Source organism: Rathayibacter sp. AY1G1 (assembly GCF_002932095.1).
Taxonomy (GTDB): Bacteria; Actinomycetota; Actinomycetes; order Actinomycetales; family Microbacteriaceae; genus Rathayibacter.
This window is the reverse complement of record NZ_PSUZ01000011.1, coordinates 1-56,965: the sequence shown is the minus strand read 5'-3', so window position 1 is coordinate 56,965 and position 56,965 is coordinate 1. Positions and strand designations below refer to the sequence as shown.

The following is a 56,965-nucleotide window of genomic DNA, read 5'->3' as shown; positions in this document are numbered from 1 at the left end:
GCGACGAAGCCGTAGACCACTCCGGCGCCCACGATGTAGAAGATCGCCTTCGCTCCGCGGCGGAAGACGCGGAAGGCGACGACGAAGACCGTGAGCACCACGGCGAGGATCACGAGGATCGTGATGAGCTCGGGCGTCTGGATGGACTTGTCGACCGCGTTGAACGCCGCTACGAGGACGAACGTGCCGACGCCTCCGACGCAGAGCACGATCGCCCGGATCGACGCCGCGTTCAGGCGCACCCGGCTGACCCGCGCGTTGACGACCGCGGTGATCACGAGCGCCACCGCTCCGAGCGGCTGCACCACGATGAGCGGGGAGAAGCCGAGGCTCGTCAGCTGGAAGACGATCGCGAGACCCAGGAGCAGGGTGCCGATCACCCACGAGGGGCGCGAGAGCAGCGCGACCAGCTGGCCGCCGCTGAGCCCGGAGGAGCCGGAGCGCTTCGAGAACCGCTCCACCTTCGCCACTCCCCGGTGCTGGAACTGCGCGCCGAGGGAGAGGAACACCGCGCCCACGAGAGCGATCGGGATGCCGATGAACTTCGCCGGGTCGTTGAGGAGTTCGGCGAGATCGGCGGGCATGGGTCGACCCTACCCAGAACGCCTCCGGGAGTCCTCCGACGCACGGGTGAGGGGCTGAGCCCAGCGGATGATCCTCGCGGACCCGGTCGGCGGCCCCGCGGTACCCTGTCCACCATGGCCGTCCTCCCCATCCGCATCGCCGGCGACCCCGTCCTGCACTCCCCCGCCGCCCCCGTCACCGAGTTCGACGATGCGCTGCGCACCCTCGTCGCCGACATGTTCGAGACGATGGACACCGCCCCCGGAGTCGGCCTCGCCGGCCCGCAGGTCGGCGTCCCGCTGCGCCTGTTCGTCTACGACTACGCCGACGACGACGGCACCCCCCGCCGCGGCGTCGCGATCAACCCCGAGCTGTTCGTCACGCCGACCCCGCTCGGCGAGGCGGACGAGGACACGGAGTCGGAGGGGTGCCTCTCCTTCCCCGGCGAGCGCTTCCCGCTCCGCCGCTCCGAGCGCGCGATCCTCCGCGCGGTCGACCTCGAGCAGGAGCCGTTCGAGATCGTCGCGGACGGCTGGTTCGCCCGCGTGTTCCAGCACGAGTTCGACCACCTCGACGGCGTGCTCTACATCGACCGCCTCGAGCACGACTACCACAAGCCGGTCGCGAAGATCACCCGGAAGCGCGGCTGGGGCGGCCCCGGCGTCTCGTGGCTGCCCGGCGTGGAGCACCTCGAGGACTGACTCAGGCCAGGTCGACCCCGTGCACGCCGTTGTGGTGGCGGATCGCGGGGAACGAGGCGGTGACGCTCCGGCCGACGCCGGGCGTCCGCTTCTCGGTCACGTCACCGCCGAAGAGGGCGGCCCGCTCGCGCAGCTCGGCGAGCGCGGGGCTGTCGATGCGCTCGGTGAGCGAGCGCAGATCCGCCTCGAGAGCGCTGGCGTCCTGCTCCGCAGCGCCGTGCTGCTCGCGGTCGTCGTCGACCTCCACCCGGAGGCCGGTGGTCGTCCATCGGGAGCTGATGCGGACCTCGGTCCCCGCGCCGCCGGTCTCCAGCGCCGAGTCGAAGGCGTACTCGAGCACCCGGAGCACGGCCACCTCGGCGCCGTCCTGCAGCGGGAACGGCTCGCCGAACGACTCCTCGCGGACGCTCAGGCCTCGCTCGCGGGCGCCCTCGATCAGGGGGACGGAGCCGCCGGTGCGCGGCAGCTCCCCCGGATCGACGGAGGCGACGGTCGCGATGCGGCGCAGCTGCGCCAGCGAGGCCTCGGCCGCCCGCACGGCACGCTGCGCCGACCGCGCGGCTGCGGCGGGGTCGCGGTCGATCGTGAGACGGACGCTCTCGGCCTCCTCGACGACGTGCGCGGCGCTGCGGACCGCGAGCTGCTCGAGCTCGCCGACGATGCGGAGCCTCGCCTCCTGCTCGCCGACCGCCAGCTCGAGGCGGACGACGCGCGCCGCCTCCTCCGCACGGCTCTCGGCGGCACGGCGCTCGGCGCCGACGGCGCGGCGCCACAGCACGACGACCGCGACCAGGGCGATCAGGGCGAGGACGAGGACGACTTCGAGCACGACGGCCTCCGGGGGGACGGGACGGGTTCGGCACAGGAGCGCCGGAGAGAGATCGTACCCGCGCCGCGGACAGCGGACCTGAGGCCGCGGAGGGGGTTGCGGAGCCGTACTCAGCCGTCGGAGCGCACGGAGCGGGTGACGGTGAAGCGGCGGTCGCGCGCCACCACCGTGGTCGGCCCGACCGCGCGGCGCAGCTCGGCCGGATGCGCGAGGTGGGAGTTGAAGACCGTCCACAGCACGCCTCCGGGGCGCAGCACGCGGCCGGCCGCGCGCAGCATGCGCCGGGCGACGAGGTCGGTGACGGCTCCGTCGGAGTGGAACGGCGGATTGCAGAGCACGACGTCGACGGAGGACGCCTCCAGAGTCGAGGCGTTGTCGTCGCGGAGGACGCGGACGGCCAGCCCATTGGCCGCCGCAGTCGCCCGGGCGGACTCGACCGCGGCACGCGAGGTGTCCGTCGCGGTCACGGCGAGGTCGGGGCGGGCCCGGGCCACCACGGCGGCGAGCACGCCGGTTCCGCAGCCGAGGTCGAGTGCGGTGCCCGCGGGGAGGGAGTCGAGATCGAGGGCGGCGAGGAGGGCGCGGGTGCCGAGGTCCAGTCGTGCACCTGCGAAGGCTCCCGGCAGTGCGACGACCTCGAGGTCGAGCTCGTCCAGACGGCGCCGCTCGGGCCCTGGCGCGGGCGGCTGGTCGGGGAGCGCGCCGCTCGCGAGCAGGGCGCGCGACTTCTGCCGGGCGAGGGAGACGTCGATCCGCTCGTAGCGCACGGCGAGCACGTCGTTCATCGTGCGGGTCATGTGCTTGATGCGGCCGGCGCCGATCAGGGTCGCCGCCGGGTTCGCGAGTGCGGTCCCGGCCGCGACGGCGGCCAGCGCGTCGAGCGAGCGCGGCAGGCGCAGGAGCACCGCGTCGGCGTCGCGGACGGCCTCCGCGACGGAGTCGACGATCTCGATCGGCGCGAGATCGACGCCCGACCCCCGCACCGTCTCGAGGTTCTGCGCGAGAGCGCGCTCGGCGGTGATCGAGTCCTGCACGACGCGCACGGCACGGCCGTCGGCGGCGAGGCCGAGGCTCAGTGCCCCGTAGGCGTCCCCGATCACGGCGAGGCGGCCGCGATCGGCGGCGAGGTCGAGCAGCAGACGGTCACTGGCGTCGACGGCGACGAGATCCGGCGCCTCGACGTCGGGGCGGCGGCGCAGGAGAGCGAGCACGTCCTCGCGCATCGCCCCTCCGATCGTCGGTCCGAGCGGGTGGGCCCTCGAGGGCGACCGCTCGCGGGCACGAAAAAAGGGCCCGAGAGTGGAGTCCCGGACCCTTCGCTCCCCGACTTGGACTCGAACCAAGAACCTACCGGTTAACAGCCGATTGCTCTGCCAATTGAGCTATCGAGGATCATCCGACCGCCCGGAGGCGATCAGCGCGGTACTACTTTAGCAAACTCTCCGCGAACGCAAAATCGGGCGCGCACTCAGTAGCCGGAGCCCGGGTCGACGCGGCCGACGAACGGCCCGCCGGCGGCACAGGCGGCCACGTTGGCGCGCACGCGCTCGGCCAGGAGCGGCGCGGTGATCTCGGGGGTGTCCGCGCTGTGGGGCGTGATCAGGCACCGGGGCTCGCTCCAGAGCGGATGCCCGTCCGGCAGCGGCTCGGGGTCCGTCACGTCGAGCGCGGCGCCCGCGAGACGGCCTTCGGCGAGGGCCGCGACGAGCGCGTCCGTGTCGACGAGGCTCCCCCGGGCGACGTTGACGAGCACGGCGTGGGCGGGGAGCCGCGCGAGCAGACCCGCGTCGACCATCCGCTCCGTGCCCGCGGTGGCGGCGGCGGCAAGGACCAGCACGTCGGCGTCCGCCGCGGCCTCGGCGAGCCGCGACGCCGGCAGGGTGCGGGCCGCGCCCTCCACCGGCTCGTCTCCGCGGCGGACGATCGTCACCCGGCAGTCGAAGACGGCGAGCAGCCGCAGGAGCTCGCGAGCGATCCCTCCTGCTCCGACGATCACCACGGAGGCGCGGTGCAGCGTGACCGCCTTCTTCGGCCCCCACGACGCGGCGCGCGCCCGCTCCGGCAGCGAGCGCAGGAGGGCGAGCACCAGCGCGAGCGCGTGCTCCGCCACCGGCTCCGCGTAGGCGCCCTTGGCGCTGGTCCAGACCACGTCCGCGCGAGACGCGGCGAGCACGGGCGCGAAGACGTCGACGCCGGCCCAGGGCAGCTGCACCCAGCGGATCGACGGGTGCTCCTCCAGCACAGCGGCCAGCTCGTCCGTGCGGCCGTAGGACAGCCAGAGCAGCGCGTCCGGACTCCCGTCGAGTCCGACGACCACTCCCCCGCCCGACTCGACCGCCTCGGCGAACACCGGTTTCGGCCGCGGGAGCACCGCGACGCGCGGGACGGTCACTGGTCGGCCGCCTCGACGCGCTGCGCTCGGGAGGCGTCGAAGCGCTCGTACTCGGCGAAGGCCGCTCCGAGCTCGCGCACGTAGGGGTGCCGGGCCTCGATCAGAACCTCCAGCAGCGGCCCGTACGCGACGACCTCGCCGCCGACCAGCACTGCGATCCGGTCGGTCGCCCGGCTCAGCACATCGATGTCGTGGCTGACCACGACGGCCGCGAATCCCTCCCGGCGCCGCAGATCGGCGAGGAGGTCGACGATCGACTCGCGCACTGTCGCGTCGATGCCCGAGGTCGGCTCGTCGGCGATCAGCACCTTCGGCCCGAGCACGAGCGAGCGGGCCACGGCCACGCGCTGGCGCTGGCCGCTGGAGAGCTCGTAGGGGTAGCGGTCGAGCAGGAACAGCGGCAGGTGCACGGAGTCGAGCAGCGTCGCCACCCGCACCGCCGCGGCCTTCGGGTCGTAGTGGCGGTCGCGGAGGAAGATCGGCTCGGCGATCAGCTCCGAGACGGTCAGCTCGGGGCGGAGGGCCGCACCGGCGTCCTGCGCGAGATGCGCGACGTCGACGGTGAAGCGCTTGAGCTCGCGGGCGGGGAGCGAGCGGAGGCGGTGCCCCGCGACCGTCGCGTCCCCTCCGATGATCACCGGGCGCGTGCGGCCGCCGTCGTGCCCCAGGCCGTCGCCGCCGAGCACGCGCGCGAGCGTGGACTTGCCCGAGCCGCTGCCGCCGAGGATCCCGAGCACCTCCCCCGGCTCCACGCGGAGGCTCACTCCCCGCAGTGCCGTCCACCGGCGGCTGATGCCGCGTGGCGGGTACTCGACGCTGAGGTCGTCGACGACGATGGGGGCCTGATCCTCGGCGGTCCGGCTCACGCCCGGCGCTCCGCCTCGACGATGCTGCGCAGGAGATCGCGCCTCGAGGCCTGCTCGACCGGGTCGGGCACGGGCAGGGAGGCGAGCAGGCGCTGCGTGTAGGGGTGCTTCGGCGCAGCGAGCACCTCCGCCCCCGTCCCCTCCTCGACCAGCTCGCCGCGGTAGAGCACCGCGATGCGGTCGGCGAGCAGGTCGACCACGGCGAGGTCGTGGCTGATGAACAGGGAGGCGAAGCCGAACTCGCGCTGCAGCTCGGCGAACAGCTCGAGCACGCGGGCCTGCACCGACACGTCGAGCGCCGAGGTGGGCTCGTCGGCGATCAGCAGCTTCGGCTCGAGGGCCAGGGCCCGGGCGAGGCTGGCGCGCTGGCGCTGGCCGCCGGAGAGCTCGTGCGGGTAGCGGTCGCCGTAGGAGCGGGGCAGCTGCACCGCCTCCAGGAGCTCGTCGACGCGCGAGCGCGCCCCGGCGGCGTCGCCGGCCCGTCCGTGCACGATCAGCGGCTCGGCCACGCACTCCGCGATGGTGAGCAGCGGGTTGAAGCTCGACGCCGGGTCCTGGAACACGAAGCCGATGTCGCCGCGGACCGGCCGGAAGGCGCGCTCGCGGATGCCGCGCATCTCCTTGCCGAGGACCTTCAGCGACCCGCCGGTCACCGGCGTCAGGCCCGCGATGGCACGCCCGATGGTGGTCTTGCCCGAGCCGCTCTCGCCGACGAGGCCGAGCACCTCGCCCGCGCGGATGCGCAGCGAGACGCCGTCGACCGCGACGAAGCCGGGACGGCCGAGCCGGCCGGGGTACTGGATCCGCAGGCCCTCGGCGGCGACGAGCGTCTCGGCCTCGGGGGCCTCGGCGCGCTCGACGGCGCGGACGCGGGCGCGCTCGACGCCCTGGCCCACGTGCGGGACGGCGGCGAGGAGCTTCCTCGTGTACTCGGCCTTCGGCGCCGAGAACAGCTCGGAGACCGTCGCCTCCTCGACCAGCTCGCCCTGGTACATCACGGCGACGCGGTCGGCCAGATCGGCGACGACGCCCATGTTGTGGGTGATCAGCACGATCGAGGTGCCGAACTCGTCGCGGCACCGGCGGAGCAGGTCGAGGATCTCGGCCTGCACGGTCACGTCGAGCGCGGTGGTCGGCTCGTCCGCGACGATCAGGCCGGGATCCAGGACCAGGGCCATCGCGATGACGACGCGCTGCTTCTGGCCGCCCGAGAACTGGTGCGGGTAGTAGTCGACCCGCTTCTCCGGCTCCGGGATGCCGACGGTGCGGAGGACGTCGATCGCGCGCTTGCGCGCCTCCTTCTTCGAGACGGAGCCGTGGGCGCGCAGTCCCTCCGCGATCTGCCAGCCCACCGTGAAGACCGGGTTGAGTGCGGTGCCCGGCTCCTGGAAGACCATGGCGACGTCGGTGCCGCGCAGCTCCCGGAGGCGGGCCTTCGGCACGGAGACGACGTCGGTCGCCGCGCTGCCGTCCTTCTTCGAGAGCAGGACCACTCCGGAGGCGGTGGCCGTCTCGGGCAGGAGGCCGAGGATGGTCTTCGCGGTCACGGTCTTGCCGCTGCCGGACTCGCCGACGATCGCCAGGACCTCGCCGCGCTCGACGCGCAGGCTCACCCCGGCGACGGCGCGGACGGCGCCGCGGTCGCTCGCGAAGGCGACCTCGAGGTCGGTGATGTCCACGATCGGACGCGCTGAGGCGTCCCGGACGATGCGCTGGTCGCTCATCGCGTCTCCTCCACTCCGGCGACGGGGTCGTGCCCCGGCGTCTCCAGGCCGTCGGCGGCGAGGACGCCGCCCGGCACGACGGACGTCGCGGCGACGTCGCCGGCACCGGCGGCCACCGCGCGCCGACCGCGCAGGCGCGGGTCGGCGAGGTCGTTCAGGCTCTCGCCCACGAGGGTGATGCCCAGCACCACGAGCACGATCGCCAGGCCCGGGAAGACCGAGGTCCACCAGATGCCGCTCGTGACGTCCGACAGCGCCTTGTTGAGGTCGTAGCCCCACTCCGCGGCCGACGTCGGCTCGATGCCGAAGCCGAGGAAGCCCAGGCCGGCGAGGGTCAGGATCGCCTCGGAGGAGTTCAGTGTGAAGATCAGCGGCAGCGTGCGCGTCGCGTTCCGCAGGACGTGGCGGAACATGATCCGCGGCGTCGACGCTCCGATGACCTTCGCCGACTCGACGAAGGCGTCGCCCTTGATCCGCACTGTCTCGGCCCGGATCACGCGGAAGTACTGCGGGATGTAGACCACGGTGATCGAGACCGCCGCGGCGAAGATGCCGGCCCAGAGGTTCGACTGCCCGCCGGAGATGACGATCGACATCACGATCGCCAGCAGCAGGGTCGGGAACGCGTAGATCGCGTCGCAGATCACGACGAGCACGCGGTCGAGCCAGCCGCCGAGGTAGCCGGAGACGAGGCCGAGGAAGACGCCGAGGAAGATCGACAGGACCACGGCGACGACGATCACGAGGAACGCGGTCTGCGCTCCCCAGATCACTCGCGAGAGGACGTCGTAGCCGCCCACGGTGGTGCCGAGCAGGTGCTCCGCGCTCGGCGGCTCCTGCGCGCCGAACGACTCGCCGCCCGAGCGCAGCTGCGAGTAGCCGTAGGGCGCGATGAGGGGCGCGAACAGGGCCACCAGCAGGAACGCGCCGGTGATGATCAGGCCGGTGACGAGCATCCCCCGCTGGAGGCCGACGCTCTGCCGGAGCTGGTGGACGACCGGCACGCGGTCGACGAGGCGGCGGCGCGGACGCGCCGGGGAGGTGGTGCTCATGCTCAGTACCTCACTCGCGGGTCGATGAGCGCCGCGATGACGTCGACGATGAAGTTGGTCAGCGCCACGATGACGGCGAGCAGGGCGACGATGCCCTGCACGGCCACGAAGTCGCGGGCCTGGAGGTACTCGGCGAGCTGGAAGCCGAGGCCCTTCCACTCGAAGGTGGTCTCGGTGAGGACGGCGCCGCCGAGCAGCAGGGCGATCTGCAGGCCGATCACGGTGATGATCGGGATGAGCGCCGGCCGGTAGGCGTGGGTGCGGACGAGCCGGAACTCGCTGACGCCGCGCGAGCGCGCCGCGTCCACGTAATCGGTGCCGAGCGTGCCGATCACGTTGGTGCGCACCAGGCGCAGGAAGATGCCCGCGGTGAGCAGGCCCAGTGCGACGGCGGGGAGCACCGCGTGAGAGAGCACGTCCGAGATCGCGGCCGGGTCGCCGGTCTGGATCGCGTCGATCAGGTAGATGCCGGTCTTGTTCTCGAGGAACTGGAGCGAGAGCTCGGTGCTCGTCGAGGCGCGCCCGGCGACGGGGAACCACTTCAGCCAGACGGAGAACACCAGCTTCAGCAGCAGGCCCGCGAAGAACACCGGAGTCGCGTAGCAGAGGATCGCGAAGATGCGCAGCACCGCGTCGGGGGTGCGGTCGCGGTGGTAGGCGGCGAGCATCCCGAGCGGGATGCCGACCAGGAACGCCACGATCAGGGCGTAGAAGGCGAGCTCGACCGTCGCGGCGCCGTAGGTGAGGAGCACCTCGGTCACGGGGCGGTTGTCGCTCAGAGTGGTGCCGAAGTCGCCGGTCAGCAGCTTGCCGAGGTACTCGAGGTACTGCACGATCAGCGGCCGGTCGTAGCCGGCGGCGGCCACACGCTCGGCGAGCTGGTCCGCGGTCAGGCGGCCGCCGAGGGCCGCCGTGATCGGGTCGCCCGTGGAGCGCATGAGGAGGAACACCAGCGTCACGAGGATGAAGACGGTGGGGATGATGAGCAGGAAGCGGACGAGCAGGTAGCGCCCGAGTCCGCCCCCGGAGCCGCGCGGTCGCCGGGTGGGCGCCGTCGCCGCAGCCGTCGTGGCTGTCGTCACGTGATGCCTTTCGTGGAGAACGGCCGGCGCCTCCTGTCGGGGAGGCGCCGGCCGCGAGGGGGTGGATCAGCCCTTGCTGAGTGCCGCGTAGCGGAACTTGAACGAGGCGTCGAGGGTGTCCTCGGCTCCGCTCACGGTGCTGCCGACGACCGCGACCTGCGAGCCCTGCAGGTAGGGGACGGTCGAGAGCTGCGCCGCGACCTTCTCCTGGATCTGCTCGATCAGCGCGGTGCGCGCGTCGGCGTCGGTGGTCGAGACCTGCTGTGCGATCAGGCTCTGCACCTCGGCGTCGTCGAAGTGGTTCGCGAGGAAGTTCTCCTTGATGAAGAACGGCGAGAGGTAGTTGTCGGCGTCGGAGTAGTCGGGGAACCAGCCGAGCTGGTAGGCCGGGTAGACGTCGCTCGAGCGGTCCTTCGAGTACTGCACCCACTCCGTGGTCTGCAGGTTCACGGTGAAGAGGCCGGTCGACTCCAGCTGGTCCTTGATCAGCGCGTACTCGTCGCCCGAGGACGGACCGTAGTGGTCGTTCGAGTACTGCAGGTTCAGGGTGACCGGAGCGGTGACGCCGGCGGCCTCGAGGGTCGCCTTCGCCTTGTCGGCGTCGGGCGCGCCGTTGCCGTCGCCGTAGAGCGACTTGAGCGGCTCGACCGCGCCGGTCAGGCCTGCGGGGACGTAGGAGTAGAGGGGGGTGTAGGTGCCCTTGTAGACCTGGTCGGCGATCTCGTCGCGGTCGATCAGGTCGGCGACGGCCTGGCGCACGGCGAGGGCCTTTGCGCTGTCGGCCTCACCGGTGGTCGCGCCGAAGGGCTGGGTGTCGAAGTTGAAGACGATGTAGCGGATCTCGCCGCCGGGGCCGTCCACGACCTTGACCGTGTCGTTGCCGCGGAGGTCGTCGATGTCCGTCGCCGAGAGGCTGCGGAACGCGACGTCGATGTTCCCCTCCTGGATGTCCAGCTTGAGGTTGGACGAGTCCGCGTAGTACTTGACGTTGACGGTGTCCGTCTTCGCCTCGCCGAGAACGCCCTGGTAGTCCGGGTACGCCTTGTACTGGATGAGGTTGTTCACGTCGTAGTTCGCGATCGTGTACTGGCCGGCGAAGGCGTCGCCCGAGACGATGTCGGCGTCCGCGGTCAGCTCGTCGGCCGAGAAGACCTCCTCGTCCACGATCGGGCCGGCGGGGCTCGAGAGGATCTGCGGGAAGGTCTGGTCGTTCTCGGACTTCAGCGTGAAGACCACGGTCGTGTCGTCCGGAGCCGCGACGCTGTCGAGGTTCGCCAGGAGCGAGGAGGGGCCGTTCTCGGCCGCGATGCCGACCTGGCGGTCGAAGGAGAACTTCACGTCGGAGGAGGTGAGGTCGTGGCCGTTGGCCCACTTCAGTCCCTCCTTCAGCTTCACGGTGTACTCCGTGGGAGCGGTGAACTCCGCCGACTCGGCGATGTCGGGCTCGACGTCCGGGCTGCCGTAGGGGGTGTTCATCAGGAACGGGAACACCTGGTTCATCACGGCGAACGAGCCGTTGTCGTAGGAGCCCGCGGGGTCGAGCGTCGTGATCTTGTCGGTGGTGCCGATGGTCAGGGCCCCTCCGGCGCTGCCGCCGGACGAGTCGTTCCCGCCGGCGGCGCAGCCCGTCAGCACGAGCGCGACCGCGGCGAAGCCTGCGGCGGCGGCCAGTGCACGGGTGCCGCGAGTGGATGCGGAATTCATCTCCGTCTGCCTCTTCCTGTCAAGGATGGGATGCGGGCGCGCTCCGGGCGCGCGGACTCTCGGCACACAGATCTCCTGTGGGCTGTGGCGTCACGACACTGGACGCCCGCATTGCTGTTCCTCATGGGTAACACAGTTGGAAGCGCTCTCCGAACCGGCACGGGCGTGCGGCCGATTTCTTCACACGACCGCAACACGCTCACTCCGTGCGCAGCGCCCGCTTCTCGCGCTCGAGCTCGACCAGTCGCACCTGCACCGCGCGCGCCATCACCGGATCGGCGGACGCGCGCTGGAGCGCCCCGCGCAGCTCGGCGATTTCGCGGAGCAGGTCGCGCTCGATGAGCGAGATCGCCACGTCGCGGGAGTAGCGGGCGAGCCCCTCCTCGTCGGCGGCCGGGATCGGCGCCACCGCGAGCTGGCGCACCAGCGAGGCGAAGGGGCCGGGGACGTCGTCGGCGACGTGCTCGACCCAGTCGCGGTCCTCCGCCCGCTCGAGGTTCGCGACCACGGCGTCGCGGACCACGCGGAGGGTCTCGTTGGTGACCGCCGCGTGCGCCGCCCGGGCCAGGAGCTCCGGACCCATCGCCTGCGGAAGCTGGAGCATCGCCATCAGCGCCTCGCGCTCGATGCGCGTGACGACGTCGACGGGGAGGTCGGCGATGCGCGCGCCGAGGGGCGCCTCGGCCGCGGACGATTCGCCGCCGCCCCGCCCGCCCTGCTGGTCGCGGCCCTCGGGTCCGGAGGAGCGGGGCCGGGATCCGGCGGAGCGCACGGCGGAGTTGACCTCGGCCATGTCCAGGCCGAGCATCCGGGCGAGCTCGCGGGAGTAGCCGGGCCGCAGCGCCGGGTCGCGGATCTCGGCGACGACCGGGGCGGCCGCGCGCAGGGCCGCGATCCGGCCCTCGACCGTCTCGAGGTCGTAGCGGTCCAGCAGCTGCCTGATAACGAACTCGAACATCGGCTTCTTGTCGTCGATGAGGCGGCGGACGGCGTCGTCTCCGCGGTTCAGGCGGAGGTCGCAGGGGTCCAGGCCCACGGGCGCGACGGCGACGAAGGTCTGCGCGGCGAAGCGGTGCTCCTCCTGGAACGCGCGCATCGCCGCCTTCTGGCCCGCCGCGTCGGGGTCGAAGGTGAAGACGACCTCGCCGACGCCGCTGTCGTCGCCCAGCACCCGGCGCAGCACCTTGATGTGGTCGACGCCGAAGGAGGTGCCGCAGGTGGCGACCGCGGTGGTGACGCCGGCGAGGTGGCAGGCCATGACGTCCGTGTAGCCCTCGACGACGACCACCCGGTGCCCGCGGGAGATGTCCCGCTTGGCGAGGTCGAGCCCGTAGAGCACCTGGGACTTGTGGTAGACGGGCGTCTCGGGGGTGTTGAGGTACTTGGGGCCCTTGTCCTCCTCGAGGAGGCGGCGGGCGCCGAAGCCGACGGTCTGGCCGGTCACGTCGCGGATCGGCCAGACGAGGCGGCCGCGGAAGCGGTCGTAGACGCCGCCGCGGTTGTTGCTGCTGACCAGGCCGGCCGTGGTCAGCTCCTCTTCCGAGAAGCCGCGGCGCTTGAGCGCGGTCGTGAGCCCGTCCCAGCCGTCGGGTGCGAAGCCGACGCCGAAGCGGTCGGCGGCGGCGCGGTCGAAGCCCCGCTCGCCGAGGAAGCGCCGACCGACGTCGGCGCCCGGGGTCGCGAGCTGCTCGCGGAAGTACTCCTCCGCGGCGTCGTTCGCGGCGAGGAGGCGCGCTCGCCCGCCGGTCTCGGGCGCGCGGCCGTCGCCGTCCTCGTACTGCAGCGGGAAGCCGATCCGCCCGGCGAGGCGCTCGACGGTCTCGCTGAACGAGCTGTGGTCCATCTTCATGACGAAGCTGTAGACGTCGCCCGACTCCTGGCAGCCGAAGCAGTGGTAGAAGCCGGCCTGCGGGCGGACGTGGAAGCTGGGGCTGCGCTCGTCGTGGAAGGGGCAGAGGCCCTTCAGCGAGCCGATGCCGGCCGACTTCAGCGTGACGTACTCGCCGATCACGTCGCCGATGTTCACCCGCGCCTTGACCTCCTCGACATCTGACTGTCGGATCCGAGGCATGGGGTCCATCGTATCGGCCGCCGGGGCCGCCGAGCCGGGGTGGGGAGAACTGCACCAGGGCGGCGCGGATCACCCCGGAGACCTGTGATTGGCCCCGCACCCCGAGATCAGGGTCATCCCTGATCCGCACCCGCCCGCCGTCTCCGAGAATCGACCCATGCCCCCTGCCGCCTCCCGCCCGCCTCTCCTGCGTGCTCTGCTCGTCGCCCTGCTCGGCGGTCTCGTCCTGGGCGGGCTCACCAGCCTGCTGCAGGGCTCCCTCCCGCCGTCGGTGAGCTCGTTCGCCAACTCCTCCGGGGGCTGGTCCATGCTCGTGTTCGCGCTCGTGCGCCTCGGCGGCGCCCGACCGGCAGCGGGGGCCGCGCTCGGCCTGCTGAGCTTCTGGGCGCTTCTCGAGGGCTACGACCTGGTGACCGCGGCGCGCGGCTTCGGCTACTCGCCTCCCTTCACGGACGTCTTCTGGCTGCTCGCCGTCCCCGCCGGGCCGATCCTGGGGGCCGCCGCCGCACTCACCCTCCACGGCTCGAGGACGTGGCGCGTCCTGGCCGTCGCGCCGCTCTCGGGCGTGCTGATCGGCGAGGGCGTCTGGGCGCTGGGCGCGGTCGCCGACACCACGAGTCCGGTGTACTGGTGGCTCCAGATCGTCCTGGGCGCGGGCTTCCTCGTCCTGGCCGTCGTGCAGAGGAGGCCGCGCGCACTCGTCTCGCTCGCGGCGCTCGGCGTCACCGCGGCGGCCGCCGTCGCCTTCTTCGTCGTCTACTCCGCGCTGTGAACCGTTCGAGAGGGTCGTCGCGGACCCTCCGCGCACTCGCGGGTTCCGCCCTCCTCCTGGCCCTCGCAGGGTGCACCACCACGGCGGACACCCCGGTCGCGCCGCCGTCGTCCGCCTCGGTGCCGTCGTCGGTGTCCTCCGCCACCCCTCCTCCGATCGACGTCTCCGCCGAGCTGGCCGCGCTCGAGAACGAGTTCGACGCCCGGATCGGCGTCAGCGCCGTCGACACCGGCTCGGGCCGCCGGGTCCATCACCGGGCCGACGAGCGCTTCGGCTTCGCCTCGAGCCTCAAAGCCCTCGCCGCAGCGGAGTTCCTGCGCACCGTCCCCGCCGCCGAGCGGGACGAGGTGGTCACCTGGACCGTCGCCGACGTCGAGGCGGCGGGCTACTCCCCCGTCACGGAGGAGAGCACCGCCACCGGCCTGCCGCTGTCGCAGCTCGCCGAGGCGGCCGTCCGCCGGAGCGACAACACAGCTCTAAACCTCGTGCTCCGGCGCCTCGGCGGACCCTCCGCCCTCGACCGAGGACTGGAGGCTCTCGGCGACACCACCACCGAGGTGGTGAACGAGGAGCCCGCGCTGAACACGATCGAGCCCGGCAGCACCGAGGACACCACCACCCCGGCCGCGTTCACGGCGGACCTCGCCGCGGTCGCCACAGGTGACGTGCTGTCCGCGGAGGACCGGGCGCTCCTGCTCGACTGGATGAGCGGCAACGCGACCGGCGACACTCTCGTCCGGGCGGGCGCTCCGGCCGGCTGGAGCGTCGCGGACAAGTCCGGGGGCGCCGGCGGGATCCGCAACGACGTCGCCGTGGTGACGCCTCCCAGGCGGGACGCGGTCGTGCTGTCGATCCTCTCGACGCGCAACGACCCCGAGGCGGACTACGACGACGCGCTGGTCGCCCGCGCCGCGGCCGTCGTGCTGGGAGCCCTGCGGTAGCGTCCGCCCGGCGTCAGCAGTGCCGGTTCACGTAGCCCGGTGCGCCACGGGGGACGACGTCGCGGTCGCGGAGGGTGACCGAGATGCTCCGGCCCTGCGCGGCGCAGGCCTCGGAGTAGGCGGACCGGCCGTTGTCGGTGTACTCGATCTCGTAGACCTGGCGCCCGTAGACGTCCGTGTACGCCGCGCACTCGTCGTAGACCTGGCACTCCTCGACGACGGCGAAGTCGAAGCCGACCGTCCTCTTCCCGGCAGCGGCGAGATCGGCTCCGTTCTTCTGGCCGATCGCCAGGCCGGAGCGGTGAGCGCGCGCCGTCAGGAGGGTGGCGAACGCCAGCGCCTGCGACTTCGTCAGCCTCCCGCCCGAGCGGGTGTAGCTGTCCAGATTGTCGGCCTCGACGGCGTCGAAGCCGTCCTCGGCGCATCCGTCGATCCAGGCGCCGACGATCGCGAGCAGAGCGGTCCGCTTCGCGGAGGTCGAGACGTCGAAGAGGTACTCGTCCGGCCAGCCCGGATCGGCGAGGGGCTTCCCGTCCGCTCGCCTCACCAGGAGCTCGGGGTGCCGCTTCGCGAAGGCGGCGCTCTCGCCGGGCTGGGTCTGGAAGGCGTTCACGTAGCAGATGCTGTAGCGGCCGGCGGCGGGCGCGTCCGTGCGGTCGCGGTCGACGATGGTGACGCTCGACGCCAGAGCGTAGGCGCCTCCCAGCTGGTAGTCGAGGACGCCGTTCGCGGGAGGGAGCAGCGGTGCCGCCGAGGCCGCGGCGGGCTGGACCAGCAGCAGCCCCGCGACGACCAGGGCGAGGAGGCCGAGACGCGGCCGACGCAGTCTCATCCGGGAGCTCCCGGCGTGCGCCCTGCGGCTCGCACGCCCGTGGCCGCCGGCAGCGCGCCGAGTGCGAGCTCGCCGATCACCGCGATGCGGTCCGCCGGTGCTCCGTCGCGGGCCTGCGTCGACATCCCGCTGAGCACGGCGACGACGAAGGCGGCGACGGATCCGGAGTCCGTCTCCGGCGGCACGTCGCCCTCCTCGATCCCGCGCTCGACCCGGGCAGCGACGAGCGCCTCCATCTCGCGGCGACGGGCCTCGAGCCGCGGCTCGCTCAGCACGAAGCAGCCGGCAGGAGTGCCGGGCGCGGAGTACCCCTCCGCACTGACTCGGACGACGGCGGCGACGGCCTCGCGCGCCGTCGGCCGGTGCGAGTACAGCATCGGCTTGCTCATCCCCGACCGTGCCGCGATGCGGTCGACCCGCGCTCCCGCCAGCCCGTGCGCCGCGAACTCCTCCGTCGCCGCCTCGAGGATCCGCTGCCGTGTCCGCTCCGCTCCCACGCCCCCACCGTACCCGCCGCCCCGCGCCCCTCCGCGCCTCGCGGTGCGGTGCCCTCCCCGCCCTCCGAGCCGACCGGCCGACCTGCACACCAGCACATCGCCTCAGACGACGCACCCGGCTCCCTGGAACCCACCACCCCGACAAGCCGACCGCGGTGACGCCTGGCGGTGACGGGCGTGCCCCCGGCACCGCCGAACGGCCGATCCGCGTGCCAGCGGATCGCCCTAGGCGGACGCACCCCGCATTACGAAACGCACCACCCCGACAAGCCGACCGCGGTGACGCCCGGCGGTGACCGGCGTGCCCCCGGCACCGCCGAACGGCCGATCCGCGTGCCAGCGGATCGCCCTAGGCGGACGCACCCCGCTCCCTGGAACGCACCACCCCGCGAAGCCGACCGCGCCACGCCGGGCAGGGACCGGCGTGGAATCGAGCACCGCCGACCGCGCCGAGCCGGGCAGAGACCGGCGTGCCACCGGCACCGCCGAACGGCCGATCCGCGTGCCAGCGGATCGCCCTAGGCGGACGCACCCCGCTCCACGAACCGCACCACCCCGAGAAGCCGACCGCGCCACGCCGGGCGAGGACCGGCGTGCAATCGAGCACCGCCGAACGGACGATCCGCGTAACAGCGGATCGCCTCAGGCGGACGCACCCCGCTCCCTGGAACGCACCACCTCGACAAGCCGACCGCGGTGACGCCGAGCAGGGACCGGCGGCACAGCTGAGCCGGGCGCCGCCCGGCTCAGCGCATCAGCACAGCCTCTCGAACCAGGCGAGGGCGCTCTGGTCGGTGAGGTTGGCGACCTGGTCGACGACGACGCGGCGGCGGGCGTCGTCGTCGGGGGCGGCGTGCCAGTCCTCGGCGAAGCCGGGCTCGAGGGTTCCCGGGCCGCGGTCGAGGAGGGTGTCGGCGAGGCGGGTGAGGACTTCGCGCTGCTGGGCGTAGATGGGCTGGCGGGTGTTCCGCGACATCACGAACGTCGCGACGATCCCCTTGAGCACGGCGATCTCGGCCTGCTGCTCGCGGGGGACGACGACGTGGCCGCCGAAGCGGACGAGGTCGGGGTGCTGGTACGCCTCGCGGGTGGCCTCGGTGGCGGCGGCGGCGAAGCGGCCGATGAGCTGGCTGGTGAGGTTCTTGAGCCGGGCCTGGTCGCGGCGGGAGCCGTCCCAGGAGGAGACCCACACGTCGAGCGAGTCGAGACGGTCGAAGGCGGCGACGAGCTCGTCGTGTCCGACCTCCCCGCCGACCCAGGAGTGCATCGACTGCACGAGGTCCTCGTGGTCGGCGCGGGAGCCGAGTGCTTCGACGTCGATGTAGCCGGAGACCACCGCGTCCTCGAAGTCGTGCACGGAGTACGCGATGTCGTCCGAGAGGTCCATCACCTCGGCCTCGATGCAGCGCACCCCCTCGGGGGCGCCCTCGCGCATCCAGGCGAACGCGGGAGCGTCGTCGGCGTAGAACCCGAACTTGGCGCGCCCCGACGGGTCCGCGACCGAGCGCGTGTCGGGCCAGGGGTACTTGCAGCTCGCGTCGATGCTGGCGCGGGTGAGGTTCAGCCCGTAGGGGCGGGCGTCGTCGCCGAACACCTTCGGCTCGAGCCGCGTGAGCAGCCGGAAGGTCTGCGCGTTGCCTTCGAAGCCGCCGATCCCCTCGGCCCAGGTGTTGAGCGCGCGCTCGCCGTTGTGCCCGAACGGCGGATGCCCGATGTCGTGCGCGAGGCAGGCCGTGTCGACGACGTCGGGGTCGAGGTCGAGGCTCGTGGCGAGCTCCCGGCCGATCTGCGCCACCTCGAGCGAGTGGGTCAGGCGGTTGCGCGCGAAGTCGACGCCCGCCGTGGGGCTGAGCACCTGGGTCTTCGCGGCCAGGCGGCGGAGCGCGCTGGAGTGGAAGAGCCGGGCGCGGTCGCGGGCGAAGTCGGAGCGGCGGGTCGAGTGGTCCTCCGGCAGGAATCGCTCGGTGTCGACGAGCGAGTACCCCCAGAGCGCGCGGTCATCCACCGCTGTTGTGGATCTCGGCGGCCGAGACCGCGTCGCGCTGCCCGGCGTCGAGCTCGCGGGACTCGAGCCAGCGGTCCGGGAGGGAGGGGACCTTGGGCGAGCCGGCGCGGCCCCGCTGCCCCTCGGCCGCCTCGCCCGGATAGGGCTGCGTCCAGTCGAGCGTCGCCAGGAGCTCGTCGAGCTGCGCGAGCGACTCGACGGTGGCCAGGCGAGCGCGCAGGTCGCCGCCGACGGCGTAGCCCTTGAAGTACCAGGCGACGTGCTTGCGGATGTCGCGGCAGCCGCGCTCCTCGCTCTCGAAGAAGTCGACGAGCAGCTCCGCGTGGCGGCGGAACGCCTCGGCGACCTGTCCGAGCGAAGGGCGGAACCGCTCGTCGGAGCCGGCGAACGCGGCGGCGAGGTCGCCGAAGAGCCAGGGGCGCCCGAGGCAGCCGCGACCGACGACGACTCCGTCGCAGCCCGTCTCGGCCATCATCCGCAGCGCGTCCTCGGCCGACCAGATGTCGCCGTTGCCCAGCACGGGCACGCTCGTGACCGTCTCCTTGAGCATGGCGATCGCCGACCAGTCGGCGTGCCCGCTGTAGAACTCGGAGGCGGTGCGCGCGTGCAGCGCGATCGACGCGACCCCGGCGCCCTCGGCGGCACGGGCGGCCTCGAGGTAGGTGAGGTGGTCCGGGTCGATGCCCTTGCGCATCTTGACGGTGAGCGGGACGTCGCCGGCGGCCTTCACGGCGCCCTCGACGATCTGCCGGAACAGCGGGAGCTTCCACGGCAGGGCCGCTCCCCCGCCCTTCCGGGTGACCTTGGGCACGGGGCAGCCGAAGTTGAGGTCGATGTGGTCGGCCCGGTCCTCGGCGACGAGCATGGTGACCGCTTCGGCGACGGTGACCGGGTCCACTCCGTAGAGCTGGATCGAGCGCACCGACTCGCTGGGGTGGTGGCGGATGAGGCGCATCGATTCCGGCGTGCGCTCGACGAGCGCGCGGGAGGTGATCATCTCGCTCACGTAGAGGCCGTTGCCGAACTCGCGGCAGAGGCGGCGGAACGCCGTGTTGGTGATGCCCGCCATGGGGGCGAGCACCACCGGCGCGTCGAGTTCGAGGGGGCCGATCCGGAGCGCCGGCGCGGTGCGCGCGGGCGGGGCGGCCGTGAGAGTGGAGGACATCGGTATCGATTCTCCCAGATCCTGTGTTGGGGAAGGCGGAGTGACGAGCGGAGAGGTGGAGAGATGAACGGGAGCACACCTGTGGAGGACGGTTCGCAGCGGCTGGAGGCGGACGCGTCCGCCCGCGGCCTTGCGGTCGAGATCGTGGAGAGGCCCGCTGCCGGCAGCCTGCACGAGGCGGCCGCGCTGCTCGGCATCGAGCCCGGCGACATCGTGAAGTCGCTCGTGGTGAAGCGCCACGACGGCGGCTACCTGTTCGCCCTGGTCCCCGGCGGGCGGCAGATCGCGTGGCCGAAGCTGCGCGCGGTGGTCGGAGTGAACAAGCTCCGCCTCCCGGACGAGACGGCCGCCCTCGAGGCGACCGGCTACCGGCGCGGCACCATCACCCCGATCGGGTCCACGACGGCCTGGCCGGTCTACGCCGACGAGCGGATCCTCGGCCGCCGCGTCGCGATGGGAGCCGGCGCCGACGGGCGCAGCGCCTTCGTCGACGCGGACGCCCTCGTGGCCGCCTACGGCGCGACCGTCGCCGACATCACCGTGGAGGAGCCTCCGCGGTGATCGGCGGCACCTCGGCCTGCGCTTCCGCGGCCTGCGGCACGGCGCAGACGCCGTCCTCGCACAGCGGCCCGCCGGAGTCGCCGAGCATCTCGAACGGCCCGCTCACGCGACGGCCGCCCGCTGCTCCAGCACGTGCTCGAGGACCTCGGTGAACGCCGCCGGCTCCTGGGCGCCGGAGACGCCGAAGCGCCCGTCGAGGACGAAGAACGGCACCCCCGAGATCCCGTACTCGCGGGCCTGCGCGATGTCGGACTGCACCCGCCCGAGGTAGCGCCGGTCCTCGAGAGCGCGGCGCGTCTCCGCCGGGTCGAGCCCGACCTCGCCGGCGAGCGAGGCGAGCACCTCCGGATCGGCCAGGTCGCGGCCCTCGACGAAGTACGCGCTCAGGAGACGCTCGACGAGCTCGAGCTGCAGTCCGTTCTCCTTGGCGTGGTGGAGCGCCTGGTGGGCGGTGACCGTCTTGACGTGGCGCACCGACTCGAAGTGGTAGTCGAGGCCGACGCCCGCCGCGACCGCCGTGACGGAGTCGAGCATCTGCTGCGCCTGCGCCTCCGGGATGCCCTTGTGCTCGGCGAGGAACGCTGCCTCTCCCCCGCGGTAGTCCTCCGGCGTGTCCGGCGAGAGCTCGAAGCTGCGGTACTCCACGACGACCTCCGGAGCCTCGGGGTGCGCGGCGCGGAAGGCCTCGAGCCCGCGCTCGAACCGGCGCTTCCCGATGTAGCACCAGGGGCAGGCGATGTCGGACCAGACGTCGACGGACAGGGGGCTCGGCTCAGCACTCACCCCCAGGACAACGGAGGGGGCGCCCCGCTATTCCCGCAGCACGCGGACGAGCTCGTCCACGTCGGACTCGTCGTTCCAGAGGTGGAAGGCGATGCGGAGCCGGCCGCCGCGGCCCGAGACGCGCAGACCCGCGGCCTGCAGCAGCTCCAGGTCCGCTCCCCCCTCGTCCGGCCAGGACACGAGCGCCCGGTGCTGAGGCTCCCGGTCCAGCCGCTCGCACAGTAGGTCGCCGAGGCCGGAGGCGTGCGCCCAGACCGCGTCGAGGTCGAGCGAGCGGAACAGAGCGAGCGACGCCTCGGCGCCGGCGAACGCCTGCCAGGCCGGCGAGACGTCGAAGCGGCGGGCGTTCTCGGCCAGGTGCATGGCCGGTCCGTAGCAGGACGACCACACGTCCTCCCCCGAGTACCAGCCCGCCTGCACGGGGACGAGCTCGGCCGCGTAGGCGGGCGAGACGGTGAGGAACGCCACTCCGCGCGGCGAGCACAGCCATTTGTAGGCGTGGGTGAGGGTCGCGTCGAAGCGGGAGGCGTCGACCGGCAGGACGCCGGCCGCCTGCGTCAGGTCGCACGCGGTCCGCACTCGGTGGCGCGCGGCCGCCTCGAGGACGGAGTCGAGATCGGCGAGCGCTCCGCTGCTGGACTGCACGGCGGAGAAGACGACGAGGTCGTCCCCGTCCTCGACGGAGTCGGACAGCGCCTCGAGCGCGACGGAGCGCACGGTCACTCCGCGGTGCGCCTGGGCGAGGAAGGGGAACACGATGGAGGAGAAGTCGCCGTCCACGCAGAGCACGCGGGCCCCGTCGGGCAGCGAGGCGGCGAGCACGGCGGCCATGGCGGAGGTCTGCGAGCCGATCGCGACACGGTCGACCGGGACGCCGGCGATCGCGGCGAACGAGGCACGCGCGCGCTCGGCGACAGCGCCGTAGGCGGCGGCCGTGCTCTCCCCGGACGACCAGCCGTCGAGGTCCGCCCGCAGCGCCTCGACGGTCTGCCGCGGCGGCAGGCCGAGGGTGCAGGCGTTGTGGTAGCCGCGGGCACCGGCGAAGCGCGCGCGCAGGTCGGCGGAGTTCGGCAGTGCGGTGCTCACCTCTCGAGGATGACGCTCGGGAGCCGGATCGCCAAGACCGGGGAGCGACCGGGCGCGTCGGCGGCGGGCCCGGTCAGCGGGCGGCGAGAGCGTGCGCCTGCTCGAGCACGGCGACGACCTCGCGGGCCTCGCGCACGTCGACCGGCGAGGGAGCGCCGTCCTGGAGGGACAGCGCGACCTGCTCGAGGAACGCGGCGTAGCGTCCCCGCTCACTCGGCACGGGGTGTGCGCCGGAGTCGTCGACGAGGACGCCCCATCCCTCCGGCGCGACCTCGCCGAAGCCGTCGTCGTCCGGTCGGGCGCCGCCGGTGCGGAGCGCGGTCTCCTGCGGATCGAGACCGTCGACGCTGAAGGCGGCGCGGGTGCCGAGCACGCGGAAGCGGGGGCCGGTCGCCCGGGCGACGCGGCTCATGGTGAGGTGGGAGCGGACGCCACTGTGATGCAGGAGCGAGACGAACGCGTCGTCCTCGCTCGCGGAGCCCTCGTGGACGGTCCGGGTCTCGGCCGCCGTGACGACCGCCGGGCCGAACAGCAGCAGCGCCTGGTCGACCAGGTGGCTGCCGAGATCGAAGAGGATCCCGCCACCCTCGGCCGGACCCGTCTCGCTCTGCCACCGGCCCGTCTTCGGCGCGCTCCAGCGCTCGAAGGTCGACTCGAAGCGGAGGACCTCGCCGAGGACCCCTTCGCCCAGGAGGCGGCGGAGGGTGAGCAGATCGGCGTCCCAGCGCCGGTTCTGGAAGACGAAGACGGGCGCACCGCTCCGCTCGGAGGCGGCGATGATCGCGTCCGCGTCGGCCGCGCTCGGTGCGAAGGGCTTGTCGATCACGACGGCGACTCCGGCCTCGAGCACTCGGACGGCCTGCTCCCGGTGCACCGACGGCGGCGAGGCGAGCACGACCAGCTCCGGCCGCTCGGCGAGCACCGCGTCGAGGTCGGGCACGATCCGGGCCTCGGGATGCGCGGCGGAGGCCGCGGCCCTCCGACCGGCGTCGCGGGTGGAGACGGCGACGACCTCGAAAGCGGGATCCGCCGCGAGGAACGGACCGTGGAAGACGCTGCCCGCGAGCCCGAAGCCGACGATTCCGACCCGGATCACGAGGAGGCCCCCGGCACGTCGACCGCGCCGCCGAAGCGGCGGGAGCGGCCGGAGTAGTGCTCGATCGCGTCCCAGAGGTCGGTCCGCGTGAAGTCCGGCCAGAGCCGGTCGAGGAACACCATCTCGGCGTAGGCGCTCTGCCAGAGCAGGAAGTTGCTGGTGCGCTGCTCGCCGGAGGAGCGCACGAAGAGGTCGACGTCCGGCATCTCGGGCACGTAGAGCGCCTTGGCGATCGTCTTCTCGGAGATGCCGGAGGGCTTGAGCCGCCCCGCCTGGACCTCGGCGGCGAGCCGCTGCACCGCGTCGGCGATCTCGGTGCGCCCGCCGTAGTTGACGCACATGGTGAGCGTCAGCACGTCGTTGTCCGCGGTCATCCCCTCGGCGAACTGCAGCTCGTTGATCACCGACGCCCACAGGCGCGGCTTCCGGCCGGCCCAGCGGATGCGCACGCCCCACTCGTTGAGCTGATCGCGGCGGCGGTGCAGCACATCGCGGTTGAAGCCCATCAGGAAGCGCACCTCCTCGGGCGAGCGCTTCCAGTTCTCGGTCGAGAACGCGTAGACGCTGAGGTGCTTCACGCCGATCTGGATCGCTCCGGCCACGACGTCCAGCAGCGCCGTCTCGCCGCGCTTGTGCCCCTCGATCCTCGTCAGGCCGCGGGAGTTCGCCCAGCGGCCGTTCCCGTCCATCACGATGGCGACGTGCCCTGGAACGGCCTTCCGCGGGATCGCAGGCGGGTGGATCCCGGTCCAGTCGAGGGGGCGGTACGGCTCGGCGTCCTTGTGAGTGAAGGGCTTCATCGGGTGACGTGCTCCAGGGATCTCAGACCGCGTTCGAGGTGGAACTGCGTGTAGGCGGCGACCACTCCGCTCGCCCGCGACCGCGTGGTCGGCTCGGTGGTCTCGGCGTGGGCCCAGTCTCCCGTGAGCAGTGCGCCCAGCAGGACCACGACCTCCGGAGCGACCCGCGGTGCGCCGGGCGGCGTGCAGTCGGCGCAGACGACGCCTCCGAGCTGCACCACGACCGCGCCGTGGGGCCCGGGAGCGCCGCAGCGCGCGCAGTCCTCGAAGCTGGGCGCCCAGCCCGCGATCGAGAGCGCCCGCAGGAGGTAGGAGTCGAGCGTCAGCACCGGCTCGTGCTCGTGCTTCGAGAGCGAGCGCAGGGCCCCGACGAGCAGCAGGTACTGCTGCAGGGAGGCGTCCGCGTCGGTGAGGCGGTCCGCCGTCTCGACCATCGCGCTCGCCGCCGTGTAGCTGTCGTAGTCGGCGGCGATCAGCGCACCGTAGGCGCCGAGCGACTCGGCCTGCGTGACGATGTCGAGGCTCCGGCCCTCGTAGAGCTGGAGGTCGGCGACCATGAACGGCTCGAGCCGCGAGCCGAACTTGGAGCCGGTCTTGCGAACGCCCTTCGCCACCGCGCGGATCTTGCCGTGGCTGCGCGAGAGCAGCGTCACGATGCGGTCGGCCTCGCCCAGCTTGTGCGTGCGGAGCACCACGGCTTCGTCGCGATAGGTGGGCATCCTCCGATTATCCCCCCGACCCCCGACACCCGGCTGGCAGCCCGGCCGGAGCAGGGCCCGCGCCGTGGAACGATGTCCGGGTGGCAGCCTCCCTCTTCGAGATCCCGGCCTGGGCCGACCTGCTCGCGATCGCCATCGGCTGCCTCCAGGGCGCGATGTTCGCGGGCGAGTTCCGCGACCGCCGGATCGACCTGCTCGGCGTCACGATCATCGGCACGGCCACCGGCCTCGGCGGCGGCGTGCTCCGCGATCTGCTGCTCCAGACGCCCCTGGTGGCCCTGCACACCGACGCGTACCTGATCGTCGCGGTGACCGCCTCCCTGCTCGGGATGCTGCTCCAGCACCTGCTGAACCGGGTCGACGGGACGATCACCGCCCTCGACGCGCTGACCCTCGGACTCTTCGGCGCGATCGGCACCACGAAGGCCCTGTCGCTCGGCGTGCCGGAGGTGCCGGCCGTGTTCGTCGGCACCGTCTCGGCCGTCGGCGGATCCGTCGTCCGCGACATCCTGCTGAACCGGCCGATCGCGCTGATGCACGTCGGCTCGCTCTATGCGGTCGCCGCCTCGGTGGGCACCGGCGTCCTGGTCCTCGCGCTGCGCTTCGGAGTGACGATCGACTTCGCCGCGCCGCTCGCGGTGGGCGTGACCACGGTCATCCGCCTGCTCGCGGTCCGCTACGGCTGGAGCCTGCCCGAGCAGCGCGCGCTCAGCGGGGTGCCGCGCCTGCGCTGGCGCCGCCGGACCTAGCGGCGGCCGACCCGGACGCAGGGAGCGGAGTCCCGCGCGGTCCGCGCACGGGAACGCCGGGGGAGCCGCGACGCGTCACGGCTCCCCCGGCGGGGATCGGGCCCGATCAGGCGGAGGCGCCGGCCAGCTCGCGGACCGGGACCTCCTCGCGCAGGGCGCGGTTGACGGCCGAGACGATGGCCTTGAGCGAGGCCGTCGAGATGTCGGCGTCCACGCCCACGCCCCACAGGGTGCGGCTGTTCACCGTGCACTCGACGTACGAGGCGGCCAGCGCGTCGCCGCCGGCGCTGAGCGCGTGCTCGACGTAGTCGAGGACCCGGACCTCGACGCCCTGCTGCTCCAGCACGGCCTCGAAGGCGTTGATCGGGCCGTTGCCCCGCGAGCTGGCCGAGACGCGCTCGTCGCCCACCCGGAGGACCGCGTCCAGCGCGATGCTGCCGCCCAGATCGCTCGACGTGTTCGTGCGCAGCAGCTCGAAGCGGCCCCACTTCTCGTCGGCGCGCTCGGCGGGCGCGGGCAGGTACTCGTCCTGGAACACCGTCCAGATCTGCTCGCTCGTGACCTCGCCGCCCTCGGCGTCGGTCTTGGCCTGCACGACGCCCGAGAACTCGATCTGCAGCCGGCGCGGCAGGTCGAGCGCGTGGTCCGTCTTCAGCAGGTACGCGACTCCGCCCTTGCCGGACTGCGAGTTGACGCGGATGACCGCCTCGTAGGAGCGGCCCAGGTCCTTCGGGTCCACCGGCAGGTAGGGCACGGCCCAGGTGAGCTCGTCGACGCTGCGGCCGGTCCGCTCGGCCTCGGCCTGCATCGCCTCGAAGCCCTTCTTGATGGCGTCCTGGTGCGAGCCGCTGAAGGCGGTGAAGACCAGGTCGCCCGCCCAGGGGCTGCGCTCGGGAACGGGCAGCTGGTTGCAGTACTCGGCGGTGCGCTTGATGCCGTCCATGTCGCTGAAGTCGATCTGCGGGTCGACCCCCTGGGTGAACAGGTTCACGCCCAGCGCGACCAGGTCGACGTTGCCGGTGCGCTCGCCGTTGCCGAAGAGGCAGCCCTCGATCCGGTCCGCGCCGGCCAGGTAGCCCAGCTCGGCGGCCGCCACGGCCGTGCCGCGGTCGTTGTGGGGGTGCAGCGACAGCACGATGTTCTCGCGCTGCGCGAGGTTGCGGCTCATCCACTCGATCGAGTCGGCGTAGACGTTCGGGGTGGCCATCTCGACGGTGGCGGGCAGGTTCAGGATGACCTTGCGCTCGGGAGTCGGCTCGAAGACCTCGACGACCCGGTCGCAGATCTCGCGGGCGAAGTCGAGCTCGGTGCCGGTGTAGCTCTCGGGCGAGTACTCGTAGTAGACGGCCGTGCCGGGGACGGTCGACTCCATCTCGCGGCACTTGCGGGCGCCGGCCAGCGCGATGTCGATGATGCCCTGACGGTCCTTGCGGAACACGACCTCGCGCTGCAGCACGCTCGTGGAGTTGTAGAGGTGCACGATCGCCTGGCGCGCACCGCGGATCGACTCGTAGGTGCGCTCGATCAGGTGGTCGCGGGCCTGGGTCAGCACCTGGATGGTGACGTCCTCGGGGATCGCGCCCTCCTCGATGAGGCTGCGCACGAAGTCGAAGTCGGTCTGGCTCGCGCTCGGGAATCCGACCTCGATCTCCTTGTAGCCCATCCGGACCAGCAGATCGAACATGATGCGCTTGCGCTCGGGGCTCATCGGGTCGATGAGCGCCTGGTTGCCGTCGCGGAGGTCCACGGCGCACCAGCGGGGCGCGGTCGTGATGCGCTTCGACGGCCAGGTGCGGTCGGGCAGGTCCACGGCGATCAGCTCGTGGAAGGGACGGTACTTGCCGATCGGCATGGGCGACGGCTTCTGGTTGTTCAGCATGAGGTGCTCTCCCGGCGCAGTGGTGCGCACGTGTCTGTTCTCGCTCGTGACCGATCCCGCTCGCGTGCGGCTCCGCTGGTGGGCGGTGCCGGTCGAGCGGTCTCGCGGGGATCCGGATGCGGATCGACCTCGCGGGCGAGGGATGGTTCAGCCGACGACGGACTCCGCGACGAGGATGGCCTGAGGATCAGATCTCGTCGCGGCGGAGAAGGAGGAGCTGTCCGAAGCGCACCCGGTCAGGGTAGCACCGCCCCCGCGGCGCGTCACCCCGGCGTCCCGCGCTAGGTGACCAGGCCGTTCTCGTAGGCGTAGACCACCAGCTGCACGCGGTCGCGCAGGCCGAGCTTGCCGAGGGTGCGGCTGATGTGCGTCTTCACCGTCGCCTCGCTCAGGAACTCGGCGCGCGCGATCTCGGTGTTGCTCATCCCCCGCGCGGCCAGGTGGAAGATCTCGCGCTCGCGGTCGGTGAGGGTCGCGAAGGCGGGCGGGGTCTCCCGTCCGCTGCCCGCCGCTCCGAAGTGCTCGAAGAGCTCGCGGGTCGCGGAGGCGGCGACCACGGCGGTCCCCGCGTGCACGGTGCGGACGGAGGCGAGGAGGAAGCCGGGCTCCGTGTCCTTCAGGAGGAAGCCGCTCGCGCCCGCCCGGATGGCGCGCGCGGCCGCCTCGTCGAGGTCGAAGGTGGTCAGCACGAGGATGCGCGGAGGCTCGACCCGCCGCTCCTGCGCGTCCGCGAGGATCCGCCGGGTCGACTCGATCCCGTCGACGCCCGGCATCCGGATGTCCATCAGCACGACGTCGGGGGCCAGCCGCGCGACCAGCTCCGCGCCCTCCGCCCCGTCCGAGGCCTCCCCGACCACCTCGAGGTCGGGCTGCGAGCCGAGCAGCATGCGGATGCCGGCGCGGAAGAGGGCCTGGTCGTCGACGAGGACGAGGCGGATGGTGTCGGTCATGCGGGGCTGCCTCCGGAGGCGAGGGGTGGGGCGGTGCGGGCGAGGGACGGGGAGGAGGGCAGGCGCGCGTCGACGACGAAGTCGTCCCCGACCGGGCCGGCGGCGAGCACTCCCCCGACGAGCGCGGCGCGCTCGCGCATGCCGACCAGTCCGTGGCCCTCGCCCGGCAGGGAGTCGCGCTCGACGTCGGCGCACCGGGCGTTGCGCACGGTCAGGGCGAGCTCGCCGCCGTCCTGGCGCAGGGCGATGTCGAGCGGCGAGCCCGGGCGGCCGTGGCGGAGAGCGTTCGTGGTCGCCTCCTGGGCGATCCGGTACAGGGCCAGACCGACGGCGCGCGGCACCGCCTCCAGGTCGACGGCGAGCTCGGCGCGGACGGGGGCTCCGGCTCCGCCCACGCTGTCGAGGAGGGCCGGCAGGTCGCGCGCGCCGGGCTGCGGGCCGTCGCTCTGCGAGTGCCGCAGCTGGGCGAGGAGCACGCGCACGTCGCCGAGGGCGTCCCGGGCGACGGAGGAGATGGTCAGCAGCGCGGCGTCGGTCTGCTCGGGGCTGGTGGCGCCGAGGTAGCGCGCGCCGTCCGCCTGCGCGATCACGACGGCGAGGGAGTGGGCGACGACGTCGTGCATATCGCGGGCGATCCGGTTGCGCTCCTCCACGGTGTCGAGCTCGCGCTGCGCCCGGGCGCGCTCCTGCTCGGCCTGCGCGCGCAGGGTCTGGCCCTCACGCGCCCGGCGGACCGAGCGGGAGAGCAGTCCGATGGTCCAGGAGAGGCCGAGCGTCGCGAGGATCCCGCCGAAGGTGGCTCCGGCCGACAGCAGGCCGTCGTAGGCGCTCGCGACGAGGTCGAAGACGAGGACGAGGTAGACGACGGCGACCACGGCGCCGAGGACGGCCGACACCGCGCCCGCGATCCGCACCCGCCGCGACTCCGACGCGCCGGCGCCGAAGAGGACGGCCAGGATGGCCAGATCCGCGGGTCCGGGAGCGAGGCTCGCGCTCATCTGCAGGGCGGCACCGGCCCAGGCGATCGAGAGGGCGAGGACCGGGGACCGCCGGTGCAGCACCAGCGCGACCGCGAGCACCCCCGCGACCAGCAGCTGCATCGCGCCGTCCACCCCGGCGAACGGGAGGCCGGCGACGAGGAGGAGCACCAGCGCCTGACCACCGGCGACCCCCACCGCGAAGGGGTCCTGCGGCCCGGCGACCCGGGTCAGCAGCGCGTCGATCCGATCGCCCGCGAGAACCGGCGCCCGCAGCGCGTTGAGGTACACGAGGACCTTCGCCGCACCGAGCACGGAGGCGACCGCGAGAGCGACCAGGGCGAGGACCACGAACTCCACGCGCGCCGGGAGCCCGGACGGATCGAGCGGGCCGGAGACGCCGAGCGCGACGGTGACGCCGCCGATCCCGGCGAGGATCAGGCCGCCCGCGAGCGCCAGGGCACGGGTCCAGGGGCCCACCCGGCGGGTCGTCTGCCAGAGGACGACCAGGCCGACGAGCACCCCGTCGACGGGGACGCCGCCGAGCAGGACGCCTCCGTCGGCGAGCGCGCCGACCGCGACGAGCGAGGGGGCGAGCGCGGGCAGGAATCCCGCGACGGCGAGGGCCAGCGCGAGCACGAGGCCGCCGGCGATCCGCTCGGTCGGAGTGACCCCGGTGAACCCGAGCAGCAGGTGGAGGGCGGCGAGCAGCGCCCCGGCGATCGGCAGGGCCGCCGGTCGGTCGAGGAGGGCGCGCATGAGGACCACGCTACGGGTCCGCGCGCCCGGGGGCGTCGTCCTGGAGGGTGACCGCGGTCGTCCTCCGGCGTCAGAAGCCCAGGCGCCCCAGCAGCTTCGGGTCGCGCTGCCACTCCTTGGCGACCTTCACCCGGATGGAGAGGAACACGCGGCGGCCCAGCAGGCGCTCGATCTGCTCGCGGGAGACGGCTCCCACCTCGCGCAGGCGCTGGCCGCCCTTGCCGATGATGATGCCCTTCTGGCTGTCGCGCTCCACGAAGACGTTGGCGTAGATGTCGATCAGCGAGCCGTCCTCGCGCTCGACCATGTCGTCGAGCGTCACGGCGAGGGAGTGCGGCAGCTCGTCCGAGACGCCCTCGAGGGCGGCCTCGCGGATGAACTCGGCGATCCGCGAGGACAGGTCCTCGTCGGTCACCGCCTCCTCCGGGTAGAGGGCGGGCGAGACCGGCATCAGGCGCAGGAGCTCGACGGCCAGGACGTCCAGCTGCTCCTCGGTCACGGCCGAGATCGGCACGATCGTGTCCCACTCGCGCAGCTCCGAGACGGCGAGCAGCTGCTTCGCCACGGACTTCTTCGAGGAGAGGTCGACCTTCGAGACGATAGCGACCTTCCGAGCGCGCGGGAAGGAGTCGAGCTGCTCGTTGATGAAGCGGTCTCCCGGGCCGATCGGCTCGTCCGCGGGGAACAGCATCCCGATGACGTCGACGTCGCCGAGGGTCGAGGTGACGAGCGAGTTCAGCCGCTCTCCGAGGAGCGTGCGCGGCCGGTGGATGCCGGGGGTGTCGACGACGATCAGCTGGCCGTCGGTGCGGTGCACCACGCCGCGGATCGCGCGCCGCGTGGTCTGGGGCTTCGAGCTCGTGATGGCGATCTTCTCGCCGACGAGGGCGTTCGTGAGCGTCGACTTGCCCACGTTCGGGCGGCCGACGAAGGACACGAAGCCCGCCCGGTAGGGAGCGGCGGCGGGAGTGGTGTCGGTCATCGTGCGTCCTCGTGCTGATCGCCCGTGGCTCCGCGGGTGGGAGCCGTGCTCGGGCTGGGGGTGGTGGTGCCGCCGTCCGCGATGATCGCGACGGGGCCGGTGCCGGGCTCGCCGGCGGTGTCCAGATCGGGATCGCGGCGGACGATCACCGTGGAGATGGTCCCACGGCGCGGGTCCGCCTGCTCGGCCTCGAGCAGCACTCCGCCGATCCGCGCCGTCGCGCCGCGCTCGGGGAGGCGCCCGTAGGCCTTGGTCAACAGTCCGCCGACCGAGTCGACGTCGTCGTCCTCGAGGTCGAGCTCGAACAGCTCGCCGAGCTCGTCCACCGGCAGGCGCGCCGAGACGCGGTAGACCCCGGGCGCCGTCTCCTCGAAGAGGTCGACCTCGCGGTCGTACTCGTCGGAGATGTCGCCGACGAGCTCCTCGATCAGGTCCTCGAGCGTCACCAGGCCCGCGATGCCGCCGTACTCGTCGACCACCATCGCGAGGTGGTTGGACTCGAGCTGCATCTGGCGGAGCAGCTCGTCGGCCTTTTTCGACTCGGGCACGAACAGCGCCGGGCGCGCGAGATCGGCGACCGTGTCGTCGTCGTCCGGCCGCTCGTAGGTGTGCCGGGCCACGTCGCGCAGGTAGAGCACGCCGAGGACGTCGTCGACGCCGTCGCCGATGACGGGGAGCCGGGAGATGCCGCGGCTCAGCAGGAGCCCCATGCCGGCGCCGACGGAGGAGGTCGCCTCGATCGTCACCATGTCGGTGCGGGGCACCATCACCTCGCGGACGAAGGTGTCGTTGAATTCGAAGATCGAGTGGATCAGCTCGCGGTCGTCCTGCTCGAGCACGTCCTGCTCGGTCGCCTCGTCGACCATGCTGAGCAGCTGCTCCTCGGAGGAGAACCCCGCCGAGCGCCCGGTCCCCGGCGTCACCCGGTTGCCGAGGGCCACGAGCCCGTGCGCGACCGGGCCCAGCGCGAGCCGGAGCACGTGCACGAGCGAGGCGCTGGTGGACAGGACCGCGCGGGCGTTCGCGCGCCCGACGCTGCGGGGGCTGGAGCCGACCAGGACGAACGAGACCGCCGCCATGATCAGGACCGCCAGCAGGAGCGCGAGCCAGAGCTGCGGGACCTCGACGACCAGCACCGTGGTGACGAACACCGCGGCCGTCGTCTCGGCCGCGATCCGCGAGAAGTTGACGACGTTGACGTGGGCGCTCATGTCGCCCGCGATCGCGCGGAGAGCGCGGGCGCTGCGGGAGTGCTGGGCCATGTCGAGCAGGTCGCTGCGCGAGAGGACGCCGAGTGCGGCGTCGGTCGCGGCGAACCAGCCGCCGACGGCGACGAGCGCGAGGGCGGCGATGAGGAGCTGGAGAGTGGGCACGGCGCGCTCTAGCGGCGTCGCTCGCTGATGTGGAAGCCGACCAGGATGTCGCGCTGGATGCCGAACATCTCGCGCTCCTCCTCCGGCTCGGCGTGATCGAAGCCGAGCAGGTGAAGGAGCCCGTGGGCGGTCAGCAGCTGCAGCTCGTCGAGCACGGAGTGGCCGGCCGACTCGGCCTGGGACTGCGCGACCTGCGGGCAGAGCACGATGTCGCCGAGGAGCCCCGCGGGGGTCTGCTCGTCCTCGGTCCCGGGACGCAGCTCGTCCATCGGGAAGCTGAGCACGTCGGTCGGTCCCGGCTCGTCCATCCACTGCACGTGCAGCTGCTCCATCGCGCCCTCGTCGACCAGCACGATCGCGAGCTCGGCGTCGGGGTGCACGTGGAGCGAGTCGAGCGCGTAGCCGGCGAGGCGCAGCAGGGCGGCCTCGTCGACGGGGACGCTCGACTCGTTGTTGATCTCGATGCTCACGGGGGCGGGTCTTCCTTCGGTTCGGGAGGGGCGGGCGGGCTCAGCCGCGCGGAGGCTGGCGGTCGCCGGGCGGGCGGGCGGCCTGGCCGCGGCGCTCGGCGCGGTTCGCGAACTCCCGGGCCTGCTCGCGCTCGAAGTGCTGCGCCTGCTTCTGCTGGTCGTACTCGGTGTACGCGTCCACGATGCGGCCGACCAGGCTGTGGCGCACCACGTCCTCGCTGGTCAGGCGCGAGAAGTGGATGTCGTCGATGCCGTCGAGCACGCGCGTCACGAGGCGGAGTCCGCTCGCGCCGGTCGGCAGGTCGACCTGGGTGATGTCGCCGGTGACGACCATCTTGGAGCCGAAGCCGAGGCGGGTGAGGAACATCTTCATCTGCTCGGGCGTCGTGTTCTGCGCCTCGTCGAGCACGACGAACGAGTTGTTGAGCGTGCGCCCGCGCATGTAGGCGAGCGGCGCGACCTCGATCGTGCCGGCCGCGAGCAGCTTCGGGACGATCTCGGGGTCCATCATCTCGTTCAGCGCGTCGTAGAGCGGGCGCAGGTACGGGTCGATCTTGTCGGTGAGCGAGCCGGGCAGGTAGCCCAGCCGCTCCCCCGCCTCGACCGCCGGGCGGGTCAGGATGATCCGCTCGACCTCCTTGCGCTGCAGCGACTGCACGGCCTTCGCCATCGCCAGGTAGGTCTTGCCGGTTCCGGCCGGGCCGATGCCGAAGACGATGGTGTTCTGATCGACCGCGTCGACGTACTCGCGCTGCCCGAGCGTCTTGGGCCTCACGCTCCGTCCGCGTGCCGTGAGGATGGCCTGGCCGAACGCCTCGGCCGGGCTCACCGGCCCGCCGTTCTGCAGGATGCGGGCGGACTCGCGCACGCCCTCCGGGTCGAGATCGTGCCCGCTCGCGGTCATGCGCACCAGTTCTTCCACCAGGCGCGTCGCCGCGGCGACGGGCTCGCGCTCGCCGTCGAGCGTCACCTCGTTGCCGCGCACGTGCACCCGGACATCGGGGAATCGTCCTTCGACCGCTCGGATGAGGCGGTCCTGGGGTCCGAGGAGGCGCACCATCGCGACTCCGTCGACGGCGACGACGCGCCGCGTCGTCTCGGACGCGTCCGCGCCGGGGGCGGGACGCTCGTCGGGGCTCGCGCCCGTGTTCTCAACCGGTGGCAAGGGAGCCTTCCGTCTGGTGGCCGCCCAGGACGTGGGCGTGCACGTGGAACACGGTCTGGCCCGCCTCTTCGCCGGAGTTGAAGACGAGGCGGAACTGACCGTTGCTGTGGGCGTCGGCGAGCGACTGGGCGACCTGCACCATCTCGGCGAGCAGGGCGGGATCGGCGGCGGCGAGGGCGGCGACCGTGGCGTGCTCCTGGGTCTTCGGGAAGACGAGGAGGTGGACGGGCGCCTTCGGCTCGATGTCGGTGATCGCGAGGATGCGCTCGTTCTCGAACACCACATCGGCCGGGATCTCGCCCTGGACGATGCGCGTGAAGACGGTGGGTTCGCTCATGCACTCATCTTAAACGGGGCCCGTGCGCGACGGGCGCCGCGTTCGCCCACGGCACCCTGCTCCGGCGCCCCGAGGCGGCTGTGGAGGAGCGTCACCAGCGGCCCAGGCGGGCCGAGAGGACGGCGATGGCAGCGGGACCTGCGGTCGAGGTGCGCAGGACGGAGTCGCCGAGCGCGACGGCCTCGGCGCCCGCCTCCGCGAGCAGCCGCAGCTCCTCCGGAGCGATGCCGCCCTCGGGCCCGACGACGAGCACCAGGTCGCGTCCGTCCGGGACCACCTGGGAGAGCCGCGCCTGCGCCGAGGGCTCGAGGACCAGCACGCGGGACGTCGCGGCGCGCGCGACGAGACCGCGCACCTGCTCGAGCGGCGCGACCTCGGGCACCCGGGGGCGCAGCGACTGCTTGCTCGCCTCGCGCACGATGGCCCGCCAGCGCTCGCGCCCCTTCTCCTCCTTCGGGCCCGACCACCGCGAGATCGACCGCGCGGCCTGCCACGGGACGACCTCGTCCACCCCGAGCTCGGTCGCCGCCTGCACGGCGAGCTCGTCGCGGTCGCCCTTCGCGAGGGCCTGGACGAGGACAAGGCGCGGGGACGGAACCGGGGACTCCTGCATCGACTCCACGACGAGCACCACTCGCGCCGGCTCCGCGCTCTCGACGACCGCGGTCGCGACGAGTCCGCGCCCGTCACCGACCCGGACGCTCTCGCCCGCGCGGATCCGGCTGACGGTCGCGGCGTGCCGTGCCTCCGCGCCGGTGAGCGCGAGCCGGCCCCCGACGACGAAGCCGCCGGAGTCCAGCGACTCGTCGATGTAGTGATGCGCCACGGGCTCAGCCCAGGAAGCGGTCGCGGAGCTTGGAGAACAGGCCCTGCTGGAAGTGGGTCAGCGCGGGCTTCTGCGGCTTGTAGTGCTTCGCGAGCTCCTGGACCAGCTCCCGCTCGCGGTGGCCCAGCTTCGTCGGGGTGACGACCTGGATGCCGATGCGGAGGTCGCCGCGTCCGCTGCCCCGCAGGCGCGTGACTCCGCGTCCCTTGATCGTGACGATCTCGGTGCTCTGCGTGCCCGGCTTGATCTCGATCTCGATGTCCCCGTCGAGCGCCTTGAGCGACGCCGTGGAGCCGAGGATCGCGTCCGTCATCTGCACCTCGAGGGTGCAGAGAAGGTCGTCGCCGTTGCGGCTGAAGACGTCGTGGTGCTTGACCTTGATCTCGAGGTACAGGTCGCCATTGGGGCCGCCGGCCGGGCCGACCTCGCCGCTGCCGGGCATCTGCAGGCGCAGGCCCGTGTCGACTCCCGCGGGGACGTCGACGGGGATGGTGCGGCGGGCGCGGACGCGTCCCTGGCCCTGGCAGGTGGAGCAGGGGGTCGCGATGACGGTGCCGTAGCCGCGGCAGGTGCCGCAGGGGCTCGCCGTCATCACGTTGCCCAGGAGCGAGCGGACCGTGCGCTGGATCTGGCCGGAGCCGTGGCAGATGTCGCAGGTCACCGGCGAGGTGCCGGGCTGGCAGCACGAGCCCTGGCACGTCTCGCAGAGCACCGCCGTGTCGACCTCGAGGTCGCGGTGGGTGCCGAAGATGACCTCGTCGAGCGAGACCTCCACGCGCAGCAGGGCGTCCTGGCCGCGCTCGCGGCGGGAGCGCGGCCCGCGGGACGAGCCCTGCGCGCCCTGCCCGAAGAAGGTCTCGAAGATGTCGCCGAACCCGCCGAAGCCCTGGCCGCCGCCGCCGAAGCCCTCCTGGGGCCCGCGGTCGTACTGCGCCCGCTGCTGGGCGTCGCTCAGGACGTCGTAGGCGTGCGTGACGAGCTTGAAGCGCTCGGAGGCGTCCGCGCTCGGGTTGACGTCGGGGTGCAGCTCGCGGGCGAGTCGGCGGTACGCCTTCTTGATCTCGTCGGCGGAGGCGTCGCGGTCGACGCCCAGCACTTCGTAGTGATCGGCCACAGGTGGCTTCGTCCTTCGTTCGTGGGTCGGTGGGCCGGGCACGGCGCACCGGGGGGATCCGGCGGGGGCCGGGAGGTCGGGCCTACTCCTCGCCGAGGAGGCGGGAGAGGTAGCGGGCGACGGCGCGCACCGCGGTGATGTTGCCGGAGTAGTCCATCCGGATCGGGCCGAGCACGCCCAGGCGCGAGACCTGGCCGCCCGCGGTGTTGTACCCGCTCGTGAGCACCGAGGTCTCCTGCAGCCCGAACGGCGCGTTCTCGCGGCCGATGCGCACCGAGATGCCCCGGGGGTCCGGGGTCATCTCGGCGAAGAGGCGCAGCAGCTCCACCTGCTCCTCGATCGCCTCGAGCACGGGGTAGATGCTGCCCGAGAAGTCCTCCTCGGTGCGGACGAGGTTCGCGGCGCCGGCCATGACCAGGCGGTCCTGCCGGTTGGCGCCGACCTGCTCGAGCAGGGTCTGCACGATCGGCGTCAGCACGTGGCGCCGCTCGGGGCTGAAGCGCTCCGCGACGGAGCCGAGCGTCTCGGCCGCCTGCTGGAGCCCGAGGCCCAGCACGGCCGTGTTGAGCTTCGCGCGGATCTCGCCGAGGAGCGCGTCGTCCACGTCCTCCGGGGTCTCGAGCACGCGCTGATCGACCCGGCCGGTGTCGGTGATCAGCACCGACAGGAGGCGGCGGGGAGCGAGGGCGACGAGCTCCACGTGGCGCAGCCGTGCGGCTCCGAACGACGGGTACTGCACGAGCGCGACGCTGTTGGTGAGCTGCGACAGCAGGCGGACGGTCTTGACCAGCACCTCGTCGAGGTCCGGGCTCTGCCCGAGGAACGTCTCGATCGCCTGGCGCTGCGCGGAGGTGAGCGGGCGCAGGTCGGCGAGCTGGTCGACGAAGAGGCGGTAGCCCTTGTCGGTTGGCACGCGTCCGGAGGACGTGTGCGGAGCCGCGATCAGCTCCTCCTCCTCCAGCTGGGCCATCTCGTTGCGGATGGTGGCGGCCGAGACGCCGAACGCGTGGCGCTCGACGATCGACTTGGAGCCCACCGGCTCCCGGTTCGCCACGTAGTCCTGCACGATCACGCGCAGGACCTGGAGACCGCGCTCCGTGACCATACGACCGACCTCCCGCCGGACTCCGAGTGCCCGCGGGCACGACCGTCTGCGGCGCTGACGCCGCGCGGAGCCTGGCACTCCGCAACTCTGAGTGCCAATCATAACCGGGAGGCGGACCGCCCGGCGGGGTTGCGCGGGGATCGGCCGGGGTGCACTCCTGCAGGGCCGCGGGGAGGAGCCCCGTCATCCCCGAGGAGGAGGTCCCGCGCGGCCCGGTGCGGAGGGAGTCGCCGCATGCCACGATGGACGCCGAGCGCACGGGGGACGCCCGTCGCCGCCGCCGGAACGGAGACCATCATGTCGGCCACCCCTCCCCCGCCCCCCGTCTACGGGACCCCGGCTCCGCCGCTGAACCCGGCGGACGAGAAGACCTGGGCGATCGTCACGCACGTGACCGGCATCTTCTTCAGCTTCCTGCCCTCGCTGATCGTCTTCCTGGTCTTCAAGGGGCGCGGACCGTTCCTCGAGGCGCACGCCAAGACGGCCCTCAACTTCCACCTGACGACGCTGATCGCCTACGTCGCCGGGACGATCCTGTCCTTCGTCCTCGTCGGCTTCATCGTGTTCCTGGTCGTGCCGATCCTGGTGATCGTCTTCGCGATCATCGCCTCGGTGCGCGCCAGCGCGGGCGAGTACTACACGTACCCGCTCAGCATCCCGTTCTTCAAGTAGCCGCGGCACCGGGGCGGCGGTGCGCCGGCCGCCCCGGGATCCGGCCTCAGCCGTCGGTGAGACGGCGCACGACCGCGTCGGCCAGCAGACGGCCGCGCAGGGTCAGCACGATCCGGCCGCCGAGCGCCGCCCGGCCGTCGACGAGGCCGTCGGCGATGAGCCCCGCCACCTCGCTGCGCCGATCGGCGTCGATCGCGTCGATGGGCAGCCCGTCCGCCAGGCGCGAGCGCAGCAGCACGTCCTCCACCCGCCGCGTCCCCGCGTCGAGCGTCTCCCGCCCGGCAGCGGGCGAGACCCCGGTGCTCAGCCGGTCGGCGTAGGCCGCCGGGTGCTTCACGTTCCACCAGCGCACGCCTCCGACGTGGCTGTGCGCGCCGGGACCGACGCCCCACCAGTCGTGGCCGAGCCAGTACGAGAGGTTGTGCCGGGAGCGGTGGGCGTCGTCGCGCGCCCAGTTGCTGACCTCGTACCAGGAGTACCCGGCAGCGGCCAGGCGCGCGTCGGCGAGCTCATACATGTCGGCCGTGAGGTCGTCGTCCGGGGTCGCGACCTCGCCGCGGCGGATCTGACGGGCGAGCTTCGTGCCGTCCTCCACGATCAGGGCGTAGGCCGAGAGGTGGTCCGGCCGGTTGGCGAGCGCGGAGTCGAGCGACCGCTCCCAGTCCGCGAGGGACTCCCCCGGCGTGCCGTAGATGAGGTCGAGGCTGACCTGCAGGCCGGCCTCCCGCGCCCACTCGACCACGAGCGGGACCCGCTCCGGGTCGTGGGTGCGCTCGAGCGTGGCGAGGACGTGCGGCACGGCCGACTGCATCCCGAAGCTGACGCGGGTGAAGCCCGCCTCGGCCAGCGCGCGGAGGTAGGCGGCGTCGACGGAGTCCGGGTTCGCCTCGGTGGTGATCTCGGCGTCGGGCGCGACCCCGAAGTGGGTGCGGAGACCGTCCAGCATCCGCACCAGGTCGCCGGCGGGCAGGAGGGTGGGCGTCCCGCCGCCGAAGAAGACCGTGCGGGCGGGGCGCCGGGGCAGGCCCGCGCGCTCGAGCACCTCGGCACCGAGAGCCATCTCGGTGATCGCCTCGTCGGCGTAGTCCTGCTGCTTCGCCCCGCGGAGCTCGGTCGCCGTGTAGGTGTTGAAGTCGCAGTACCCGCAGCGGACCCGGCAGAACGGCACGTGCACGTAGAGGCCGAGGTCCCGCTGCTCCACGCCGTCGACGACGGACGCGGGCAGTCCGCCGTCGAGCGGAGCAGGATCGGCGATCGGGAGGGCGCTCCCCACGTCAGCTGACGCGCGCCGGCAGCAGCGCGCGGAGGTACTTGGCGACCTGGCGCTTCTGCACGGCGCGCAGCACCGGCGCGCCCAGGCGGTAGAGACGGGTGGAGGGTCGCGAGAAGACCCGGATGACGAGCCAGACCGAGTCGTCCGCGCGCTTCTCGACAACGAAGGACTCCTCGCCGCTCTCGGGGTGGCCCTCGAGGGTGCCGTAGGCGAAGCCGACCTGGTCGGGCTCGTCGACGACGTAGACCACGCGGACCGGGGCGTCGAAGACGCGGCCGAGCAGGGTCACGCGGAGCACGGCGGTCACGCCGGCGGTGATGTAGGGGGTGCCGTCGGGAGCGAAGTGCTCCTCCGTCGGCCGGCTAACGAGGTCGATCGGGGTGCCCGCCGCGTCGAAGTTGACGCCGGTGTACTGCACGCCGCTCCCGCTGGTGACGTCGGTCACCTCGATGCCGCTGCCGCGCTGCACGCCCCAGGTCATCAGGGAGGCGGTGGTGATGGCGAAGCGCTCGTCGCCCGAGCCGAGACGGGCCTCGAAACGCTCGGCCGTGAAGCCGTCCGGCGGGTACTCGAGCAGGTCGGGTGCCAGAGTGCCGCCGACCGCCGCGTAGGTGACCTGCGGCTGGCCCTCGAAGTTGGAGCGGCGGATGCTCACGTCCCGACCTTCTTCCCGGACTCCTCGAGCGCGGCGCGCGTCGAGTCCGCGTGCCGGGTGGTGCTGTCCATCCGACCCAGCGTATCCGACCGTCGGCGTCCCGAGCCGGGAACGACCGAGGGCCCTCCCCCGCCGGAGCGGGAGGAGGGCCCTCGTCGTGGTGCGGGTCGGGTCAGCTGCAGGGAGTCAGCTTCGCGACGGCGTCGGACAGGGTGCCGGTGCCGCCGAGGAGGACGACGCTCGTCGCTCCGCCGGCCTTGATGTCCTGCAGCACCTTGACCGGCACGCAGGTCGGGGGCACGGCGAAGAGGGGGCTCCCCGTGCCCCCGGCGGCCGCGGCTCCCGCCAGGGCGTCGGGGAAGTTCTCTCCGGTGGCCAGGAACACGGTCTTCGACCCGCGGGGGAAGGCCGCCAGGTTGAGCTGCTCCGAGGTGTCGTAGCGGTCGACCCCGCCGATGCGGTTGACGACCGGTCCGGCCGGCACCGTGAGGGAGTTCTGGATGCCGGCGCTGACCGACAGCTCGGATCCCGCGATGGTGAGCACCGGCGGCCGGAGCCGCGTCAGGATCCCGACAGTGGTCGGGTCGGCCGCCGGGAGGCCGCCGTTCACGAGGACGACGGGGGCGGAGTTCTTGCCCGCGGCGGCGGTGGCGCTGAGCGCGTCGGGGAACTTCTCGCCGGTCGCGAGCCAGGCCCCCTTCGGCGAGGTGCCGAAGGCGCTCTCGATGATCTTCCGCGACGTGTCGTAGCGGTCGGTGCCTCCGAGGCGGAAGACCCTCCCGTTCGCGTACTGGCCGAGGTCGGTCGCGAGGGCGTCGCTGACGCTGAGGTCGGAGCCGACGACGACGATCCGCTGGGGCTTGAGACGGGTGAGCTCGTCGCGCACGACCTGGCTCACAGAGTCGCGGTCGACCAGGAGGAGCGGGCCGCCCTGCTTCGCGGCGGCGGGACCGGCGCTGAGCGCGTCGGGGAAGTTCGCGCCGGTGGCGATGTAGACGACGGGGACGCCGGGGGTGTCGAAGGTCGCCTTCGAGATCTCGACGGCGGTGCCCTGGCGATCGGTGCCCGCGAGGCGGGTCACCGTCGGACCGTTGCCAGGGGTCGGCCCGGTGGTCGGCGGAGTCGTCGACGCGACGACCCTGAGGGGCACCCGGACGACGAAGGCGGAGCCCGCCGGCTGCTCGACACCGCGGCCGGCTCCCGTGACGCGGATGGAGGGAGCGCCCGTGAGCGAAGTGTCGCCGAAGTTCTGGTACCGGTCGTAGAAGTCCTGGTTCGGCTTCACCGCGACCGACGAGCCGTCGTCGAGGACCTTAGCGGGGGCGGTGAGCGCCGGGGTGCCGTCCGTTCCGACGGTGGCCCGGACGGAGGTGCCGAAGAAGCCGGGCACGCCCGTCTCGACGACGACGACGTCGCCGGCGCCCGCGTCGGTCAGGCTGCCGCCGCCGGCCCAGAAGACGCCGTCGTGGCGGGTCGAGCTCGGAGTGGTCGCGGACAGGTCGACCACGGCCTCGTCCTCGCCGCTCGCCGGAGCGACGGTCAGGCCGGCGGTGACGCTGAGGTCGAAGCCCGTCGTGGACTCGAGCGCCGGGGGGACGTAGGCGTCGTCCGCCTGCGGCGCCTCCGCGGTGAGGTCGAGCCTCACCGCGGGCTGCTCGAACGAGCCCACCGTGCGCTCGAGCGGGATCTCGATGGTGTTGGCGGCGGCGTCTACGGCCGAGGAGCCCGACACGAAGTCGGCATCGCTGGTGCTGAGGCGCCAGTCCACGGTCTCGTACCCCGGGTGCGACCACTCCGTGAACCCGGCGGACGCGCTCGCGGCCGGGAGCTCGACGGTGATGGTCTCCGCGTCGGAGGAGACGGACAGGCCCTTCGCGACGCCGAACTGGTCGATGTCCTTCCAGACGAAGGGCGCGGGCGACGCCTGCACCTCACGGCTCGCGGCTGATGCGGGTGCGGCGGCGACGAGCGATCCCGCCGTCACCGCTGCGACGCCCAGCAGCGCCGCCCCCGATCTGATCCAGTGCTTCCTCGTGCGTGCAGAGTCCACGGGCTTCCCCCTTGATCGTGATGAGAGGGCCGACCGTCGACGCTCCAGCCCCCGAGCGGATCGTCCTCGATCCGCAGCCGCGTCCAGCGCTCGAAAGCTACCTGGGAAGTGATCGGCGCCGCAATGGCCCCTCACCGCAGGTCCCCTCTCGGGGGGTGCGCCTCCGCTGGAGGAGTCCTACTTCTTGTCCTTGGTCTCGACGTCGCCCGAGAGCGCGGCGATGAACGCCTCCTGGGGGACCTCGACGCGGCCGACCATCTTCATCCGCTTCTTGCCCTCCTTCTGCTTCTCGAGGAGCTTGCGCTTGCGGGTGATGTCGCCGCCGTAGCACTTGGCCAGGACGTCCTTGCGCATCGCGCTGATCGACTCGCGGGCGATGATCCGGGCGCCGATGGCGGCCTGGATCGGCACCTCGAACTGCTGACGCGGGATCAGCTTGCGCAGGCGCCCCGTCATCAGCACGCCGTAGGCGTAGGCCTTCTCCCGGTGCACGATCGCGCTGAACGCGTCGACCTGCTCGCCCTGCAGCAGGATGTCGACCTTCACGAGGTCGGCCTCCTGCGAGCCGGCGGGCTCGTAGTCGAGCGAGGCGTAGCCGGCGGTCTTGGACTTGAGGTTGTCGAAGAAGTCGAAGACGATCTCGCCGAGGGGCATGTGGTAGCGGATCTCGACCCGGTCCTCGCCCAGGTACTCCATGCCGATCAGGGTCCCGCGGCGGCTCTGGCAGAGCTCCATGATCGTGCCGACGTAGTCCTTCGGCGCGAGGATCGCGGCCTTGACGATCGGCTCCGTGACGGCGGCGATCTTCCCGACGGGGAACTCGCTCGGGTTCGTGACGGTGACGGTCTTCTTGTCCTCCGTCGAGACCTCGTAGATGACCGAGGGCGCCGTGGTGATGAGGTCGAGACCGAACTCGCGCTGCAGGCGCTCGGTGATGATCTCGAGGTGCAGGAGGCCGAGGAAGCCGCAGCGGAAGCCGAAGCCGAGCGCCACCGACGTCTCGGGCTCGTAGACGAGCGCCGCGTCCGAGAGCTTGAGCTTGTCGAGGGCCTCGCGCAGGTCCGGGTAGTCGCTGCCGTCGATCGGGTACAGGCCCGAGAACACCATCGGGAGCGGCTCGGTGTAGCCGGACAGCGCCTGCGTCGCGGGCTTGGACGCCGTGGTGACGGTGTCGCCGACCTTCGACTGGCGCACGTCCTTCACACCGGTGATCAGGTAGCCCACCTCGCCGACCGCGAGACCCTGTGTCGCGACGGGCTCGGGGCTCGACACGCCGATCTCGAGGATCTCGTGCGTGGCGCGGGTCGACATCATCTGGATCTTCTCGCGCGGCGAGAGCTTGCCGTCGATCATCCGGACGTAGGTGACGACCCCGCGGTAGGCGTCGTACACGGAGTCGAAGATCATGGCGCGCGCAGGGGCGGAGGGGTCGCCGACGGGCGGCGGGATGAGCTCGGTGACGCGGTCGAGCAGCGCCTCGACGCCCATGCCGGTCTTGCCGGAGACGCGGAGGACGTCGTCCGGGTCGCCGCCGATGAGGCTCGCGAGCTCCTTCGCGTACTTCTCGGGGTCCGCGGCCGGCAGGTCGATCTTGTTCAGGACAGGGATGATCGTGAGGTCGTTCTCGAGCGCGAGGTAGAGGTTCGCGAGCGTCTGGGCCTCGATGCCCTGCGCCGCGTCGACCAGGAGGATCGCGCCCTCGCAGGCCGCCAGCGAGCGGCTGACCTCGTAGGAGAAGTCGACGTGGCCCGGAGTGTCGATCATGTTCAGGGCGAACGTGCGCCCGTCGCGCTCCCACGGCATCCGCACGGCCTGCGACTTGATCGTGATGCCGCGCTCGCGCTCGATGTCCATGCGGTCGAGGTACTGCGCGCGCATCGCCCGGTCCTCGACGACACCCGTGATGCCCAGCATCCGGTCGGCGAGGGTGGACTTGCCGTGGTCGATGTGGGCGATGATGCAGAAGTTGCGGATGGACGCCGGATCGGTCGCGGCGGGCTCGAGCCCGGAGTGTGCACGTGGAGACATCGTGGGACCAGTGTCCCATGCCCGGCGGCGGAGGCCGGGACCGGCGGCTACAGATCGAGTCCGTAGGTGCGGGTGGGCTCGACGCCGGGCGGGTTCTCCCGCTCGCCGAGGCGGACGAAGCCCATGCTCTCGTAGAGGGCGTGCGCGGTGGTCATCAGCGTGCCGCTGTTCATCACGACCCGCTGGAGGCCCCGCTCGGCGGCGAGCATCACGACGAACTCGGTGAGCAGCCGCCCGAGACCCCGCCCACGTGCCTCCGGGGCGACGGCGAGAAGCCGCCAGTCCAGCTCGCCGGGGCGGCCGAGCTCGTACAGGTTGGCGCCCGGGCGCGCAGTGGTGACCGTGGCGAGGATCCGCCCGTCGCCCTCGACGGCGACCCAGACCTCGCCCTCGACGTCGTGCCGGGCGACCGCGGCGACGTCGGCGGCGTACTCCTCCCCCAGCTCGTAGTCGTGGGCGTAGGCGGCGAGCCGCAGGCGCGAGACCTCGTCGTACTCCTGGGCCCGGACGCGCCGGACCAGCACCTCGGCGGCGCTCATCCGCGCACCGGGGCCGGGAGGGCGCGCAGCCCGTGCTCCAGCGCGGCGGGGTCAGCGGCGAGGCAGACGCGGATCCAGCCCTCGCCGGTGCGGCCGAAGGCGCTGCCGGGAGCGACGGCGACGAGGGTCTCGAGGAGGAACGACTCGACCCAGGAGGCGACGTCCCCGCCGGTCGCGTGCGCCATGTCGATCCACAGGTAGAACGCGCCCTCGGGCTCGCGGTAGGCAATCCCCCGCTCGTCGAGCACGCCCGTCGCGAGCCGCAGGTTGGCGAGGTAGTGGTCGGAGGCGGCGGCCACCGCGTCCTGCGGCCCGGTCAGAGCGGCGAGGGCTGCGCGCTGGTCCGGAGTGGCGACGCAGCTGATCGCCGCCTCCTGCACCGTGACCATGATCGACGTGAAGCCGGGAGGCGTCACGAGGTAGCCGACGCGGACGCCGGTCATCGCGTAGGTCTTCGAGAAGGAGAAGACGCTGAGGACGCGGTCGGCGTCGTCCCCGCGCTCCTGCGCGATGGCCGCGAGGCTCACGTGCGGGCGCCCGTAGGTGAAGTACTCGTAGACCTCGTCGCTGAGCACCCACAGGTCGTGGCGCCGGGCGATGTCGAGCAGGCGCTCGAGGACCTCTCTCGGGAACACCACGCCGAGCGGGTTGGACGGGCTGTTGACGATCAGGACGCGGGTCCGGTCCGTGATCAGGCGCTCGACCTCCTCGGGATCGGGGAGGAAGGCGTTCTCGGCGCGCAGCGTGTACGGCACGGGCACGGCGCCGATGGTCCGCGCGTTGGTCGTGAAGACGGTGTAGCCCGGGTCGGGGATGAGCACCTCGTCGCCGGGCCCGAGCAGGAGCGTCATCGCCTGGTGCAGCGCCTGCGTGGCGCCGACGGTCACCCAGACCTGCTCGACGTCCGCCTCGATGCCATTGTCCCTCGCCAGCTTCTCCACGATGGCCCGCCGGAGCTCGGGGACGCCGCCGTTGGGCCCGTAGCGGGTGTCGTCGGCCGCCCACGCCGCTCGGGCCGCCTCGATGATGTGCGGCGCGGTCGGCACGTCGGGCTCGCCCACCGCGAGGAGGGTGACTCCGTCGAGCCGCAGCGCGATCTCGAACAGGTGGCGGATGCCCGAGGGCGGCACCGCGGAGAGGTGATCGGCGAGACGGGGCACCGGCGTCACGTTACCGGCGGGCCCGGACCGCGAGACGCCACGGCGGTCCGCCTCCCCCGGCGTGTCGCCCCGGCGGCCCCGACCCGGACGGCGCCGCCTCCGCGGGCGCGGCGCGGTTGAAGGGTGACGACGGGTGCGCTAAAGTTCCTTGTTGGCTTGCGCTCCCCCTCCGGACACCCGGCAGGCGTGGAGTGATCAGAAGCCGGCGACCTCCAGTCGCACCGCAGGGCGTTCAGACGCCCGCGGAAGGGGCACTCCGTCGAGTAGCCGGCTGCACACACGCACATCCGAGAAGAAGGTAATCCACGTGGCAAACATCAAGTCGCAGATCAAGCGCAACCTCACCAACAAGAAGGCGAACGAGCGCAACAAGGCCGTCAAGAGCGAGCTGAAGACCGCCATCCGCTCGGTCCACACCGCCATCGCCGCCGGCGACACCGAGAAGGCCGGCACCGCCCTCGCCTTCGCCGCCAAGAAGCTCGACAAGGCCGCCAGCAAGGGCGTCATCCACAAGAACCAGGCCGCGAACCGCAAGTCGGCCATCGCGAAGCAGGTCGCCGCGCTGTAGTACTGCGCGAAGCTGCAACGACGAAGGGTCCGGCCTCTGGCCGGGCCCTTCGTCGTTGCAGCTTCGCGGTCGACGGGCTCCTCGTGCCTCGTCGCCCGTCGCGCAGTCGGCTTCCGCGCTTAGTTGCGGTGGGAGGAGCGGGTTTCGTTCCGGGTACGACGATCCGCTCGCACGCGGATCGCCGGTGACCCTGCGAAGGCATCGTCCGGCTCTCGATCGGCTGCGGCCCGGTCGGCTACCGCGGAGGGTCGCGGGGGGAGGCGCGGAGAGCGTTTCGGGGTACGACGATCCGCTGACACGCGGATCGCCGGTGAGCTGTGCCGTCTTCGACGGGCTCCTCGTTCCTCGTCGGCCGTCGCGCGGTCGGCTCACAGGGGTGGTCGCTGTGGGAGGAGCGTCCTGCGTTCCGGGTACGACGATCCGCTGACACGCGGATCGCCGGTGACCCGCACCGATCTCGACGGGCTCCTCGTTCCTCGTCGCCCGTCGCGCGGTCGGCTTACAGGGGTGGTCCCGGTGGGAGGAGCGGGGAGCGTTCCGGGTACGACGATCCGCTCGCACGCGGATCGCCGGTGACCCGCACCGATCTCGACGGGCTCCTCGTTCCTCGTCGCCCGTCGCGCAGTCGGCTTTCGCGCATCGTTGCGGTGGGAGGAGCGGGTTCCGTTCCGGGTACGACGATCCGCTCGCACGCGGATCGCCGGTGACCCTGCGAGGTCGTCGTCCGACTCTTCGTCGGCCGCGGTGCGACCCTGCGAGGGGAGGTGATCCCCTCACTGCTGGTCGAGTGGACGCGGAGCGGCGTATCGAGAACCGCCGGGGACGAGGTCGGTGCGGATCGCGGGCGCAGGGCCTTTCGGGCGGGTCAGAGGCCCCGGGCGGAGACGACGGAGACCATGCGCTCGAGGGCGTACACGGGGTCGCGGGTGGCGCCCTTCACGTTCGCGTCGGCGTCGGCGACCGTCAGGATCGCGGTGCCGAGGCCCTCGCCGGTCCAGCCCTGCAGGTCGCGCCGGGCCCGGTCCACCTGCCACGGAGCGAGGCCCAGACGCGAGGCGACCTGGCCCGAGCCCTCGCGCGAGCCGGCGACCTTCGCCATGGTCCGCAGCTTGCTCGCGAACGCGGCGACGATCGGTACCGGGTCGGCGCCGGAGGCGAGGGCGTGGCGGAGCCCGAGCAGCGCCTCGCCGTGACGGCCCGCGATCGCGGAGTCGGCGACGGTGAAGGCCGTGGTCTCGACGCGGCCGCCGTAGTACTTCGCGACGGTCGCCTCGGTGATCTCGCCGGTGGCGTCGGACAGCAGCTGCTGGCACGCCGACGCGAGCTCGTCGAGGTCGTCGGAGAAGGCCGACACCAGGGCTCGGACGGCGCCGGTGGTCGCCGTGCGGCCGGCGGTGCGGAACTCGGCGATCGCGAAGTCGACCTTGTCGCTCTCGCGCTTGAGCTCGGCGCAGACGATCTCGATGCCGCCGCCCGTGCCCGAGCGGATGGCGTCGAGGAGCTTCTTGCCCCGGTTGCCGCCGCCGTGGCGGAGCACCAGGGTCGCCCCGTCCGCGGGCGCCGAGAGGTAGTCGAGGGTCTCGAGGAGGAACGCGTCCGTGCACTTCTCGACGTTCGAGACGCGGATGAGGCGGGGCTCGTCGAAGAGGGACGGGCTCGCGAGCGTCAGCAGCTCCCCCGGCGCGTAGCCGCCGGCATCGATGTCGCTGACCTCGAGGCTCGGGTCCTCGGCCCGGAGGAACTCGCGGAGGAAGCGCAGCGCGCGGTCGGCGAGGAACTGCTCCGGGCCGGTGATCAGCACGATCGGCGCCGGCCGGGTCTGGTTCCAGGCGAGCTGCCGGATCGCCGCCTTCGAGGGCGCTGCCTTCGCGCGCGCCGGGGCCCTGCCTGCCATGCCGTGTCCTTCCGTGCCGCGCCCGTCCGAGCGCCCTCCACCCTACGGCCCGCTCACGGCGCCCCGAGGCCGCCGCGGGAGCCGTCGCGCCGCTCACCCAGACCGCGATCCCGTCGCTGCGGGACGCGAGCACGACCGTACCCTCGACATCCGACCTCAGCGCCTCGACCCCGCGCTCGGCCAGCAGAGCGAGGAGCGACGGGTTCGGATGTCCGTAGTCGTTCTCCGCCCCGACGGAGATCAGCCCGACGCTCGCGCCGAGCGCGTCGTAGAGGGCGGGCGACTGGTCCGCGGAGCCGTGGTGCGCGACCTTGACCACGTCGACCCGGCCGACCGGCAGCCGGGAGACGCGCCCCTGCTCCTGCTCGCCGAGGTCGCCCAGGAGCGCGACGGAGAGCGGGCCGCCGCGGGCGTCCGGGCCGATGTCGACCCGGAGGGTCACGCTCGCCTCGTTCCCCCGCAGCGCGCTCCGCCGCTCCGGCCACTCGACCCGCCAGCGCAGCGAGCCGAGCGCGCCGCTGTCGCCGCGGACCGCCTCCTGCACGGCGACCCCCGCGCCGGTGAGCGCCGCCCGGTCGCGCTCGTCGTCGCGGCCCGCGGCGGGCCCGACGAGCGCGGCGTCGGTCCGTCCGAGGACGGCCTGGAGCCCGCCGACGTGGTCGAGGTCGTAGTGAGTGAGCACCAGCAGCGGGATCCGGTCCACTCCCATCAGGCGGAGGCAGGCCTCGAGCGGTGCGGGCTCGGGCCCCGTGTCGACGAGCAGCACGCCCGCGTCTCCGCGGAGGAGGACCGCGTCGCCCTGCCCGACGTCGCACATCGCGACACGCCAGTCCTCGGGAACCGAGGCGGCGCGAAGGAGCGGCGTGGCGACGGTGGTGCCGCCGGCGGCGGCGATCGCGCACGCCAGCCCGACGGCGGCGACCCGGCGCACCCGCGCGAGCCGCGGCGACTGCGTGACCAGCACGAGGGCGAGCAGGGTCAGCACGGTGAGCGTGAGCGCTCCTCCTACTCCGGGCCACCAGGCGATCCTCGGGGCGGGCCACGAGTCGACGGCGCGGGCGATCGAGGCGATCCACCAGGCGGGGACGGCGGCGAGCCGGATCGCAGCGTCGGCGGCTCCGGGCCACCAGGGGGCGAGCAGGCAGCCGACGAGCCCGAGCCCGGTCGCGGCGGGTGCCGCGGGCTCGGCGAGCAGGTTGGCGAGCACTCCGTACACCGGCACCGACGGGTCCACGAGCAGCAGCACGGGCTGGCAGGCGAGCTGCGCCGCGGTCGGCACCGCGAGCAGCAGGGCGAGAGGCCGGGGCAGCACTCGACCGAGAGCGCCCGCGATCGGCTCGGCGAGCAGCAGGAGTCCGGCGGTGGCGAGGACGGACAGCACGAAGCCGAGCCTCCCCGCGATCGAGGGGTCGGCGGCCACGAGCACGACGACGGTCGCGAGCAGGGCGGGCACGGCCGCTCCGGAGCGACGCCCGAGCCGCGCGAGGAGGACCACCGTCGCCATCACGGCGGCCCGCACCACGCTCGGCTCGGGGGTCACCAGCACCACGAAGCCGGCGAGCAGGGCGAGGGCGGCGACGGTCCGGAGGCGGCGCCCGGCGCCGAGGAGCGCCGCGATCGTCCAGCCGGCGACCACCACCACGGCGCAGTTGGCGCCCGAGACGGCGGTCAGGTGGGTGAGCGACGCGGTGCGCATCGCCTCCTCGAGCCCCGCGTCGAGCGCGGACGTGTCGCCGGTCGCGAGGCCCGGCAGCAGCCCCGCCACGTCGCCGCCGACCAGCGCCGCGCGTTCGAGGAAGCGCGAGCGCAGCACCTCCGCGACGGCCGCCGCTCCCCCGGGACCGCGCCGGTCCTGAACGGACGCCGCCCTCAGCATCGTCGCCTCGCCGACGGGCGCCTCCTGCGCCGCAGCACGCGCCTCCAGGTCGAGCTCGGCGCCCACCGGCAGCCGACCGCCGGGATCGGCGAGCAGCACGCGGACGGGGGCCGCGGTCGACGCGTCTCCCACCCGCAGCGCCGTCGCGTCGAACCACACTCCCCCGGTCGCGAGCGGTCGGGCACCCGTGTCGACGCGCACGGTGACCGGGGTGAGGGCGCGATCCTCCTGTGCCTCCCGCAGCGACGCCGGGTGGTCACCGGGCGCCGCGGCGACGACGGAGGTGAGGGCGAGGGCGGCACCCGCGCCCCCGACGAGCACCGCTCCGACCAGCCGCCCGCCGAGGCCGCGCCGGAGCAGGACGCACGCCGCCCCGAGCAGCACCCAGCCCGCGGCGCACCACGAGAGGCCCCCGTCGAGCACTGCCGCGACCGGCAGCATCCCGGCCGCCCACGCGGTGGTCCAGGCGGCCACCGCTGCCGGCAGGAGCCGCAGGTCCGCCGCCCGCACGCTCCTCACGGCGCGACCTGGTCGCGGAACGCGGCGAGCGTCTTCTCGCCGATCCCGGGGACCTCGAGCAGCTGGTCGACGGAGGAGAACGGGCCGTTTGCCTCCCGGTGGGCGACGATCTTCTTCGCGGTCGCCGGGCCGATCTCGGGCAGCTCCTCCAGCTGGGCCGCCGTCGCCGTGCTCAGGCTCAGCACGGATCCGGCGGCGGAGGCTCCTCCTGGAGCGGCCCCGCCCGGAGCCGCTCCCGCCGCGGCCGGCGCCGCTCCCACGGCCGGCACGACGATCTGCTCGCCGTCCACGAGCCTCCGGGCCAGGTTGACCGCCGCGCGCTCCGCCGACTCCTGGAACCCTCCGGCGGCGTCGACCGCGTCCGCCACCCGCGCCTCCGGCGACAGGACGTACAGCCCCGGAGAGGCGACCTCGCCGGCCACGTGAACGTACAGCGACTCGACCGCCGCAGCAGCGGGCGCGCTCGTCGACACGGCGGGCTCCAGGACCCGCTCATGACCGCTCGACCGCGCTCCCGCGAGCAGCACCGCGACCACCGCGGCGCCGATGACGAGCACGACCGCCGCTCCCACTCCCACGCGCCAGCGCGGGCGGGCGCGGCGGGGCCGCAGCAGCGCCGTCAGCTGCTCGTCGTCCGTCCCGCTGGTCTCTGGCATCCGCCGACGGTAGGACCCGCGTCACCGCCCGGCGCGGCCGCCGACACCGATCCGGGGACAGCCCGCCGGATCGCCTCCCTGTGGAGGAGAGAGCAGCACCGGCGCAGGACGGACGACGGGGCCCCTCCTGCGAGAGGAGGAGCCCCGTCGGGACGGATCGGCGGCTAGACCGCCTTCGTCACCAGGTTCACCAGGCGCGGCGCCCGCACGATCGCCTTCACGACCTCGCGGCCGACGAGAGCCCGGGCGACGCCGGCCGTGGCCCGCGCCTTCTCCTCGAGCTCGTCGGAGGAGATCTTCGGCGAGACCTCGAGCCGGTCGCGGACCTTGCCGTCGACCTGCAGGATCGCCGTGACCTTCTCCTCGACCAGCAGCGACGGGTCGGCCTTGCGCCACAGCGCGTGCGCGACGGTGCCCTCGTAGCCCAGACGGTGCCACATGTCCTCGGCCGTGTACGGCGCGAACAGGTTGAGAGCCATCGCGACCACCTCGACCGCCTCGCGGACCGCGGGGTCCCCGGCCCCGGCGCCCGAGTCGACGACCTTGCGGGTCGCGTTGACGAGCTCCATCAGCCGCGCGACCACGACGTTGAACTTGAACGCCTCGATCAGCGACGGGGACTCCGCGAGGAAGCGGTGGGTCTGGCGGCGCAGAGCCGCGTCGCCCGACTTCCACTCGACGTCGGGCCTCGAGGTGACGTCCTTCGCCAGGCGCCAGGCGCGGGCGAGGAACTTCGCGCTGCCGCCGGGCGAGACGTCGGCCCAGTCGATGTCGTCCTCGGGCGGGCCGGCGAACGCCATCGTCAGGCGCACGGCGTCGACGCCGAACTCGTCCAGCTGGTCCGAGAGGCGGACGATGTTGCCCTTCGACTTGGACATCGCCGCGCCGTCCATCTGCACCATGCCCTGGTTCAGCAGCGCCGTGAACGGCTCCGTGAACGACACGTAGCCCAGGTCGAACAGCACCTTGGTGATGAAGCGCGCGTACAGCAGGTGCAGGATCGCGTGCGTCACGCCCCCGACGTACTGGTCGACGGGCGCCCACTTCTCGGCGAGCTTCGGATCGAAGGCCTGCGTGTCGTCCTTCGGCGAGAGGAAGCGGAGGAAGTACCACGAGGAGTCCACGAAGGTGTCCATCGTGTCCGGGTCGCGGCGCGCGGGCGAGCCGTCCACCGGGTGCGGCACGTTCACCCAGTCCTCCGCCGCTCCGAGCGGCGACGAGCCCTTCGGCTGTAGGTCGAGGCCGTCGGTGGAGGGCAGGACGACGGGCAGCTGGTCCTCGGGCACCGGCACGAGCTCGCCGTCGGCTCCGTGGATGATCGGGATGGGGGTGCCCCAGTAGCGCTGACGCGAGATCAGCCAGTCGCGCAGGCGGTAGTTCTTGGCCGAGCGGCCGCGGCCGCGCTCCTCGAGCATCCTGATGACGCGCTCGATGGCGGTGCGCTTGGAGAGCCCGTCGAGCGGCCCGGAGTTGATCAGGCGGCCGTCGCCGGTCAGCGCCTCGCCGGTCGTGGCGGGGTCGAGCGAGTACTCCTTCTCGAGCGCGGCCAGCTCCTCCGGGTCCTCCGGGATGACCGGGATCGCCCCGGTGACGGACGCGTTGGTGTCGACGACCACGCGCACGGGCAGGTCGAAGGCGCGGGCGAAGTCGAGGTCGCGCTGGTCGTGCGCGGGCACGGCCATGACGGCTCCGTGGCCGTAGTCGGAGAGGACGTAGTCGGCGGCCCAGATCGGCAGCCGCTCGCCGTTCACGGGGTTCACCGCGTAGCGGCCGAGGAACACGCCGGTCTTGGGGCGGTCGGCGGTCAGGCGCTCGATCTCGCTCGACTTCTGCACCGTCTCGAGGTAGCTGCGGAACGCGTCGCGGATCGCGGGCTCGGAGCCCTCGACCAGCTCGGAGGCGAGGTCGGAGTCGGGCGCGACGACCATGAAGGTCGCCCCGTAGAGCGTGTCGGGGCGCGTGGTGAAGACGGTGACGCGCTCGTCGCGGCCCTCGATCTCGAACTCGACGTCGGCGCCGATGGAGCGGCCGATCCAGTTGCGCTGCATGGCGATGACCTTCGACGGCCAGGATCCCTCGAGCTGGTTCAGGTCGTCGAGCAGCCGGTCGGCGTAGTCGGTGATCTTGAAGTACCACTGCGTGAGCTTCTTCTTGACCACGACCGCGCCGGAGCGCTCGGAGGTGCCGTCCGCGAGGACCTGCTCGTTCGCCAGGACCGTCTGGTCCACCGGGTCCCAGTTGACCCAGCTGTCCTTGCGGTAGGCGAGGCCCTTCTCGTACATCTTGAGGAACAGCCACTGGTTCCACTTGTAGTACTCGGGGTCGGAGGTGTGCAGCACGCGGTCCCAGTCGAAGGACGCGGCGTAGCGCTTCATCGAGCGCTTCTGCTGCTCGATGTTGTCGTAGGTCCAGGTGACCGGATTCAGCCCGCGCTTGATCGCGGCGTTCTCGGCGGGCAGGCCGAAGCTGTCCCAGCCGATCGGGTGGAGGACGTTGAAGCCCTGCTGGCGCCAGTAGCGCGCGATCACGTCTCCGAGCGCGTACGCCTCGGCGTGGCCCATGTGCAGGTCGCCCGAGGGGTACGGGAACATGTCGAGCACGTACTTGCGGGGGCGCTTGTCGTCGGGGTCGTCCGTCGCGAACGGGCGCGTCTCCTCCCAGATCGGGAGCCACTTCTCCTGGAGCGCTCGGAAGTCGTAGCGCTCCTCGTCGCTCGCGCCGGTCTGCCGGGAGGTGTCTTCTGCCACAGGTGCTTCTCACTTCTGAAGGAGGGGGAGAACGCGCACACGTGGGCGGCTGCGTTCGACCATCAACCCTACTGGCCCTGCGCGCACGGGAGACGAACGCGGCGCCCGCTCACTCCTCGGCGGCGCCCAGCACCGCGAGGAGCGCCCGCGCCTTCAGCCGCGTCTCCTCGACCTCCTCCTCCGGCACCGAGAGCGCGGTGATGCCGCCGCCGGTCCCCAGGCGGGCGCGCTCGCCGTCGAGCACGAGGGTGCGGATGGTCATCGCGAGGTCCAGCGAGCCGTCCGAGCCCAGGCGGCCGAAGGCGCCGGAGTAGACGCCGCGGGGACCGCCCTCCCACTCCCGCAGCAGCTCCACCGCCCGGCGCTTGGGCGCTCCCGTCATCGAGCCGGCCGGGAAGAGGGCTGCGATCAGCTCGGCGATCCCGACGCCCGGCGCGCGGCGGGCCGAGACCTCGCTGACCAGCTGGTGGACGTGCGGGTAGCTCTCCACCTCGAGCAGGCGGTCGACGACGACGGAGCCGGGGGCGGCGATCCGGGCGAGGTCGTTGCGGACGAGGTCCACGATCATCACGTTCTCGGCCCGCTCCTTCACGCTCGAGACGAGCTCGTCCCGGAGCGCGCGGTCCTCGTCGGCGTCCCGGCCCCGGGGGCGCGTGCCCTTGATGGGATGCGTGGCGACGCGTCCGTCGGCCCCGCCGGTGAGGAACCGCTCGGGCGAGGCGCTGACGAGCGCGAGCGGGTCGAGGCGGATCAGCCCGCCGTGATGGCTCGGGCTGGAGCGGCGGAGGCGACGGTACGCCTCGACCGGATCGAACCGGCCCTCGACGACGATCTCGTCGGTGAGGCAGAGCTGGTAGGCGTCCCCCGCGCGGATAGCCTCCTGGCAGCGGCCGATCAGCGCCGTGTACTCGGCGGCGGAGTGGCGGCGGACCGGGTCGCCGGCGGGCTCGGGATCCGCGGGGTCCGCGGGGGCGGGCGCCCCGACGAGCTCGAGCAGGCGCGCGGTGAGCTCCTGCACGTCTCCCGTGGCGACCAGGCGGACGGTCCGGGCCCCGTGGTCGAACTCGAGCACGGGGTCGCCCCGGAGCAGGGCGAGGGCCGGCGGATCCGCGGGGCCGGTCGGCGCCGAGGGCAGGGAGACGGAGGCTGCTCCCGCCTCGTAGGAGATCCAGCCGTAGCGGCCGAGCGCGCGGTCGCCCGCCGGGGCCTCGTCGTCGACCGCGGCGAGCGCCGCCGCCACGTCGCCGCCGGCCTCGACGAGGAGCACGTCCCCGCGGGCGCACGCGCCGAGGTAGGAGCGGCCGCTCGTCGCTCCGAGGCCCGAGTCGAGCCAGAACGACGCCTCGGCCGTGGCGAACAGGGCGTGGTGCGCGAGCTCCGGATCGACCCAGGGCAGCTCGATCGAGCGGACGTGCCGATCCTCCGAGACCACTGGGCTAGCGTAGGCGGTCGTGGACGGCGAGCAGGTTCGGGAGTGGGACGGGCGGGCCCTGACGAGCGTTCCCGAGCCGCCCGGCACCTCCCTGGACGCGGCCGACTCCTGGCTGGTGGACGAGGGACGCGTCCGCGGGCTCGACCTGCACCGCGAGCGGTTCGCCGCCTCCGTCGCCTCGGCGGGCGGGCACCCGGACGTCGAGCCGTTCCTCCACGCCGCGATCGCCGCCCTGCCCCGCGAGGGCCGCTCCTTCCCCCGCGTCGAGCTCTCGGGAGGCGCCCTGCGGCTCCGGCTGCGATCCGCCCCGCCGACGACCCGCTCCGTGGTGCTGTGGACGAGCCCCGTGGATCCGCGCCGGACACCGTCCTGGAAGGGGCCGGACATCGCACGTCTCGCCCTCCTGCGGACGCGCGCGCACGCCGCGGGAGCGGACGAGGCCGTGCTGCTCGACGCCGAGGGCGCCGTCATCGACGGAGCGAGCAGCGCGATCCTGTGGTGGCTGGGCGACGCGCTGGTCGTCCCTCCGGCGACGAGCACCCGCGTGCGCAGCGTGACGGCTCGCACCGTCTCGGTGCTCGCCGGCGCGCTCAGCGTGGACGTGATCGAGGCCCCGGCCGAGCCGGGTTCGCTCGAGGGCCGTGAGGTCTGGACGGCCAACGCCCTGCACGGTCTGCGGCTGGCGACCGCCTGGGCGGACGGACCGGCGCTCGCCGCGGAGCCGGGCCGCCTGGACGCCTGGCGGAAGCGGCTGGACGCTCTCAGGCGGCCTCTCCCGGCGCTCTGACCCGCGGAGGACCTCAGCTCCCGCGCGTCCCCCAGACGGAGGGCCCCCGTTCCGGTCCCACTCGTGCGTCCGCCGTGCGAGCATCGAGTACCCCCTCTTCCGGCCCCCGCCGGCCACTCGAGAAAGTCCTGCGATGACGCGTTCCCCCTCCCCCCGCCCCCTCGCCTCCGGGCTGATCGCGCTCGTCGCGACCGGTGCCCTGCTCTTCGGCGCGACCCCGGCCCTCGCCGCGGAGAACCCGCAGAAGCCCCTGTCCTCCTCCGAGGAGGCGCCGACCGGCCTCGCTCCCGCGAGCGAGTCGCCCGAGGCCGCCCAGCAGACCGCCCGCGCGGCCGTCAGCTACTACAACGCCCTCGTCGGCGGCGAGGAGCTGGCCGCCGGACAGCGGATCGTCTCGGGCACGAACGGCTACTCGTTCCGGATGCAGACCGACGGCAACGCGGTCGTTTACGACCCGCAGGGCCGCCCCACCTTCGCGACGAACACCCAGGGCCGCGGCGACCACCTGGTCATGCAGACCGACGGCAACATGGTCGTCTACTCCGCCAAGGGCGGCCCCGTGTGGAGCACGAACACGATCAACGAGGCGGGCGCCTCGGTGATCATGCAGCCCGACGGCAACCTCGTCGTCTACCGCGAGAACGGCTCGCCCGCCTGGGCGAGCAGCGTCCGCCGCGTCATCGCCGAGCCGGTGACCGACACGCTGTTCACGGAGCAGACCCTCCGCCCCGTCCACCAGCTCACCTCCGCCGACGGCCGCTTCAGCGCCGTCATGCAGAACGACGGCAACTTCGTCGGCTACGGCCCCAAGGGCGCAGTCTGGGGCACCGGCACCGGCGGCTCCGGCAACCGCATCACCATGCAGAAGGACGGCAACGCCGTCATCTACGGCTCCGACGGCTCCGTCAAGTGGTTCTCGGGCACGCGCGGCAAGGACCTCCGCCTGGGCATCAACAACGCCGGCTCGCTGATCATCGTGAACCCGTCCGACGACGTGATCTGGACCAGCCAGGCCGCCTTCCCCTCGACCACCCTCTACGCGGCGAACTCGCTCGAGGCGGGCAGCTTCCTCCGCTCCGCGAACGGCGTCTACCGAGCGGTGATGCAGGCGGACGGCAACTTCGTCGTCTACGGCAAGAACGGCCCGATCTGGGCGTCGAAGACCACCCGCGCAGGCGGCT

The 56,965-nt window shown here is 72.8% G+C and carries 49 protein-coding genes, 1 tRNA gene and 1 pseudogene (1 of these 51 cut by a window edge); 9 read left to right on the top strand and 42 right to left on the bottom strand.

Going from position 1 to position 56,965, the window contains the following annotated elements; translation table 11 throughout:
- A protein-coding gene (locus C5C36_RS07860; RefSeq protein WP_104234188.1) for a DMT family transporter crosses the window boundary here: on the bottom strand, positions 1-584 show its 5' portion. It extends 319 nt beyond the left edge of the window; 584 of the gene's 903 nt are visible here — the first part of the coding sequence; it begins with the start codon at positions 582-584; its stop codon lies beyond the left edge, outside the window.
- Positions 585-698: 114 nt separating this feature from the next.
- Here C5C36_RS07860 and def point away from each other — a divergent pair, with 114 nt between their 5' ends.
- Entirely contained in the window at positions 699-1,265 is a 567-nt protein-coding gene (def, locus tag C5C36_RS07855) for a peptide deformylase (RefSeq protein WP_104223450.1), read from the top strand.
- 1 nt (position 1,266) lies between these two features.
- Here def and C5C36_RS07850 read toward each other — a convergent pair whose 3' ends face one another.
- The 10 genes from C5C36_RS07850 to dnaG form a co-directional block, all read right to left on the bottom strand.
- Complete coding sequence (locus tag C5C36_RS07850) at positions 1,267-2,094, bottom strand: hypothetical protein (protein WP_104223449.1); 828 nt, start codon at positions 2,092-2,094, stop codon at positions 1,267-1,269.
- Between the two features lie 110 nt (positions 2,095-2,204).
- Positions 2,205-3,317 (bottom strand): class I SAM-dependent methyltransferase, encoded by a 1,113-nt coding sequence (locus tag C5C36_RS07845; RefSeq protein ID WP_104297521.1) that lies wholly within the window; start codon positions 3,315-3,317, stop codon positions 2,205-2,207.
- Between the two features lie 96 nt (positions 3,318-3,413).
- Positions 3,414-3,486 (bottom strand) — tRNA-Asn (locus C5C36_RS07840).
- A 76-nt stretch (positions 3,487-3,562) separates the two neighbouring features.
- On the bottom strand, positions 3,563-4,486 hold the full coding sequence (locus C5C36_RS07835; protein ID WP_258064092.1) for an NAD(P)-dependent oxidoreductase: 924 nt from the start codon (positions 4,484-4,486) through the stop codon (positions 3,563-3,565).
- Positions 4,483-5,352, bottom strand: coding sequence for an ATP-binding cassette domain-containing protein (locus tag C5C36_RS07830; RefSeq protein WP_258060485.1), 870 nt, complete (start codon positions 5,350-5,352; stop codon positions 4,483-4,485). Before C5C36_RS07830 ends, C5C36_RS07835 begins: the two co-directional genes overlap by 4 nt.
- Positions 5,349-7,076: an ABC transporter ATP-binding protein gene (locus C5C36_RS07825; RefSeq protein ID WP_104309528.1), complete on the bottom strand. Its 1,728-nt coding sequence runs from the start codon at positions 7,074-7,076 to the stop codon at positions 5,349-5,351. The genes C5C36_RS07830 and C5C36_RS07825 overlap by 4 nt, the downstream gene beginning before the upstream one ends.
- The gene (locus C5C36_RS07820; protein WP_104309527.1) at positions 7,073-8,128 is read right to left on the bottom strand and encodes an ABC transporter permease; all 1,056 of its coding nucleotides are present in this window, start codon (positions 8,126-8,128) and stop codon (positions 7,073-7,075) included. The genes C5C36_RS07825 and C5C36_RS07820 overlap by 4 nt, the downstream gene beginning before the upstream one ends.
- A gap of 2 nt (positions 8,129-8,130) precedes the next feature.
- On the bottom strand, positions 8,131-9,210 hold the full coding sequence (locus C5C36_RS07815; protein ID WP_104223444.1) for an ABC transporter permease: 1,080 nt from the start codon (positions 9,208-9,210) through the stop codon (positions 8,131-8,133).
- A 66-nt stretch (positions 9,211-9,276) separates the two neighbouring features.
- A complete protein-coding gene (locus tag C5C36_RS07810; protein WP_104223443.1) occupies positions 9,277-10,914 on the bottom strand; it encodes an ABC transporter substrate-binding protein in 1,638 nt (545 codons plus the stop codon).
- A 199-nt stretch (positions 10,915-11,113) separates the two neighbouring features.
- Positions 11,114-12,985: a DNA primase gene (dnaG, locus tag C5C36_RS07805; protein WP_104309526.1), complete on the bottom strand. Its 1,872-nt coding sequence runs from the start codon at positions 12,983-12,985 to the stop codon at positions 11,114-11,116.
- Positions 12,986-13,142: 157 nt separating this feature from the next.
- Between dnaG and C5C36_RS07800 the strand changes: the two genes are divergently transcribed.
- Both C5C36_RS07800 and bla read left to right on the top strand, forming a co-directional pair.
- Positions 13,143-13,757, top strand: a complete 615-nt coding sequence (locus C5C36_RS07800) for a DUF6518 family protein (RefSeq protein WP_181069140.1) — start codon at positions 13,143-13,145, stop codon at positions 13,755-13,757.
- Entirely contained in the window at positions 13,754-14,698 is a 945-nt protein-coding gene (gene bla, locus C5C36_RS07795) for a class A beta-lactamase (protein ID WP_104297517.1), read from the top strand. The genes C5C36_RS07800 and bla overlap by 4 nt, the downstream gene beginning before the upstream one ends.
- 13 nt (positions 14,699-14,711) lie before the next feature.
- Here bla and C5C36_RS07790 read toward each other — a convergent pair whose 3' ends face one another.
- The 4 genes from C5C36_RS07790 to dusB form a co-directional block, all read right to left on the bottom strand.
- Positions 14,712-15,530, bottom strand: coding sequence for an endo alpha-1,4 polygalactosaminidase (locus tag C5C36_RS07790; protein WP_104309525.1), 819 nt, complete (start codon positions 15,528-15,530; stop codon positions 14,712-14,714).
- The gene (locus C5C36_RS18015) at positions 15,527-16,027 is read right to left on the bottom strand and encodes a helix-turn-helix domain-containing protein (protein ID WP_181069138.1); all 501 of its coding nucleotides are present in this window, start codon (positions 16,025-16,027) and stop codon (positions 15,527-15,529) included. Before C5C36_RS18015 ends, C5C36_RS07790 begins: the two co-directional genes overlap by 4 nt.
- Before the next feature lie 754 nt (positions 16,028-16,781).
- Entirely contained in the window at positions 16,782-18,032 is a 1,251-nt protein-coding gene (locus C5C36_RS07780) for a deoxyguanosinetriphosphate triphosphohydrolase (RefSeq protein WP_104223438.1), read from the bottom strand.
- Entirely contained in the window at positions 18,025-19,197 is a 1,173-nt protein-coding gene (gene dusB, locus C5C36_RS07775) for a tRNA dihydrouridine synthase DusB (protein ID WP_104247508.1), read from the bottom strand. The genes C5C36_RS07780 and dusB overlap by 8 nt, the downstream gene beginning before the upstream one ends.
- A 63-nt stretch (positions 19,198-19,260) precedes the next feature.
- Here dusB and C5C36_RS07770 point away from each other — a divergent pair, with 63 nt between their 5' ends.
- On the top strand, positions 19,261-19,758 hold the full coding sequence (locus C5C36_RS07770; protein ID WP_104223436.1) for an aminoacyl-tRNA deacylase: 498 nt from the start codon (positions 19,261-19,263) through the stop codon (positions 19,756-19,758).
- Between the two features lie 102 nt (positions 19,759-19,860).
- On the opposite strand, the gene C5C36_RS07765 is transcribed toward C5C36_RS07770, so the two are convergent.
- From C5C36_RS07765 to recO, 5 genes are all read right to left on the bottom strand, one after another.
- Complete coding sequence (locus C5C36_RS07765) at positions 19,861-20,541, bottom strand: DsbA family protein (protein WP_104234453.1); 681 nt, start codon at positions 20,539-20,541, stop codon at positions 19,861-19,863.
- 27 nt (positions 20,542-20,568) lie between these two features.
- Positions 20,569-21,627 (bottom strand): aminotransferase class V-fold PLP-dependent enzyme, encoded by a 1,059-nt coding sequence (locus C5C36_RS07760; protein WP_104247507.1) that lies wholly within the window; start codon positions 21,625-21,627, stop codon positions 20,569-20,571.
- Positions 21,628-21,700: 73 nt separating this feature from the next.
- The gene (locus C5C36_RS07755; RefSeq protein WP_104260974.1) at positions 21,701-22,723 is read right to left on the bottom strand and encodes a Gfo/Idh/MocA family oxidoreductase; all 1,023 of its coding nucleotides are present in this window, start codon (positions 22,721-22,723) and stop codon (positions 21,701-21,703) included.
- The gene (locus C5C36_RS07750; RefSeq protein WP_104260973.1) at positions 22,720-23,523 is read right to left on the bottom strand and encodes an isoprenyl transferase; all 804 of its coding nucleotides are present in this window, start codon (positions 23,521-23,523) and stop codon (positions 22,720-22,722) included. Before C5C36_RS07750 ends, C5C36_RS07755 begins: the two co-directional genes overlap by 4 nt.
- A complete protein-coding gene (gene recO, locus C5C36_RS07745; RefSeq protein WP_104223431.1) occupies positions 23,520-24,242 on the bottom strand; it encodes a DNA repair protein RecO in 723 nt (240 codons plus the stop codon). Before recO ends, C5C36_RS07750 begins: the two co-directional genes overlap by 4 nt.
- 80 nt (positions 24,243-24,322) lie before the next feature.
- Here recO and C5C36_RS07740 point away from each other — a divergent pair, with 80 nt between their 5' ends.
- Positions 24,323-24,991: a trimeric intracellular cation channel family protein gene (locus tag C5C36_RS07740; RefSeq protein ID WP_104223430.1), complete on the top strand. Its 669-nt coding sequence runs from the start codon at positions 24,323-24,325 to the stop codon at positions 24,989-24,991.
- 106 nt (positions 24,992-25,097) lie between these two features.
- On the opposite strand, the gene leuA is transcribed toward C5C36_RS07740, so the two are convergent.
- The 11 genes from leuA to hrcA all read right to left on the bottom strand — a co-directional run bounded on the left by leuA (position 25,098) and on the right by hrcA (position 36,928).
- On the bottom strand, positions 25,098-26,870 hold the full coding sequence (gene leuA, locus C5C36_RS07735) for a 2-isopropylmalate synthase (RefSeq protein WP_104309523.1): 1,773 nt from the start codon (positions 26,868-26,870) through the stop codon (positions 25,098-25,100).
- 281 nt (positions 26,871-27,151) lie between these two features.
- Positions 27,152-27,820, bottom strand: coding sequence for a response regulator transcription factor (locus tag C5C36_RS07730; protein ID WP_104309522.1), 669 nt, complete (start codon positions 27,818-27,820; stop codon positions 27,152-27,154).
- Positions 27,817-29,556 carry a sensor histidine kinase gene (locus C5C36_RS07725; protein ID WP_146085318.1) on the bottom strand — a complete coding sequence of 580 codons (1,740 nt, stop codon included), beginning with the start codon at positions 29,554-29,556 and terminating at the stop codon, positions 27,817-27,819. The genes C5C36_RS07730 and C5C36_RS07725 overlap by 4 nt, the downstream gene beginning before the upstream one ends.
- 70 nt (positions 29,557-29,626) lie before the next feature.
- A complete protein-coding gene (gene era / locus C5C36_RS07720; RefSeq protein ID WP_104223426.1) occupies positions 29,627-30,538 on the bottom strand; it encodes a GTPase Era in 912 nt (303 codons plus the stop codon).
- Positions 30,535-31,911 (bottom strand): hemolysin family protein, encoded by a 1,377-nt coding sequence (locus C5C36_RS07715; RefSeq protein WP_104223425.1) that lies wholly within the window; start codon positions 31,909-31,911, stop codon positions 30,535-30,537. The genes era and C5C36_RS07715 overlap by 4 nt, the downstream gene beginning before the upstream one ends.
- Positions 31,912-31,919: 8 nt before the next feature.
- Positions 31,920-32,381, bottom strand: coding sequence for an rRNA maturation RNase YbeY (gene ybeY / locus C5C36_RS07710; RefSeq protein ID WP_104223424.1), 462 nt, complete (start codon positions 32,379-32,381; stop codon positions 31,920-31,922).
- 40 nt (positions 32,382-32,421) lie between these two features.
- A complete protein-coding gene (locus C5C36_RS07705) occupies positions 32,422-33,441 on the bottom strand; it encodes a PhoH family protein (protein ID WP_104225204.1) in 1,020 nt (339 codons plus the stop codon).
- 91 nt (positions 33,442-33,532) lie between these two features.
- The gene (locus C5C36_RS07700) at positions 33,533-33,883 is read right to left on the bottom strand and encodes an HIT domain-containing protein (RefSeq protein WP_104225201.1); all 351 of its coding nucleotides are present in this window, start codon (positions 33,881-33,883) and stop codon (positions 33,533-33,535) included.
- Positions 33,884-33,974: 91 nt separating this feature from the next.
- Positions 33,975-34,709, bottom strand: a complete 735-nt coding sequence (locus tag C5C36_RS07695) for a 16S rRNA (uracil(1498)-N(3))-methyltransferase (protein ID WP_104248360.1) — start codon at positions 34,707-34,709, stop codon at positions 33,975-33,977.
- 4 nt (positions 34,710-34,713) lie between these two features.
- On the bottom strand, positions 34,714-35,823 hold the full coding sequence (gene dnaJ / locus C5C36_RS07690) for a molecular chaperone DnaJ (protein WP_104225203.1): 1,110 nt from the start codon (positions 35,821-35,823) through the stop codon (positions 34,714-34,716).
- An 82-nt stretch (positions 35,824-35,905) separates the two neighbouring features.
- Positions 35,906-36,928 (bottom strand): heat-inducible transcriptional repressor HrcA, encoded by a 1,023-nt coding sequence (gene hrcA, locus C5C36_RS07685; RefSeq protein WP_104223131.1) that lies wholly within the window; start codon positions 36,926-36,928, stop codon positions 35,906-35,908.
- 297 nt (positions 36,929-37,225) lie between these two features.
- On the opposite strand from hrcA, the gene C5C36_RS07680 reads away from it, so the two are divergent.
- The gene (locus C5C36_RS07680) at positions 37,226-37,600 is read left to right on the top strand and encodes a DUF4870 domain-containing protein (RefSeq protein WP_104223130.1); all 375 of its coding nucleotides are present in this window, start codon (positions 37,226-37,228) and stop codon (positions 37,598-37,600) included.
- A 46-nt stretch (positions 37,601-37,646) separates the two neighbouring features.
- Here C5C36_RS07680 and hemW read toward each other — a convergent pair whose 3' ends face one another.
- The 6 genes from hemW to C5C36_RS07650 all read right to left on the bottom strand — a co-directional run bounded on the left by hemW (position 37,647) and on the right by C5C36_RS07650 (position 45,305).
- A complete protein-coding gene (gene hemW, locus C5C36_RS07675; protein ID WP_104309520.1) occupies positions 37,647-38,873 on the bottom strand; it encodes a radical SAM family heme chaperone HemW in 1,227 nt (408 codons plus the stop codon).
- A 1-nt stretch (position 38,874) separates the two neighbouring features.
- Positions 38,875-39,528 carry a DUF1990 family protein gene (locus C5C36_RS07670; RefSeq protein ID WP_258072228.1) on the bottom strand — a complete coding sequence of 218 codons (654 nt, stop codon included), beginning with the start codon at positions 39,526-39,528 and terminating at the stop codon, positions 38,875-38,877.
- 172 nt (positions 39,529-39,700) lie between these two features.
- Positions 39,701-41,578: a cell wall-binding repeat-containing protein gene (locus C5C36_RS07665; RefSeq protein WP_146085317.1), complete on the bottom strand. Its 1,878-nt coding sequence runs from the start codon at positions 41,576-41,578 to the stop codon at positions 39,701-39,703.
- A gap of 177 nt (positions 41,579-41,755) precedes the next feature.
- Positions 41,756-43,606, bottom strand: a complete 1,851-nt coding sequence (gene lepA, locus C5C36_RS07660; RefSeq protein ID WP_104309518.1) for a translation elongation factor 4 — start codon at positions 43,604-43,606, stop codon at positions 41,756-41,758.
- A 47-nt stretch (positions 43,607-43,653) separates the two neighbouring features.
- Positions 43,654-44,145, bottom strand: coding sequence for a GNAT family N-acetyltransferase (locus C5C36_RS07655; RefSeq protein WP_104223126.1), 492 nt, complete (start codon positions 44,143-44,145; stop codon positions 43,654-43,656).
- On the bottom strand, positions 44,142-45,305 hold the full coding sequence (locus C5C36_RS07650; RefSeq protein ID WP_104248213.1) for a pyridoxal phosphate-dependent aminotransferase: 1,164 nt from the start codon (positions 45,303-45,305) through the stop codon (positions 44,142-44,144). Before C5C36_RS07650 ends, C5C36_RS07655 begins: the two co-directional genes overlap by 4 nt.
- A gap of 307 nt (positions 45,306-45,612) precedes the next feature.
- Here C5C36_RS07650 and rpsT point away from each other — a divergent pair, with 307 nt between their 5' ends.
- Entirely contained in the window at positions 45,613-45,873 is a 261-nt protein-coding gene (gene rpsT, locus C5C36_RS07645) for a 30S ribosomal protein S20 (protein ID WP_097165711.1), read from the top strand.
- An 865-nt stretch (positions 45,874-46,738) separates the two neighbouring features.
- Here rpsT and holA read toward each other — a convergent pair.
- The 5 genes and pseudogenes from holA to pabB all read right to left on the bottom strand — a co-directional run bounded on the left by holA (position 46,739) and on the right by pabB (position 54,997).
- Complete coding sequence (holA, locus tag C5C36_RS07640) at positions 46,739-47,767, bottom strand: DNA polymerase III subunit delta (protein WP_104309517.1); 1,029 nt, start codon at positions 47,765-47,767, stop codon at positions 46,739-46,741.
- Between the two features lie 568 nt (positions 47,768-48,335).
- Positions 48,336-49,463: pseudogene (locus C5C36_RS18250) on the bottom strand (ComEC/Rec2 family competence protein); the annotation flags it as partial.
- Positions 49,464-50,158: 695 nt separating this feature from the next.
- On the bottom strand, positions 50,159-50,818 hold the full coding sequence (locus tag C5C36_RS07625) for a ComEA family DNA-binding protein (RefSeq protein WP_104309516.1): 660 nt from the start codon (positions 50,816-50,818) through the stop codon (positions 50,159-50,161).
- Between the two features lie 164 nt (positions 50,819-50,982).
- A complete protein-coding gene (leuS, locus tag C5C36_RS07620) occupies positions 50,983-53,565 on the bottom strand; it encodes a leucine--tRNA ligase (protein WP_104225642.1) in 2,583 nt (860 codons plus the stop codon).
- 109 nt (positions 53,566-53,674) lie between these two features.
- On the bottom strand, positions 53,675-54,997 hold the full coding sequence (pabB, locus tag C5C36_RS07615) for an aminodeoxychorismate synthase component I (protein ID WP_104309515.1): 1,323 nt from the start codon (positions 54,995-54,997) through the stop codon (positions 53,675-53,677).
- 19 nt (positions 54,998-55,016) lie between these two features.
- Between pabB and C5C36_RS07610 the strand changes: the two genes are divergently transcribed.
- Positions 55,017-55,784 carry an aminotransferase class IV gene (locus tag C5C36_RS07610; RefSeq protein WP_258072225.1) on the top strand — a complete coding sequence of 256 codons (768 nt, stop codon included), beginning with the start codon at positions 55,017-55,019 and terminating at the stop codon, positions 55,782-55,784.
- A gap of 133 nt (positions 55,785-55,917) precedes the next feature.
- The coding region (locus C5C36_RS07605; RefSeq protein ID WP_104309514.1) for a hypothetical protein at positions 55,918-56,965 on the top strand (1,048 nt) is incomplete at its 3' end.

What these genes read in the sequence shown, in the direction of transcription:
- C5C36_RS07845 (WP_104297521.1), bottom strand. Translation starts at nt 3,317, where the DNA reads ATGCGCGAGGACGTGCTCGCTCTCCTGCGCCGCCGCCCCGACGTCGAG.
- C5C36_RS07810 (WP_104223443.1), bottom strand. Translation starts at nt 10,914, where the DNA reads ATGAATTCCGCATCCACTCGCGGCACCCGTGCACTGGCCGCCGCCGCA.
- C5C36_RS07700 (WP_104225201.1), bottom strand. Translation starts at nt 33,883, where the DNA reads ATGAGCGAACCCACCGTCTTCACGCGCATCGTCCAGGGCGAGATCCCG.
- C5C36_RS07655 (WP_104223126.1), bottom strand. Translation starts at nt 44,145, where the DNA reads ATGAGCGCCGCCGAGGTGCTGGTCCGGCGCGTCCGGGCCCAGGAGTAC.
- C5C36_RS07750 (WP_104260973.1), bottom strand. Translation starts at nt 23,523, where the DNA reads ATGAAGCCCTTCACTCACAAGGACGCCGAGCCGTACCGCCCCCTCGAC.
- C5C36_RS07770 (WP_104223436.1), top strand. Translation starts at nt 19,261, where the DNA reads ATGAACGGGAGCACACCTGTGGAGGACGGTTCGCAGCGGCTGGAGGCG.
- dnaG (WP_104309526.1), bottom strand. Translation starts at nt 12,985, where the DNA reads ATGCCTCGGATCCGACAGTCAGATGTCGAGGAGGTCAAGGCGCGGGTG.
- C5C36_RS07680 (WP_104223130.1), top strand. Translation starts at nt 37,226, where the DNA reads ATGTCGGCCACCCCTCCCCCGCCCCCCGTCTACGGGACCCCGGCTCCG.
- C5C36_RS07800 (WP_181069140.1), top strand. Translation starts at nt 13,143, where the DNA reads ATGCCCCCTGCCGCCTCCCGCCCGCCTCTCCTGCGTGCTCTGCTCGTC.
- recO (WP_104223431.1), bottom strand. Translation starts at nt 24,242, where the DNA reads ATGCCCACCTATCGCGACGAAGCCGTGGTGCTCCGCACGCACAAGCTG.
- holA (WP_104309517.1), bottom strand. Translation starts at nt 47,767, where the DNA reads ATGGCAGGCAGGGCCCCGGCGCGCGCGAAGGCAGCGCCCTCGAAGGCG.
- C5C36_RS07705 (WP_104225204.1), bottom strand. Translation starts at nt 33,441, where the DNA reads ATGGTGCGCCTCCTCGGACCCCAGGACCGCCTCATCCGAGCGGTCGAA.
- C5C36_RS07725 (WP_146085318.1), bottom strand. Translation starts at nt 29,556, where the DNA reads ATGCGCGCCCTCCTCGACCGACCGGCGGCCCTGCCGATCGCCGGGGCG.
- C5C36_RS07825 (WP_104309528.1), bottom strand. Translation starts at nt 7,076, where the DNA reads ATGAGCGACCAGCGCATCGTCCGGGACGCCTCAGCGCGTCCGATCGTG.
- dusB (WP_104247508.1), bottom strand. Translation starts at nt 19,197, where the DNA reads ATGTCCTCCACTCTCACGGCCGCCCCGCCCGCGCGCACCGCGCCGGCG.
- def (WP_104223450.1), top strand. Translation starts at nt 699, where the DNA reads ATGGCCGTCCTCCCCATCCGCATCGCCGGCGACCCCGTCCTGCACTCC.
- era (WP_104223426.1), bottom strand. Translation starts at nt 30,538, where the DNA reads ATGACCGACACCACTCCCGCCGCCGCTCCCTACCGGGCGGGCTTCGTG.
- C5C36_RS07820 (WP_104309527.1), bottom strand. Translation starts at nt 8,128, where the DNA reads ATGAGCACCACCTCCCCGGCGCGTCCGCGCCGCCGCCTCGTCGACCGC.
- leuA (WP_104309523.1), bottom strand. Translation starts at nt 26,870, where the DNA reads ATGCTGAACAACCAGAAGCCGTCGCCCATGCCGATCGGCAAGTACCGT.
- hrcA (WP_104223131.1), bottom strand. Translation starts at nt 36,928, where the DNA reads ATGGTCACGGAGCGCGGTCTCCAGGTCCTGCGCGTGATCGTGCAGGAC.
- C5C36_RS07730 (WP_104309522.1), bottom strand. Translation starts at nt 27,820, where the DNA reads ATGACCGACACCATCCGCCTCGTCCTCGTCGACGACCAGGCCCTCTTC.
- lepA (WP_104309518.1), bottom strand. Translation starts at nt 43,606, where the DNA reads ATGTCTCCACGTGCACACTCCGGGCTCGAGCCCGCCGCGACCGATCCG.
- C5C36_RS07790 (WP_104309525.1), bottom strand. Translation starts at nt 15,530, where the DNA reads ATGAGACTGCGTCGGCCGCGTCTCGGCCTCCTCGCCCTGGTCGTCGCG.
- C5C36_RS07625 (WP_104309516.1), bottom strand. Translation starts at nt 50,818, where the DNA reads ATGCCAGAGACCAGCGGGACGGACGACGAGCAGCTGACGGCGCTGCTG.